We start from the raw sequence: 57,671 nt of genomic DNA on the forward strand, positions 1-57,671 counted from the left end.
CTCTGGGCCGTGCCGCGTCGCGCGTCTTTTTGAGGTACCGGTCCATCGTGGCCGCGCTCATCCGCTCCAGCTCGCGGAACGCGAAACCGTCCCAGTCGGCGAGCTCGCCGTGCGCGCGCAGCATGGGCATCCACAGGGGCAGCATCGCCTTGAGGTACTTCGCGCACGGCGCATCCATCATCAGCCACACCTGGACCAGCAGCTCGCGCGACTGCTCCGAATACCGCTTCGGCCGCTCCGCGGGCGACATCGACGGCCTGCCGCGCCCGGCTTCCGTGAGTCTGCGTCTCGCGGTGCTCCTGCCGATTCCCAGCACGGAGCACATCTCATCGAGGATGCGTCCCTTGTCCTTCTTCGACGCCTTCATGTATTCATCCCTGAATCTCAGGGTGACCTGCCGCTTCGTCGCCATGCTGATCCTGTCTTCCATAAGACAAGCCAAACAGGACCGATACCGTTCGCGCTCATTCCCGATGAGGCACCACCACACCCTACGCGCTCAAAAAACGTGAGGCACGTCGATACTGCCGGGCTTGGTAGCTGCGATGCTAAACTTTGCCCCGAGGGTAAGGTCAAATTCACAAGGGTGACAAAGGAGTGTCATCAATGCGCGATGATGATGAGCTGCTGACCATCGGCGAAGTCTCCAAGCTTGATGGCACCAGCGCCAAAGCGTTGCGCTATTACGATGCACACGGCATTTTGACGCCTTTTGCAACCGACTCGCGTACTGGCTACCGGTATTACACGCCCGATCAGATGCTGGAAATGGATGTGATTCGACTGTGTCTGGACGCTGGCATGCCGTTGGAGTCTATTGAATCCTTCCGCGCGAAGGACGGCATGCTTGATTGGCGTGCGCTGATGGAAACCGGGCGTGAACGGGTGGCACGGGAAATCACACGCTTGCGCACCTTGGAGACGAGCCTCAATGATTATTTGGGCGAAGTGACGCGTAAAGCTCGCACACCTGCCGATGGCATCGTATGCTCAGATCTGCCACCCACATGGATGCTAGGCAAGCCTTGGCCGTTTTTTGGCGGTTCATTCCAGTTGAAACCGTATTTGAGGGCGATGACCGCGCTGCGTGCGGCCGTGCATGAGGCTGGATTGCCGAGGCTTTTGCGACGAGGCATTCTGGTGGACCTTTTGGAGCATAAGGCATACGCCTATCAGCAGTTCGAAGCTGACGCTCCAGATGCATCCGCATCATCAAACTCATCGCATGATGGCCACAGCGTCTCCGCCACCGAATCGTGCGGTTCGGATAATGCCGTTGATTTCGAATTCGACTCTTCATTGACCGTTTTCCATCCCACGGGAGGGCCGGCAGAAGGTCAGGTCATCGAACGGGAATCCTTAACCGCATGCTTCGATGAAGCGCTCACAATGGCCACGAAACTTGATTCCAATGAATGGCGGCATGTCACCATCTGCGAGATCTGGGGCAGTCATACGCCGGAAGGCTCAATGCGAGTACGCTACACCCGGCACCATTGCGATGCCGGGCGCATGTAGGAATCCGTATTACTCCTGGAAGACGTCCGGGTGATTCGGATCGCCGGGGATGTCCGCGAGCAGACCTTCGAGCCCCAGGAATTCCTTCCAGAATTCAAGCGGCTGGCCATACGGCGAAGCCTGACGACCGTGAGCTTGAATATTGGCCTTGGCCTCGTACACTTCTTCTTCGGTGATGCCGTCGAAGTAGCTTTCGAGTCGTTCACGGTTCTCCGGCACGTAGAACAGCGAGGAGACGATTTCCGTCAGACGTTCCGCACGCTCGATCGGCAGCGAGTCCCAGTGGCGCAGTTCCACGAAGTTCTTCAAGCGCACATCATTGAAGTGCGTGGAAATGATGTGGTTGATCTCGTATGGGTTGAGCTCACGATCCGGGTACACGTCGCCGGCGTTCTCACGGAAGGCCGGACGATGCAGCTCTTTCGGGCTGGCTCCGGAAGCCACAGCTTCGGGTGTATGCGTCAAATCGGCGAACATCAATGGCGTGGAGAGCACATCAATCGCGTAATCCTCCCAGCCAAATCGCGGGTCAAAGAGCCCCGGAATCACATTGGTGCGCTGGAAGTCAAGGTAGTCCCACATGCGCTGGCGCAGCAGCGGCCACGGGTTCGGTTCGCCTTCAAAGTATGGGGTATTGCGGAAGAAGTATGCCAAAATCGGGCCGATCACCGTGCCCAAACGCATCTTCTCGATGGCATCATGCTCATCCACAAAGTCGATGCTGACCTGCGTGGAGGCAGAGCAACGCATCATGCATGGGCCGAACTGGCCAACGCGGCCTAGATAGTCGGTCATTGCATCGTAACGGTCCTTGGGATTCACCGGCACATCGGCGAAGCTTGACTTGGGCTGGTAGCCATAGTTGACCAAGCGGAAGTCGAGATCCTCCAGAATCGGATCTACTTCGCGGCGGAACTTGGTATACAGGGTAATCAGATCACTCGGCTTTTTCAGGATGCCGATGGAGGTTTCCACCTGGCCACCAGGCTCCAAAGAAACCGAGACCCCCGGGCGCCCCAGACCTACCAGATGACCGTTCTCCCAATACTCCTTCTCTTCGTCATAGTAAGGAGCGAGTCGTTTGAGCAGCGTCTCAATACCATTCGGCTCGTAATAGCTGACGGCGGTATCGCTGCCGTTATGCACCGGCAGATGCTCGATTTCCACACCGAATCCACCCGTGCCTCGCTGGGCGCGGCCGCTTTCGAAGAACTTCAGCAGGCTTTCGACATGCTTGGGGTTCGGCTTGGCAAGCAAATGCGCATAACTAATCCTCGGAGTAACCATAATCGGTATGGTAAGCGAGACAGGCTCTGGCCGCGCCCGAATGCCCGCCAATCGGCTATATGAAAAACCGATAGCGAGCACTATGCAATTCGGCGGCGTTGAACCCACAACACCCCCGAAAATATCTCAATAGATTTTCCGCTATACTTACTACTTTGTAAAGTTTATTTACATATATCGGCAACGTAGCTGATTACGACGTCCCTGCATCACCTCTTTGTCCATCTCGATTACCCGCATCTCACACAGTAAGGAAGCTCCTATCACGCGGGCCACAGCAATGTTGCATTCGATCTACACGCAGAGGACGCCCACACGAAAGGAAGAAGACATGTCACTGCCCACTTCTGGGCATGGCCCTAAAACCATTGCGGCAGTAGTCGCTTTGGGAACTGCGCTCGCCTTCGCCACACCAACGGCGGCATTTGCGCAGCAAACCACCTCCACCAAGGATTCCTCCAAGGGCACCACCTACTACGTGTCATCCGAACACGGTAGCGACGACAATGCCGGCACCAGCCAGAAGAGCCCGTGGAAGACACTCAACAAAGTTAACGAAATCGCTTCCGATCTTGAACCTGGCGACAGCGTTCTGCTGGAGTACGGTTCCGAGTTCAATGATCAATGGCTGCATATCCACGATACAGCCGGCACCCCGGATGCTCCGATCACCATTTCCGCCTATGGCGATGAAGCTGAAGGCAAGCCGCTTATCGCCTCCAATGGCGTGGAAGGCAGCCAATGGTACCAGGATTACCGTGCGAACGTAGGCAACCATAAGACCCGAGGCACCGTATCCACAACGTTGCTGCTCAAGGACGTCTCATATATTACGGTCTCGAATCTGGAGATCACCAACGATGATGAGAGCGTTTACGATCCCATCGATACCTGGCAGTGGACCGACACCGCCGACGCAGACGGCACGAGCCTTGACCGCAGCGCCGATCGTATGGATCGCACCGGTGTGGCCGGCATCGCCGAAAACGGCAGCACGATGAGCCACGTCACACTCGACAACCTCAACATCCACGACGTGGACGGCAACCTGTACAACAAGCACATGGCCAACGGTGGCATCTACTTCATGGCCCACCTGCCCAAAGAGCGCACTTCGGCCGCCGACGATGCATGGCTCAAGGAACATGTCTCTCGCTTCGATCACATCACCATTCGCAACAGCACCGTCAAGGATGTTGACCGTTGGGGCATCGCCGTGGGATACACCGCGTACCTCAACTACATCGATAAGTCGTCCAGGTGGCAGAACGACTTCGATTACGGCGACGGCACCATCGATGATGATCTGATCGCCAAATACGGCGCAACGAACGTGCTGATTGAAAACAACACGATCATCGGCGCTGGCGGCGACGCCATCACCACCATGTACTGCGACCGTCCGGTCATTCAGCACAACGTCGGCGATCGCGTCTCCAAGCACATCAATTCGGTTGATTACACGGCGAACGTGCTCAACAACACTGGTAACGCGGGCGTTGGCTATGGTCGAGTCGCTGCCGGCATCTGGCCGTGGCGTTGCAAGGATCCTGTGTTCCAGTACAACGAAGTGTACTCGAATCTCAACGCCGACCACGGCAATGGAGACGGCCAGGCATGGGATGCCGACTATGGCGACGGCACTCTGTACCAGTACAACTATTCGTACGGCAACAGCTTCGCTTCGCTGATGATCTGCAACTGGAAGGCCGTCAACACGACGTTCCGCTACAACATCTCGCAAAACGATAAGCGTGGCGTGTTCGATCTGCCCTCCAACGGCCCGGGCAACCACATCTACAACAACACTGTTTACGTAGATGCCGATAGCCGCGTGCTGACCACCCGCTCCAATTCGCAGGCACAGTTCGAGAACAACATCTTCATCAACGCGACCGACGAGAAGAAGACCGAAGAGTGGAACATCGGCGGCTACTACGGTGGTCAGGTGTACGACAACAACCTGTACGTCAACTATGCGAATACGCCGGCTTCCGACGCCAATGCCATTGTTGCCGATGATGTGGCCGACGTGCTCGAAGACGCTGGTTCCGCGCCGACTGCCGCACAGGCTTCCGGTGCCGAATACTCCCGCAAGGGCAGCACTACCGTGTTCGATGGCTACAAGCCGACCACCAACTCCCCTGCGATCAACGCAGGCAAGGTTGTCTCCGATCTCAATGATTACGCAGTAGAGCATGATTTCTTCGGCAACACCATCAAGGGCAAGCCTGATCTGGGTGCCGTAGAAAGCGGCGTGGCCTCGGCCTCAATGACCTCTTCGAAGTACGAGACAACAACCGTTGACGGCACGAAGGTCATGTACGTGACCTTCACCGACAAAAATCCGGTGACCGTCAAGAAGCTGCTGTCCAACGTTTCCGCTGATACCGGTGCGGACAAGGCCGTCTACCGCAAGTCCACCGGAGTGCTCAAGCAACTGTTCTCTCTGCTGGCTGGTTCGGATGCGGCATTGACCAAGCTCGACAATAATGAAGCCATTCAGGAGGGCGATATTCTGCGCTTCTCTGTCGATGGTTCGACGGCAACCGATGACTACACGATTGTGCAGCGCATCAACTGGGATTGGGTCGCCGATTACGAGCAGGGCACTGCCGACCATGATTGGAAGGCACAACGTCAGACCAGTGCAGGCGGCGCTTGGCAGACCATCACCACGTACGACAGTGACTGGCCGCAGACCAGCTACAACCAGTGGTATGGCGTGGGCTTGGATTACGACGCCTTCAACACCAATGGTCATAAGCTGCCGGCTTCCGATCAGCGTGGCTCCATCCACGGTCTTATTGCCGAGGATCCAGCCACTGCAGGCGGTGCTGCAATGGCTTGGAAGGCTCCGGAATCCGGCACGGTGAAGGTGTCCATCAAGGATGACGAACCGTATCTGCGCCAAACCGGCAACAATGGCAAGGCCATGACGTTGAAGCTCATGCATAACGACAAGGAAATCTGCTCGGCCGACCTGACCGTCTCCAAGCAGCAGTCCACTGACTTCGCACAGTGCGTCGCACAGCATGGCACCATCACCGTCAATGAGGGCGATTGGATTCGCATCACCGCCGATGCCGAAACCGGCATGACAAAGTCGTCCGCGCATATCAGCCCTGTCATCTCCTATGAAGATGTTGAGCCACCTGCTGAAGCTGAAGCCAAGCAGTACACGGTTTCCTACGATTCCGTAGCGGCAACCGTGGGTGCCGAGGCCAAGGCAGTGGCCGCGTTCACCAAAGACGGCAAGACGGTCAACGCTCCGGCTGGCGTCACGTATGCCATTGCCGGCGAGAGCGATGGTGTGACCATTGACGAGAACAGTGGTGTGGCTACGTTGACTCCTTCCGCCGACCAGTACGGCGCAACCGTCACCCGAACGGTGACCGTTACGTATGCGGATGGTTCTTCCACCACCACTACCGTCACGTTCACTGTGGCTCAGTCGTACGCACAGCGTTATGACGTGCGCTACACGAATGTTGCGATGAACGCGGGCTCCACCGCATCCACTCGCGCACCTCGCTTCTTCGTCAAGTCTGATGGCGCTGCGGCCGCTAAGCCGGAAGGCACTGTTTTCGCTCTTGACGGCAGCGTTGAGGGAGCAAGCATCGACACTGAAACCGGTGCAGTGACGTTCACAGCCGGCGCTGTTTCCGGAACTGTGTCGGTACCGGTCACCGTGACCTATCCGGGTACGCAGGGTGCTACGAGCACCAGCGTGACGTTTACCGTCAAGCAGCCGGCCGCTCTCAGCTCGTCCGAGCTGGAAACCGGTACTGCCAATGGCGTCAAGGTCATGTATGTGCCGATTGCCGCCGACAGTCCGATGAGCGTTGCCCAGCTGCTTGCCAAGGTGAAGACCGATCCGGCTAACGCCGATAAGGCCGTCTACCGCAACGGTGAGGCTCTTGATGGCACTGCCAACCTCGCGGCCGGCGATGTGCTGCGCATCTCCATTGCTGGTTCCACCGTGGCTGACGAGTATGTGGTGACTGCGAAGACCAGCTGGAACTGGGTCAATGATTTCAAGATCAACGAACAGGGCCCCATCTGGTACGGCCAGCGTCAGACTGCCAAAGACGGCGAATGGACTAACATCTCCGGCTTTGACGGCACGTATCCGAACTGGATGTACGAAACCTACTATGGCCCAGGCGTCGATTATGCCAACCATGATCTGCCTGCCGACCGCAGCGCCATCCACGGTCTGATCAGCGACTCCCCTGCTTCCGCAGGTGGTGCCGCGATGGCTTGGAAGGCGCCGAAGTCCGGCACGGTGAAGGTGTCCATCAAGGATGACGAACCGTACCTGCGTCAGGATAACAACAACGGCAAAGCTCTCACGTTGAAGCTGATGCACAATGATGAGGAAATCTGCTCGGCTGATCTCACCGTTTCCAAGCAGCAGTCCACTGACTTCGCACAGTGCGTTGCCGAACATGGCACCATCACCATCAGCGAAGGCGATTGGATTCGTATCACTGCTGAAGCTGCGAGTGGCATGAGCAGGCCGTCCGCGCACATCAGCCCGGTTATTGACTATGTGGCTGGAGAAACTCCGAAGCCGGAAGTCAATAAGGATGAGCTTCAGACTGAGTATGAGAAGGCTCTGCAGTTTGATGAGTCGAAATACACGGCGGATTCCTGGGCTGATTTCAAGGCAGCCCGTGATGCCGCCAAGGTGACGCTCGATAACGCCGATGCTTCTCAGGAGGATGTCAACACCGCGCTGAAGACACTCAAGGCAGCCATTGAATCCCTCGAGGAGGAAAAGCAGCCGGAGCCCGAGCCGGAGCCGAAGCTCAACGAACAGTATGAGCCTTCCTACCCGACCACTGTGGAAGCAACGGTTGGTAAGGAAGCCACTGCCGAGGTGTCGTTCGTCAAGGATGGTGAAGCAGCCGAGGCTCCCCAGGGCACCGCGTATGCCGTGGCTGGTGATGGTTTCACCGTGGCTAAGAACGGTACGGTGACCTTCACTCCGAGCGAAGCCGACTACGGTCAGTCCCGTACGGCGCAAGTCACTGTTACCTACAGTGATGGCACCACGGACACCGCTACGGTGGTGTTCAAGGTGGCAGACAAGGCAGTGACGCCGGACCCGGATCCTGACCCGACGCCAGACCCGGATCCTACCCCAACTCCGGACCCGGACAATAAGCCAACGCAGCCGACTGACAAGCCCACGACCAAGCCGACCGACACCAAGAAGCCGACTATCAGCGATACCGGCTCCAATGTCGCCGCGGCAGCCATCGCGGTTGTACTGACCACGCTTGCCGGTCTCAGCCTTGCAACGGTTGCCCGTCGCCGCAAGTAATCGCATCATGCAGGTGGCCAATATCGCATAATCGACGGCGGTCACCTGCATGACCGGCAAACCTGTCCGCCACGGGGCTTTCGCGGATCATTCCACGAAAGCCCCGTTTCTTATATCACTTACTTCCAAGGAATACAGTTAGCATGAATCGCATGAACCATCAGCACCATGTCATCATCGGCATTATCGCAGCCCTGCTCGTTATAGCACTAGCGGCAGGATTGGCCATTGCCTATGTTGCGCGCTCCGGCACCAATGCCGGCAATCATGCGGATATCAATGATGCATCGACCTCAGCCAGCGGTTTTCCCACCATCACATTTGGCAAAACCGTTATCGAACAACAGGAATACGTTAAAGCAATGAAAACGCAGCGCGCAGCCGCGCTGAACCATTTCAAGCAACAATACGATGTGAGCCTCAGTTCTGCCGGCTGGACCGGCGACTACGACGGCGAAATCCCTTATCAGTGGCTCGCCAAACAAACCATTGAAACGCTGAAAAGGCGCCACGCCGCTTATCTCATCGGAGTGGAACAAGGACTTGTGGATGATGATTCATATGCCGCCATCGTGCAGCGCATGAAGAACGTCAACCAGGGCAACGCCTCCGCCAAGGCCAACGGGAACATCGTATATGGTCGAACAACGTTTGATATTGACTCATATATCAGTTACGAGGTCAGTGCATTAAAGAACAGCTACACCAGCAACGATTCCAACCCGGATATGTCGTTAAGCGACGAAGACGTGCAAGCCTATTACGACGCCCATGATTGGACACTCGAAGGAGTGGAGGGCAAAGCCCCGCTCGATGAGATACGCGGCAACGTCAAAGCCCAAATGCGTTCCGAACGATATGACGCCTTAGTGCAATCCAAGGCTGATGCAATCGCTGTCACCATAGCGTGGAAAAAGCTATACAATTTCACGCTTCAGAAAGTTGCCTGATTATGTGTTGGGCCCCGCCACTGAACAGTGGCGGGGCCCAACACATAGTGTATGCATAGTGCTATCAGTCAGCGGAGGTGAATCCCTGCGGCTCTCCCGCTTCTGAGAACTTCGCCAGATGGGCTTTCTTCGCGGCTGCAATCATCAGCTTGATGCGGTTGAGCTGGTTCGCCTCGGAGGCACCCGGATCATAGTCGATGGAGACAATGTTGGCTTCCGGATGCAGTCGGCGAATCTTACCGAACATGCCGCGGCCGGTCACATGGTTCGGCAGGCAGGCGAACGGCTGCGCGCAAATCACATTCGGGCAGCCCTGTTCGATAAGTTCCAGAATCTCAGCCGTAAGCAGCCAGCCTTCGCCGGCCTGTACGCCGATGGAGGTGACTTCGCCGGCCTTCTGAACGAGTTCAGGCATTGGATCATCCTGCTTGAACTTGCCATGAGCCAGCGCAATGGCCTTCTTGATCGGCGCATTGTACATGTCAAGGCCCCAGCGCATCAGTGCGTACAGCTGCTGGTTGCCGCCCATGCCGAGGTTCTTCTCGTTCCAGTCGGTGATATAGGGGCGGGTGGTCATGAATTCCATGATGCCGGGCACCACGGCCTCGCAATCCTGCGATTCGATGACGTCCACCACATGATTGTTCGCATCAGGCTGGTACTTGACCAAGATCTCGCCCACCACTCCGACGCGCACCTTGCGCGGGATATTCTTAAGCGGCAACGCATCGAAGCTCTTCACGATCTCCTTGGCGAGCGTGCCGTACGGCAGGTAGCCCTTCTTGAGCCACGGGGTCTTGGCCGCGGTCTTGGAGAAGCCGTGATGCTCGATGGTTTCGCGCACAATGGTGTCCCACTGCTCGTAGAGCTTGTTGGCAGAGCCCTGCTCGGCTTCATACGGACGCACGCGGTACAGGCATTTCATCAGCAGATCGCCGAGAATCAGTGCCTTGATGGCGCGATGCAGCAACGGCACCGTGGCCTTGAAGCCTGGATTGTCTTCCAAACCCTGAGTCGAGATGGCGATGACCGGAATCTGCGGGTACCCGGCATCAATCAAAGCCTTGCGAATCAGACCGAAGTAGTTGGTTGCACGGCACATGCCACCAGTTTGGGTGATGGCGAGGCACACTTTATCCGGATCGTATTTGCCCTGCTGAATGGCGTCGATCAGCTGACCGATCACCATGATGGCCGGGTAGCAGGCATCATTGTTCACGTATTTCAAGCCGGTTTCCACGTCGTCGCGGGAAGCGTGCTTCAAAATATCGAACTTATAGCCACCGGAACGGATCACGGATTCCACGAGCGAGAAATGAATCGGGCTCATCTGCGGGGCCACGATGGTGTAGTCGTGCTTCATGTTCTTCAGGAACTTCTGGCGATGGGCGTAGCGGCTCATCGTGGCATTGTTATGCGCGTTCTTCTTGGCCTTGCCCTGCTGGTCGACGGTGCCATTCGAGCCGGCGAGCACGTTCTTGGCGTTCACTGCCTCTGTGAGATCACGCTGTGCGGCCTTCTTGGAAGCCTCACGCATGGCTTTGGTGAGCTTCGGGTTGGCTGCCATTGTGGTGTCAAGCAGCACCTGACGGCCTGGAGTTGGTGCCTTGGAGCCGGTTTTGCGGAAGCCCATCGGCTTGGGACCAGCGGCCGGCTGGGTTTCAGCCTGCTCGGCCTTGACCTTGGCTTCGGCGGCTTCGACTGCGGCCTGTGCTTCGGCGAGCGCAGCCTTGGCTGCGGCCAAATCAGCTTCGGCCTTCTCCTTGGCGGCTTCGCGAGCCTTATCCTCAGTCTGCACTGCGGCAGCTTCGCGGGCGTTGTTCGCCTCACGCTCCTCGACTGCGGCCTTGAGCGAACGCAGTCGAATCTTGGCGGCACCAAGGTTGGAGACTTCGTCAATCTTGAGCAGCGTGTACACGTCGGCCTTGTCGGCGAGGATTTCGGCCACCTGATCGGTGGTGATGGCGTCGAGGCCGCAGCCGAACGAGTTGAGCTGCACGAGCTCGAGCCCCGGATAGGAGGCCACGAAGTGTGCCGCCGCGTACAGGCGGGAGTGGTATGCCCACTGGTTAGTGACGCGCAATGGCATCTTGGTCACCGTGCGGTCGCCAACGTGACGGAATCCTGCCGCGTTCTTGGCGCGCGGATCGGATTCACCTTCCGAAAGGAATGCAGTGAGGTTGAGCTTCTCCCCCGGCTGTAGTTCACAGATGGAATCCTCAGAAAGCACCACCATGCCGAGCGAGCAGATGGTTTCCGGGATGCCGTGGTTGATTTCGGGGTCGATGTGGTATGGACGACCTGCGAGCACGATGCCTCGGCAGCCGTGTTCCTTCATATAGGCGAGCGCGGCGAGGCCTTCCTGCTGCACGTCGTGCTTGAAGACCTTGTCTTCGGCGTAGGCGGCCTTGACTGCGGTTTCGGCTTCCTCGCGGGTCACGTTGGCCCACGCGAATTCCTCAACGATGCGGTCCACCATGAGTTCATGGTTGGCAAGGTTGAAGTACGGGTGCATGTAGCGCACGTCCGGGTCGCGCAGTTCAGGCATGTTCGCACCAACAACCAACGGATAATTGGCCACCACCGGGCAGTTGTAGTGATTGTCAGTGTTGGGGACCAGATTGTCCTCGTAGCTTACGCACGGGTAGAAGATGGTCTTTACACCCTTGTTGAGCAGCCACTTGATATGGCCATGCACCAGTTTCGCCGGATAGCAGATGTTCTCAGAGGCGATGGATTCGATGCCTGTTTCAAACAGCTCATGGGAGCTGCGGCCGGAAATCATCACCTTGAAACCGAGTGAGGTGAGGAGTGTGAACCAGAACGGGTAGTTCTCGTACATGTTGAGCGCACGCGGAATACCGATTTCGCCGCGGGTGGCCTTCTTGTCGGTCAGGCGGCGGTAGGCGAAGCAGCGCTTGTACTTGTAGTCGTAGAGGTTCGGACGGTCGGAACGCTTCTTCTTGGCGTCGCCGCCGCGTTCGCAGCGGTTGCCGGTCACGAAACGGGAACCATCGGAGAACGTGGTGATGGTGAGCTTGCAGTGGTTCTGGCATAGCTTGCACACGTCACGCTCGGTGGTCATCGACATGTTGTCGAGCGCTTCGCCGGTCAGAATGGAGCTGGCGGTGTGTGCCACACCGTCCACAATCACGGTATGGGTTTCCGGCTCGGCTGCAGCAGCGGTTTTCTTGAAACCTTCAGTCTGAGTGTCGTTGGTCGGCTGCGACTCTTCTTCGCTACCGTCAGCCTTGACCACTGCATCCAGATGGTCAGCCTCATCCTGATAGTGCATGCGGGCGGTCAGAGCAGCGCCGAATGCACCCATCAAGCCAGCAATATTAGGACGGGTGACCTCGCGCTCAGTCAAGAGTTCGAAAGCACGCAGCACAGCATCGTTCAGGAACGTGCCGCCCTGCACCACCACAGTGTCACCAAGCTCACCGGAATCACGCAGCTTGATGACCTTATATAGTGCGTTGCGCACCACGGAATAGCACAGGCCAGCCGCGATATCTTCAATCAAGGCGCCTTCCTTCTGCGCCTGCTTGACCGAGGAGTTCATGAACACGGTGCAACGGGAGCCCAAATCCACCGGATGCGTGGATGCGAGCGCCTTCTGCGTGAATTCCTGAATCGTCAAGCCCATTGACATGGCGAAGGTTTGCAGGAACGAGCCGCAACCGGAAGAGCAAGCTTCGTTGACGGCGATGGAATCGATCACACCATCAGTGATGGCGAGGTACTTCATATCCTGGCCACCGATATCAATGACGGCGGTGACGCCGGGACTCACCATTTCGGCACCGCGATAGTGGGCCATAGTTTCCACCACGCCCTCATCCAAGTGCAGGCCGGTGGTGATCAGGCCTTCACCATAGCCGGTAGCACAGGAGCGTGCGATCCACGCGCCTTCAGGCAGTTCAGATTGAATCTTCTTGACGATATTGATGGCGGCGGTCAGCGGGCTGCCTTCATTGTTGGCATAGCTGGACCAGACGATTTCGCGATCGTCGTTGACGAGCGTTGCCTTGATGGTGGTGGAGCCGGCATCAATGCCCAGGAAGTGCGGACCATGAGCGCCTTCGAGCGTACCGATGTGGATGTGTTCCTTATGGTGACGCTTGTTGAACGCTTCGCGGTCGGCTTCGGTGGGGAACAGTGGTGGCATGGTGGGCGTATTGGAAGGCAGGTTTTCCAGCTCTTCCAAACGCTTCAGGATTTCGGCACAGGTGTGTGCTTCGAAATGATGACCTTCATCGTCGGCATCAATATCCGCCTGCAATGCGGCACCATAGGCTACATACAGGTGTGCGTTGGTGGGCACGATGAACTCGTCCACCTTGCCTTCAAGTGCGCGCTGGAATGCGGCGCGTAGTTCGGACATGAAGAACAGCGGACCACCGAGGAATATCACAGTGCCGTGAATCGGACGGCCGGATGCGAGGCCGGCGATGGTTTGCGTGGCGACCGCGGTGAAAATAGATGCTGCAAGGTCCGGCTTGGCGGCACCATCGTTGATCAGCGGCTGCAAATCGGTTTTGGCGAACACGCCACAGCGTGATGCGATCGGATACAGGTTCTCGTAGCTCTTGGCCATCTCGTTGAGGCCGGCTGCATCAGTGTCCAGCAGCGTGGACATCTGATCGATGAACGCACCGGTACCGCCAGCGCAGGAACCATTCATGCGCTGCTCGGGAGTAGGCTTCAGATAAGTGATCTTGGCATCTTCGCCACCGAGCTCGATGATGACGTCTGCCTGCGGATATTCCTTATCGATGGCTTCGGTTTCAGCGATGACCTCTTGGATGAACGGCACATGCATGTTGTCGGCCAGCGCCAGACCGCCAGAACCGGTGATGGCTAAACGAATCGGCTCATCACCGCGACCGAGCTCTTCAAGCTTCTTATGAATATCTACGAGCAGGCCAGCCACGGTGGCACGCACATTGGCGTGGTGGCGGCGATAGTCGGAGAACAGGGTGGATTTGAGGGAATCAGACTGGTCAAGCACTACGGCCTTGACCGTGGTGGATCCAATATCCAGTCCCACGCGCAACGGCTTGACGGTCTTCGGAGCCGCCGCGTTGGCGTTTGCGGTGTCCGTGGTGCCCTCAGTCACGTTCGATGCGGTATCAACCATGTATTCCTCTTAGCTTCGGCCTCCGGGATGGTGCTTTGCCCCTCAGGCACCATGAAACCGTCTCGGACGGCTGGCAGGCACCCTGCGGACGGCTTCGCCCGGCTACTTCTTTGGGTTAGCTTAGTCTGACCACCTGCCCAACATGACACTCCCTATCGTGATTTCGCTCACGGAAAGCATGTTTCCCAACACTTTTCAAGATATTGCCGGGCACATATGCAAAACATCCATAAGTTCGCGCAAGTCAACACCCATGCGCGAACATACCAATGTTTTCATAGCGGCAAATGTCCGTATGTTCGCGCGGCACACGTCAATCACGCGAACATACGGTGGTTCAGGAGGCTTGGCTGCCCTCGCCGGCCTCGCGGTCCTTCAGGTAGATTTCGGGGATATCGCGTTCCTGATCGTGAAGTTTGGCCCAGATGATGGGTTTGCAGGCTTCGAAGGACTTCGGTACGTCGAGGATGCGCTGGTTTCTTGAGCCACGGAATTGCAGCAGGGAGTCCTTCTGGTCTTTGAGGTAACGGCCATCAACCAGAATGTCGATAAGGTTCAGCAGCTCGAGCTTGTCTGGTGTTTCGCCGGGACGCATGAGTTCCTCCCACGTATACCCGGTCCAGGACCAGATGTCTTTGGTGTGACCGAATTCCGCACGAATACGCTGTGCAAGCGGCAGCAATACCGGAGTGTTGAGGAATGGTTCGCCGCCAAGGAATGTGATGCCTTGCACCCAAGGAGCTTTGAGATCTTCAATAATTTTATCTTCGAGCTTCTGCGTGTATTCGCGTCCGGCTTGGAAGTCCCAGATGGAGGAATTGAAGCAGTCGACGCAGTGGAACGGGCAACCGGAGACATACAGGGAGTTGCGTACGCCTTCGCCGTCGGTGACGATAAAAGTCTTATAGTCGGCGATCATCCGCTTGGACATACGCCGCCCATCCCATTGGCCTGCGCGCGGGTTGTTGGTCAACGATGATGGAACACCGGGTCCACGCCCAGTCTCCCCCGCCGCAAAATCATGCAACGTCGGCTTCTTGTCCATCATCAGCCTCCTATCGGGCCTCAAACATATGGCTCCCCTCTATGAGGGGAGCCATATGACCTAGTCGATGCTCTTACTTAGCTTCTTCGAACCATTCGCGCGTGGTGCCGTCGTTCAGGGTCACATGACCGGTTTCACCGCTCATGTGCTTGACGCGGTGGGCGATTTCCTCGTGGCGTCCGTGCACCATCGGGCGCTGAACCGGGCTGCCGAGGTAGCCACAGGTGCGCTTGGTCACGTTGCACTTGTCCGGATCGGAGTTGCCGCACTCCGGGCACTTGAAACCTTCCTCAGTGGGCTCGAAATCACCCTGGAAGCCACACACGAAGCAGTGGTCAATCGGAGTGTTGGTGCCGAGGTAGCCAATACCGATGTTGTAGGCGTAATCCCACACGGCTTCGAGAGCCTTCGGATTGTCCTGCAGGCACGGGTACTCGCAGTAGTTGATGAAGCCACCGGAAGCGTAGTACGGGAAGTCCTTCTCGTAGTTGAGCTTCTCCATCGGGGTCGGCTGCAGCCACACCGGATAGTGGAAGGAGTTGGTGTAGAAGTCGTGATCGGTCACGCCTTCGATGCGGCCAAACTTCTCGCGGTCCATGCGGTTGAAGCGATCGGTCAAAGACTCAGCCGGGGTGGAGTACACGGAGTAGTGGTAGCCCTCGGCCTTGCTCCACTGCTTGCACAGCTCGTTCATACGCTTGACGATGGAGAGCGCGAATTCCTTGCCTTCCGGATCCCAGCCGTGGTCGCGAATCCAGTTCTTGCCGTAGAAGACGGCAGTGGTTTCAGCCAAACCGATGTAGCCAAGAGACACGGTGGCGCGCTCGTTCTTGAACAGCTGGTCCACGTTGTCGTTGGCACCAAGACGACCGAATGCACCGAAGCGGAACAGTGTCGGAGCGTTGACCGGGGTGGCTTCCTTGCAACGCATGATGCGGAACTGCAGAGCCTGGTGAGCCACTTCCATACGCTCGTTGAACAGCTTCCAGAAGCGTTCCTTGTCGCCGTGAGATTCGATGGCGATGCGCGGCACGTTCACGGTGACCACACCGAGGTTCATACGGCCGTCTTCCTCATCCTTGCCGGTTTCCGGGTTAATCCAACCCTGCAGGAAGGAACGGCAGCCCATCGGGGCCTTGAAGGAGCCGGTGATCTTAATGATGTTCTCATAGAACACCACGTCCGGGTACATGCGCTTGGTAGCGGATTCGAGAGCGAGCTGCTTCAAGTCGTAGTTCGGGTCGCTCGGGTCGCAGTTCACACCACGCTTGATGGTGAACACCAGCTTCGGGAAGATGGCGGTGTGGTGTTCCTTGCCGAGTCCGCGAATACGGTTCAGCAGGATGGCACGCTGAATCTCACGGGAGAACCAATCGGTACCGAGACCGAAGCCCACGGTGACGAACGGGGTCTGGCCGTTGGAGACTCGGTTGGAGTTGATTTGGTACTCCATAGTCTGCATAGCGTCGTAAATGGCCTTGCGAGTACGAATCTTGGCGAGGATTTCACGCTCCTGCTCAAGTTCGTCAACGTCCGTGTGGAACGGAACATCCATCGGCAGCGGTGCTCGGTTACCGAAGTGCAGCTTGGAAGGCTCGTTCTTCTTGGCGTTCTCCACCTGGCGGCGAGCGAACTCGACCGGCATACCGTCCGGAATGGTTTCGCGAGCTTCCTCGAGGAACTTCTCATAGTCCTTGCGCGCATACTGGGCCAGGTGCTCGTCCGCACGGTTAGCGGTCTGGCCACCATATTGGCTGGAAGCCACATCCTTCATGATCTGGGTGATCTGGGTGGCCGCAATGGCAATGGACTTCGGGGAAGCCATCGGAGCGTTACCCAAGGTGAAACCATTGGCCAACATATCCCAGAAGTTCGGCAGAGAGCAGTTGGACTGCGCGGTGAACGGGGAGTAATCGGCATCGTGGAAGTGGATGTCGCCCTTCATATGCGCGTTGGAAACGGCAGGCGGCAGCATATTGAATGCGGCAGCCTTGGACACAGCACCGGCCAGCAAATCACGCTGGGTAGCGTAGACGTTGGAGTCCTTGTTGGCATTCTCATGAATCAGCGAAGGATCATGGTTCATGAAGCGAGCCACAGCCTCATTCACGTCGGTGGCCTTGGCACGCTGAATATCCTTATCCAGACGGTAGTTCGTGTAAGCACGAGCCACGTCGTACAGGTGAGCGCTGATGAGCGCGTGCTCAACGAGGTTCTGGATGTCTTCAATCTTGGCAGGGCCGGCATAACGCTCTTTGATTTCGCCTTCAACCTGATTGGCAAAGCCGCGAATCATGGCCTCTTCTTCCGGGCCGACTTCCTTATCCAAATCCTTGAAGGCGGACTTGACCGCAGAGATGATGTTGATCGGATCGAAATCGACCACGCGACCATCACGCTTTTCCACGAGCACCACGCCACCACGAACAGCGCCTCTCGCCTCATGCTTGGTGGCGGTCTCCTCCATCACCTGTGCGCCCATCGGGCACCCCTTTCGTCTCTAACAATCTTTTCAACAACCACTTATTTTTGGCCGCGCTTACGCCAGCCAAGCAGAATTACATGGATGTCGTTTTCTTGAACCTCTAGAACAATACGGCAACCCCACCCCTATATCTAGTACCCCATAGAGGCGTGTTGAACTATTTATAGTGGTTTTCGGCTATTTTCCGCCGAAACCACAAGTGTGTGATTAAAGTAACGATTTCTTACGCGCGTGTCATCCACAGACTTATCCACCGCCTCCATTCTTCTGATCGAAAGATTCGTCATCACCGTCCATTCAGTGTCCCACGACTTTTCGAGCAGGGTAAATTTTTTCCCTCTTCGAATTACGCATTTATAGTGGAAAGCATGACTACTGCAATGGGTTACTCTCACACGGGCACGGCACCTACCGCCGCATCATTGGCTGCTGCCGGTTTTGGACCGGGACAGGCTGCCAATACAGATCAAACAGGCGATACCATAAGTCTGCCCGAGGGGCCGCGTCCGATGGATCAGCTGCCGGCACGAGCCGCTGAAACCACCGCCCAGAATCCGTGGCCGGTGAGTGTTCTCAGCCAGAAGTTCTACGGTGCTGTGGATCGATGGCCTTCAGCTTGGGTCACTGGGCAGATTACGCAGATCAATACACGTCGAGCCGGTTCCGCATACCTTACCTTGCGCGACGATTTTGAAGATATCGCAATGGAAGTCAATGGCTTCGGTCGTTTTGCCCAGGCAGCAAGCCAGTTTGTACAAGGTGACCGCGTGGTCATTCACGGCAAGCCAAATCTGTGGATGAAGCGCACTTCCTTGTCTTTGCGCGGCGACACCATCCTGCGAGTCGGCGCAGGAGGTAGTCTCAAAGCCATGATTGACGAGTTGCGCAAGCGACTCAAAGGAGAAGGTCTGTTCGACGCGGACCATAAGCTTCCGCTGCCGGAATTCCCGAAAACCATTGGCCTCATCTGCGCGCCTCAGGCACGCGCCGAAGGCGATGTGGTTACCAATGTGAACCTCCGATGGCCAGCCGTCTCATTCAAAATAGTGCATGTGCATGTACAGGGCGAACAATGCCCGGCAGATGTAGTGCAAGCCATCCAACAGCTCGACGCCGACCCTCAAGTGGACGTTATCATCGTGGCACGAGGCGGCGGCTCGTTCGAAGACCTGATGGGCTTCTCGGATGAACGCGTAGTGCGTGCCGCTTATGCTTGCAACACTCCCCTCGTCTCCTCCATCGGCCATGAAGATGATTGGACGTTGCTCGATTTGGTGGCAGATCTTCGTGCATCCACTCCTACCGATGCCGCCAAACGTGTAGTTCCGGATGTGTTTGAGCAGTCACAACTCATTGAAAACTCTATTGACCGTATGCGCCTTCGTGTGCGTTCCCGCGTGGAAAACGAGATTCGTTTGGTGGAGGGTTATGCCAACCGTCCAAGCCTCACTCAGCCGCATACCATGCTGGAACCGCATCAGCGGCTGATTGATGACTCATTGCAACGTCTTGATATTGGGCTTCGCCGTATCGTAGATGACGCTCAGCTCACTATTGAGAAGGCTCACGCCTCCCTGACCGCGTTAAGCCCACAATCCACGCTGAACCGCGGCTATGCCGTAGTGCAGTCCGCGGACGGCCATGTGGTAGACGATGCCAACAAGGTCAACGTTGGAGACAACATCACCGTGACGTTGAAGAAGGGCATCATCACCGCAACCGCTACATCAGCAACTGAATAATCGCCAGAACATTATTGAATACTTATATATAAAGGAGAACATCATGACCGATAAGAACACCGCCCCGGCTTCATCCTTGACCGATGAAGAGCGCAAACTCATTGCGCAAATGCCCTACGAGGAGGCTCGCGACAAGCTCATTCAGGCCGTTCAAGCACTGGAAACTGGCGGATTGAACCTCGACCAGTCGATGCGTCAATGGGAAATCGGCGAAGCGCTGGCCCAGCGTGCACAAGGCCTGCTCAACGATGTACGCGCCAAACTCGATCAGGCGCAAGCCAACCAAGCCGCCAACGAAGCCACTGCGGGAACTCAGTCCAATCTGGACTGAGTTCCCCGTCGCGGCATAGCCGCTCCCCTCGCCTACGGGCAGTCCACCGGACTGCCCGCCACACGGCTCAGCCCAATCCAACCTCGACTAATCAACACAACAAATAGGGTTCCTTCGCGTATCACGAAGGAACCCTAAGGAAAGCGTCAAGCACGCCGCTACTTCTTCAACGGCACGTAAATCACGTTGTCGATAAGCTCACGGTAGTGCTTCACAATCTGAGCGCGTCGGGTCTTCAAGCTCGGCGTCAGCATGCCGTTGGCCTCAGTGAACTCGTCCGGCAAGATCTCGAACTTGCGAATCGATTCCGCACGAGACACACCCTCGTTGGCGGCGTTCACCGCGCGCTCCACTTCGGCATGCACAATGGCGTTCTTAGCCAGCGATGCCAAATCCGGCTCAGGCTTGGCACCTTGAGCTTCAAGCCATGCATTGGCATCCGCAAAGTCCAACGTAACCAAAGCAGCCACGAACGGCTTCTTATCGCCAATCACCAGACACTGATTCACCACCGGCGAGGTCATCACCGAAGCCTCCAACAAGCCCGGAGACACGTTCTTGCCACCAGCGGTAATAATCAGATCCTTCTTACGGCCAGTGATGGAAATGAAACCGTCTTCATTGATATCGCCCAGATCACCAGTGTGCAGCCAACCATCAGTGATCTGCTGGGATGTGACCTCAGGATTGTTGTGATATCCCTTGCATACCAGCGGCCCCTTGACCACCAGTTCGCCATCCTCGGCAATGCCTGCAGTAATACCGCACATCGGCATACCAATAGTGCCGATACGGTTATCTTCCGGCAAGCTCACGCACACCGGGCCGCAGGTTTCGGTCATGCCATAGCCTTCCAACACCGGCATACCGATACCGTTGAAGAAGTGGGAGAGCTCGGAATCCATTGGAGCGCCACCAGTGATGGCGAAGTCAGCATTCGGACCAAAGATAGTGCGAATCTTCTTATACACCACCTGCTCATAGAAGGCGTGGGCAATACGGCCGAACAACGGCAACTTCTCGCCTTGCTGCTCGGCACGTGACCATGCGCGCGCATTCTCAGCGGCACGAGCAAACATCTTGCCGGCAAAACCGGTGCCAGCGCGCTGGGAAGCGGCGTTGTACACCTTCTCATACACGCGCGGCACAGCAAGCAGCAGCGTCGGCCCAAAGGTTTCAAAATCCTTGACCATAGTCTTCATATTGGAGCTCAACGCCAGCGTAATAGTGCCACCGAAGCTGAAGAACTCCATGAAACGGGCGAACACATGGCTCAACGGCAGGAACAACAGCAGTCGACGATCCGGCCAAGCACCGGCACGTGGCATATACTGCAAGGCGGAAAGCACCAGGAAAGCGAAGTTACGGTGCGTAAGCTCCACACCCTTCGGAGTGCCAGTGGAACCGGAGGTGTACACGATAGTAGCCAAATCATCACCGTGGGCAGCGTTCTTGTACTCCCAGAACTCGGTATCGGTCACCGATTCGCCGTATGCCTTGATGGCATCCAAGCCACCGGCCTCAATCACGAACACATTGCGCAACGTGGGTACTTCGTCACGCACGGATTCGATCTTGTCACGCTGGCCATCATCCTCGGCGATGGCGATGGTCACTTGAGAATCATTGAAAATCCAGCTGACCTGGCTGGCGGAATTCGTCTCATACACGGGCACGGTGAGCGCACCGATAGACATGATTGCCAAATCCAGAGCAGTCCACTCCCAGCGAGTGTGGGAGACGATAGACACTGAATCTCCCTTATGAACGCCGAGGCCAATCAGGCCTTTGGCCAAATCAATGACCATACGGCGGAACACTTCGGCACTATACGGATGCCAAGCGCCATCCTCGCCCTTGTATTCAATCATCGACCCTTCAGGGTCACGTTCAGCACGACGATCGAGCAGATCGAACAGATTGATGTCGCTGTCAATCGGCTCTTTGACCGGGTTGGTGAACTGCTTGACGATCGTGGTGTCATTGTGCGCCACATCAGCGATATTTTCAGTCATACCTACTATGTAACTCCACGGCTGTTACAAATGGCCACACCCCTCGACATTTTCAGTCACCGACAGCGTGTGGCCATTGCAGCAGTATTGCAGAAAAGCACGAATCACTTATCGGATGCGGCCGTTTCAATGCAACGAATCGCATTCAACGTGCGCGGGTAGCCGATGAACGGCATCACAGCCGAAGCGACTTTCAGCAGGAATGCCTTGCTGTTGCCGATACGCATGTTGGCCTTCGCATGAGCGATGAGCTGCGGCTCAACACCACCCTGTGCCGCCAGATAGCAGTAGGTAATCATTTCGCGTTCACGTAAATCGAGCCCACCACGCGTGTAGTAATCACCGAAACAATTGGCGGCCAGCCAACGGTTGGTTTGCGGATATTCCGGATTACCGGAAACAGCAAAACCCTTCATGCCTTCACCGAAGATATCAACCTGAGCCTGCTCACCGGCAGCAACACGGTTCGCAAAGTCCGGCTCAGTGGTCGCCTGGGGTTTGAGCGGCAATGCAACACCGCGCTGCACCAACACCTCATTGGCCACGCTGAAGAACGGGAATACGCGGCCGATACCAAGATAAGCAACCGACTGATACACGATTTCCTTAGCCTCGGTAGGTGTCACGCCCATATCCAGAGCAGCGCCCAGCATCACACGAAATTGATCAACACCTTGGCATCCCAACAAAGTGGCGAGAATTGCAATGAACCGTGTGCGATCGTCTAGCGGCTCCTCACCTTCAGGTGCACCGCCGTTAATCACCTCATCGAACGCGAAGTTATCAAATCGTTCGGTGAATTCAGGATCGGTTTGCGGCAGAGAGGGGGCATCATTATTAGGGAACATGCGAGTCAAATATTCGCGAGCGGCATCGCTCAATCGTGGCTCATAAGCGTTGTCTGTTTCGGTTGTTTGCACAGTCATCGGAAGTCCTTTCCATGAAATCCCTTCCATAGAACCGCGCAATAGCACAGCAATCAAATACCTTTTACCTGTAACGCTCCATGCGCAACGTGCATGACTACAACGCAAACTGCCTCGATTCGGAGCTCAAGCCGAATCGAGGCAGTATACGCAGCTACACCGCCGCCCAAAGCACGGCAGCATATCAATCAGAATTGAATGTAGTCGACTTCCGTATGCTCACCAGTTTCCAAATACTTGGCCACATCTTCCGGACCGGCAAAGACCATGTTCACCGCCTGCGCCACCATCAGATTCACTCGATCCATCGGGGTCAGCCCTTCGAAATAGCCATACACCGGAATACCCAATGCATGCGCGTAACCGATTTCGAACATGGTCCCCGCATCCTCGTCCATGAGGTTGGCGACAACCGCTTTGGCGGAGTTGATGCCATGAATATCGTCGTTGAAGCAACCTTCTGGGCCAACTTCTTCAATCTGACTGACGAATCGTGGCTTGAACAGCTTCTTGCCGTGGTCCTCCAGCACCTTTTCCAGACGCTCCATGCTTGCGGTCTGCTCAGGGTCAAAGAACGGGCCCGCCACGTAAAAGTCATATTCCTTTTCGCTCATGGTTCACAGTCATAGCGCAGGCGCACAGACTTCCATATCGATAGCTCAATGTATGGACATAATTTCATTATGCGAACGCACATGGGCGTTTCGTCCAACGCACTCGCATAATGCACTCCTATTCAACCACGGTTCACGATCTGCATGGCGCGACCGTCTTCCATCAGATGGAACCCATGCTTCTGGTAGAACGGCGCGTTTTTGCTTTCCTCAGGCATCACCTCAAGGAACAGATAATCGTGATATTTTGCCTTGACCAGCTCAACCAGATGACCGCCAATACCGTGACCGTGATAAGCAGGATCAACCAGCACCCAATGCATGTATGCCACCATCTCGGTATCATCCAGCACACGAACCAAGCCCGCCAGATGATCGCCATCCCATGCGCTAATCACCGTATCGGAATGCTGCAATGCCTTGAACAGGCGCTCAGGATAATTCGCCGACTCCCAACCAACCGAGCGGAACAGCGCCTGCACCTGATCTTGAGTAAAACGCTTCTCTTCCGTGTATTCGATAGTCATGGCCGCTTATGTTAGCCTTCACATTCCAGCCATCCAGCCATGATTTCGCATATTGGCAAACGAAGTGCCCGAGATCGGATTCGAACCGACGACACCCGCTTTAGGAGAGCGGTGCTCTATCCACTGAGCTACTCGGGCAACGACGTTTCATTGTACACGGACTCAAGCCCAGTCGGCAATTCGTACAAATCGTGCCGGTTTGGTGCGAACCAGAGCCAGTATTCTCCAAATTCACCAAACAGCACAGCATCACCCGCTACAGTGGCAACTCGCAAACATGACTTTGAGGAGGGCACAATGGCACGAGGTGCGTCCACCGGCAAACGCAGCACTGCACGCAAACGTACAGCGGCTAACGCCCTATCGCGTTCATCGGCAAAACCTTATACGAAAGAACAGCTCAAACCGCATAAGAAGCATCGCTTCCTTGGATTTCTTTCCGGCGTATTCGCCATATTGACGCTGCTCGCCACAGCGACCCGAGCTTTGCCAGCCGATTTGCAGGAACTTCCGTACATACCCATTGTCATTTCAGCCACACCTTGGTTCATGCTGTTGGGATTGCTTGCACTGCTGCTTGCCATCATGTCGCGCAAAATATTGGCCGCGCTGATTGCCGTTGCCGCAGTAGCGCTCAATATTTACTGGCAATATCCATTCTTTTATTCAACGAATCCTCTCCCCCAAGCCGCGCATAATGCGGTGGCATACAGCGAAGCAAATACTTCGGATGCTTTCGCCCGCGTGATGACGTTCAACGTCTACAAGGGCCAGGCCGACGCACAATCCATTGTGGATACGGTGCGTGATCAACGCGTCGAAGTGCTGGCCTTGCAGGAAACCACCGACGAATTCGTCAAAAAGCTCAAGGACGCCGGAATCGAACACTATCTGCCGTATTCGAATATTTCATCTTCCGATGGCATTTACGGCAATGGCCTATGGTCTGCAACGCCACTTGCTCAACCGGTTGATGATGAAGTGAACTCCAGCGCCTCGTTCATGCCGGCCGGCACGGTAGATATGGGCGGCAATTCGATTCGATTCGTTTCCGTGCACACCACTGCCCCAGTGCCCGGTTATTGGCGGCAATGGAAACGTTCACTGGATGAGCTCGGCCTTATGCGATCGCATACGGATAATCGCTACATTTTCATGGGTGACTTCAATGCCACCTATGATCACACATCATTCCGTGAATTTCTCGGCAACCGATTCAGCGATGCCGCACGAATCTCCGGGCATGGCTTCACGTTCTCCTGGCCGACGAACCGACCGGGACTACCGATGTTCGCCGGCATCGACCATGTAGTGCTCGATCAGGGTATGACGGCAGGCCAGTGCAAGGTGGTAAAAATTGCAGGCTCAGATCATGCGGCGCTGCTGGTCACCGTGGATGTGATGCGTTAGAAGCCCAAGCGGGTGCGGCCGAACTGGTCGAGCCAGCGCAGAATGGCACCTTCGCGCAATGCCCAGGGGCAAATCTCAACTTCTTGAATGTTGAGCGCCTTCATAATCTCATCGGCCACCACGGCACCGCCCACGATCTGCATCGTGCGCTCCGGCGTAATACCCGGCAAGGCCACACGTTGCTCCGGGGCGATCGCAGCCAAACGAGGAATCCAATCCTCCAACTGCTCGCGCGTCATAATCGACGTATCCTCGCGGCCGGGCTGGCGAACCACAGCACCACACAAGCGAGCCAACGAACGGAAGGTCTTCGAGGTGCCCACTGCATGATTCGGATGCTTGGACTGCGGGAACACCTTGACCATCGGCTCCAGAATCTTACGCACGTTCTTGCGCACGTCCTCCAACTCTTCAGGAGTGGCCATGCCGGAGGGGAGAAATTCCGTGGTCACGCGGCCTGCACCTGCAGGAACGGACAGTGCCACAGTCGGCTCCTCGTCGGAGCCCATAGCCACTTCCAATGAGCCGCCGCCGATATCCAGCACCAGCAGTCGTCCTGCATCCCAGCCATACCAACGGCGTGCGGCGAGGAAGGTAAGTCGAGCTTCGTCCGTGCCAGACAGCACGGTGACGCCCTGGCCGATCATTTCCTCAATCTTGTGAATCACCTTGTTGCCATTGGGTGCTTCACGCAGCGCGGACGTGGCCATAACCAGCAGCTGCGTAATGTCATACTCTTCGGCAAGTTTCATGCACTCGGAAACAGCCTCGAGAATCGCCTCAATACCGGACTTCTTAATCGAACCATCTTCCTTGAGGTATTTCATCAGGCGCACGGTGGACTTGGTGCTGGCCTCAGGCTCAGGGCGAGCGCCAGGCGCCGCATCCACAATCAGCATGTGGATGGTGTTCGAACCGATATCAAGCACACCAAGTCGGGTGGTATGTGCACGAAGATTAACCATGATTCCTGCTCTCACTCACACTGTGACATGCCGGCATCATGAGCCGGCCATCGCAGCAAACCTCTCCGCTGCCGCGCGTATTCGGTTCCTTCACCGCATACCGAATACGCCGGCAGCGCAAACGTGATTACTGTACACCAATTCGGCGTATCACAGTGATTCCACGAACTTGCCCAAACGCTCAAGACCCTCGCTCAGCGCTTCGCGCGAAGCGGCATAACTCAGCCTCACATGCGTATCAGCGGTGGCTGCACCGAAATCACGCCCCGGCGTCAATGCCACATGAGCCTCATCCAATGCACGCTCGCAGAACGTCCACGCGTCCAAACCGGTACGGGAAATATTGAAGTAGGCATAGAATGCACCATTCGGCTCCACTTCCACCGGCAAGCCGATGCGTTGCAGGCCATCGATCACAATGCGGCGACGGGCCAACAATTCTTGGCGGCGGGCCTCGCATTCGGCAAGGCTTTCCGGCGTGAAGCACGCGAGCGCCGCATGCTGGGTGGGAGTGTGCGCACACAGGTAATAGTTGGTGGCCAAATCATCCACGGCTTCCAACACAGTGGGGTCGTCCGGCAGAATGGCCCAGCCCAAACGCCATCCGGTCATGCCGAAGAACTTGGAGAAACTGTTGCACACGATAGCACCAGGATCGCAAGCCAGCACGGACTTTACTTCAGTGTCATCCGGCTCGCGGTCGGCCAAGTCAAGGTAAGTTTCATCCACAATGCGCCACGCGCCACGCGCAGCCGCCAGCTGGCATACATCGTTCAACACGTTGAAGTCAATGGTGGTGCCTGTGGGGTTGGACGGCGAGGTAATCATTACTGCCTTGGTGCGCTCAGTCCAGTATTGAGCGCACAGTTCGGCGTTCAAATGGAACCGGGTTGCGGCCGAAGTCGGCACGTCAATCACATTGCCTTCGAACGAGCGCACGAGCTCGCGGTTGCACGGGTATGAAGGGTCAGCGACCATCACATCGTCACCGGGGTCCACGGTGAGCGCCGTGGCCAGCAACAATGCCGCCGAGCCTCCAGCCGTCACGCAAATACGCTTGGGGTCGATTTCAAGATTATGGCGTTCGCGATAGAAATCGGCAATGGCTTGACGCAGTTCCGGCAAGCCCATTGCAGCGGTGTACGGGAGTGCGCGACCATCGTATTGTTCGCGCATGGCATCACGCACGGCAGGCGGTGCACCAAAATCCGGCTCTCCAAGGCTGAGCTTGATGACGCTGATACCGGAGGCGATCATCTTGTCGGCTTTTTCACCGAACACCATAGCTCGGAATGGATTCGCTTCACGCGCGCGACGAGACATAACCGGCGTGATGGACTGCTGCACTGCTTCATTAACCATATTTAGGTTCTATCCGCCTGTTGGGACAAGCCACCCTCTTCTATAATGTGCTTGAGCTAACCCCATATTCAAGGAGGAATAATGAGCCAATGGAATGGCAAGCGCGCCGAGTTTGAGGCGAGCGGAGCGAAAATCAATGTGGCTATTCTCGGTGCCGGCAATATTGCGCATACTATGGCCGATACGCTGACGCAAATGGCTGAAACCCCGATGTATTCCTCATGGATTCACCCGTATGCTGTGGCCGCCCGCAGCTTGGACCGTGCCCAGGCATTTGCAGATCAATGGCATCTGGATAAGGCGTACGGCTCCTACGAGGAGCTTGCCGAGGATCCGAATGTGGACTTGGTGTATATCGCCACCCCGCACAGTCTGCACGCCGAGCATGCGATTCTGTGTATGAAGGCCGGCAAGAATGTGCTGGTGGAAAAGTCGTTCACCGCGAACACCGAGCAGGCTCGTCAGACTCTTGATGTGGCCAAGGAAACCGGCATGCTGTGCACGGAGGCTATTTGGACGCGCTATATGCCCAGCCGCGCGTTGATCAACGAGGTCATTGAGTCCGGTGAGATCGGTGAGGTGAAGTCCGCGAGCGCGAACCTCTGCTACCCCGTGTGGAAGGTGCCGCGTATGACCGATCCCGCATGTGCTGGCGGCGCTCTGCTGGATGTTGGCGTATACCCGTTGAACTTCCTTGATATGGCTATCGGCGCTGATCATGGCCGTACGGTTGAGCGTATAGCCACGTCGATGGTGCCGTATGAGACCGGTGTGGATGCTCAGAATTCCGCCACGTTGTATTACAACGATGGTGCTATGGGCGTGGCAAGCAGCTCGATGCTGGTTTCCTCGGACCGCGGCGGCTATGTGTGGGGCACTGAAGGCTATCTGGAAGTTACCAATATCAATAATCCTGAAGCCATTGATATCTATGACAACGACCATAAGCCCGTGCGCAGCATTGCGGTACCGCCGCAGTTGACCGGCTACGAATATGAGGTGGCTGATGCGGCGAACGCACTACTGGACGGCAAGATCGAGTGTGAGGCAATGCCTCATGCGGATACGATTCGCATCATGGAATTGATGGATCAGATTCGCGGCGAATGGGGTCTGAAGTTCCCGTTTGAGTAAGTTTGAGTAGACTGACCAATTATGGGAAATCTTACGATTCGCAGGGCCACGGCGGCCGATATGCCACGCATCAACGACCTGTTGTTCCAGGTGGCTGAGGTGCATCATCGAGGCCGCCCTGACCTGTTCAAAGGCAACGCTAAGAAGTACACGGACGAGGAACTTGCCGCCATCCTTGCCGACGACACTACTCCGGTGTTCGTGGCCGCCAACGCCGAAGGCACGGTGCTGGGCTATGCGTTCTGCGTATTCCAGCAGCATCCAAACAATCATGTGCTAACGGATGTGAAAACCTTATATATCGATGACCTGTGCGTGGATGAGCAGGCACGCGGCGAGCATGTGGGTTCCACGCTCTACCGTTATGTGCTGGATTTCGCCCGCGAATCAGGCTGCTATAACGTGACGCTCAACGTGTGGTCATGCAACCCCAGTGCCAAGCGATTCTATGAGCACATGGGATTAACGCCTTACAAAATCGGCATGGAGCAGATTTTGTAGGGCCCTGCAGAGCGGTTTCAGCCCAGCAGATCGAGCAAGTCGTCACGGGTCAGCGAGGCAATCGACGGTGAACCGGAGGCGCCGGCGCCAAATGCTCCGGTTTCGTCGGCATTGAGCGACGCATCAGTGAACTGCCGTGCCAATTCGCTCTTGGTGTGCTGCAATTCCAAGATGCGCTCCTCAATAGTGTCTTTGGCCACCACCTGATATACGTTCACATCTTCGGTCTGCCCGATGCGATGCGCACGATCGGTGGCCTGATCCTGAGCCGCGGCATTCCACCACGGGTCGGCATGAATCACCACGCTGGCCCCGGTCAGGTTCAAACCGGTATTGCCCGCCTTCAATGAAATCAGGAATGCCGGCGTATCGTCCGCGTTGAAACGGTCCACCAATGCCAATCGCTGTTTCTTCGGCGTGGAGCCAGTGATCGTGTAATAGCGCAGCCCTTGCTGGTCGAATCGTGCGGCAATCAGTTCGAGGAAACTGGTGAACTGTGAGAAAATCAGCGCCTTCTTGCCTTCGTTCACGCAGGTTTCCACCAGCTCGGCAATAGCCGCCAACTTGGCTGACTGATCTTTGGCGTCGGCGTATACGAGCCTTGGATCGCAGCAAATCTGGCGCAAACGAGTCAGCTCGGCGAGAATACGAATCTTCGACGTATTGAAATCCGCTTCCTCACTGTGTTCCAGCTGCATGCGCAATCGCTGTTCATGCGCCGCATACAGTTTGCGCTGCTCGCCCTCCAGCTGCACGGTCAACGTATTTTCCAGCTTGTCCGGCAGATCGGTGAGTACCTGTTTCTTCAGTCTGCGTTTGATGAACACGCCTACCAACGCCTGCAATTTATGCGCCACGCGCGCGGCCTCAGGGTTGACTTCGGCGGCCGCACGACCTTCAACGGTCGTACTGTCCGCAGCTCGCGCATTGGCGATAGGCAGCTCATAGCGTTCGCGGAACCGCTTATAAGAGCCCAATAATCCCGGCATCAGAAAATCGAAAATGCTCCATAGTTCGGAAAGCCGGTTTTCGATAGGAGTGCCGGTTAGCGCGAATCGATGGTCAGCAGCCACTGATTTGACTGCCTTGGCAATTTTCGTCGTGTGATTCTTGATGTATTGGGCTTCATCCAGCGCCATGATGGCACAGCACCGGGTACCGTCAGCGCTACTGCCTTGATCGATGCTGCCGGCATCGTCCGCAGTGTATTCTTCCACGTCACGGCGCAGCAAGTCATAGGAGGTAATCAACACAGTGGGCTCGTCCGCATGGAATGCGCGGGCAATGGCGTTGCGGCGCTCGGTTTTGCTACCTGCCACCACTACCGCATTAAAGCTCGGCGCGAATTTCGCAAACTCGGCAGCCCAGTTATACACCAAAGAAGCAGGGCAGACAATCAGTGATGGCTTCAGCTGTTCAGTGATTCCTGACTGCGCAGTCCGCTGATATCTGGAGAGAATCAAGGCGATGAGCTGCACCGATTTACCAAGACCCATTTCATCAGCCAGAATGCCACCAAAGCCCTTATCGCACAACGTGCTCAACCAGCGGAAACCATCAGCCTGATACGGGCGCAATATGGATTGAAGACTGTCCGGCACCTTATAAGAGGCTGGATCAATCACCGTCAAATCATCGATGTACTGGGTAAAGGAAGCGTCCTTGACTACATCCGAACCATCATCGGGCAGTTCACCATCGAGTAGGAACGCCTGGCTACCGGGCAGTTCAATGGTTCCTGAATCAAGCTGCTTCTCGCTTAAATCAAGGTCCGATGCCAGTTTGTCCAACGTGCTTAAATCAGCACCATCAAGACGAACCAGCGTGCCATCCTTCAACTGGTGGAAGCATTGCCTGCGTCGGTAGGATGCCAGCAGCGCGCCCACCTCATCCGGAGGAACCTCGTCCGCCATCGGCGAGATCTCCACCAGATTGCCCTTGATGGACAGTCCCACTTTGACACTCGGCGCTTTGGGCGCCACCAGTCGGTCGAATGCCGGCGTGGTGAATACGCTGCCGACCTCATGCAACGCCTGCAGACCTTCATCAAACAGACGCACAATCTGTGTGGTGTTATCCCGGTCGATGGTGGCGGCGCCGGATTGCTTCGCCCGTGTTCGTGCGGCAGAACGAGCAGCGGAAGCTCGAGCAGCCTTGGTTTTAAATCCTCGCGCCGAACCTGCTAGCGCAGTAGATACTTCGCTGACTTTACCCGCCCCGGGCATGTCAAAGAATTCGCGCACCACATCCATTGCAAGACGCTCGGCATCAAAATCACGGCCGACAACGGCTTTCGCTTGGACAGTTTGAGCGTTACCACTTGCGCTCACCGTTGGACCAGCCGGCACCAGTGGCACTACGGCATCACCGTAGCGAGCCTTGATCTCGCATTCCACGCCATATTCGGTACGGTCGAGATAGAACTCGCTATGACATTCGACGGGATTCATCTCGGCCAGTTCGCGCGGAATATCCTGAGCGTCGAGCAGCTTGGAAGATATCAATTCCGGTAGCAGTGTTCTGGCGAACAGCGCCATATCATCGCCGGCAATAACCTGCCCCTCACTTTGCGGCTCAAACAATTCACCGATAAGCCCACGAATGGCAGACAACGATCCTGGGCAGCGCACAAAACGGCATCCCGCCGCACTTTTGCGCTGTGACTGGCGCATCATCGGCGAAGCGAACGCCGATGGTTGCGCGGAAGCAAGCAGCAACCATGACTGACTGCCAGCACTGACAACGGTTTCAATACCCGGCTCGCCTTTGAGCAAATAGCCGGCATCCGAACCATACACGCGATAGTCCCGGCGCATGATTCGCATGGTCAATTCCGGATCGCCGCCATCCACCGGCACCGATGCCGGTTGGTTCGCAAACCAGGTGTCCAACACCAGCTGCACACCTTTGCCTTCACGCAGCGACAGCAACGAAGCCACTTCCTGCTCGGAAAGCGTCAAACGCCGATCGATGGCGATATGCCCGTAATACCGGTCCTGCTGTTCTGCCGCATGGCGTACGGAGAGCGCCGAACTCAGGAATTCATAGAGCGGCTCGGAATCGGCATCCAACATTTCCGGCGTATGCGTGAATGCCAGCTTTTTGCCATAATCCACGTATTCCCCATGTTGCATGGCCAGCACGAATTGAGGAATCGCTTTCATCACGTAGCTGGAACCGTTCGCCATCGAGCCGATTTTGAATTCCACGCTCCAAATGCCCTCAATAAAACTCAATATGGGTGTGAGATGCACTTCCCCCGGCTGTACGGTTTGCACAGGACCTTGATATCCACTGCGGCTTTGGGCCTTACGGCGCGAAGCCGAGCCGGCACGACTTGCGGATTTCGTATCGCCGAAACGCTGCAAAATGGCGGTGCGGCGGCGTTCCTTGGCTTGGGTTTGGCGCTTGTCAAGCCGCTGCATGTAGTCAAGCATGGCTCTTGATGGACGCACAGCTCCGGCATGGTAGCCGTCAAAACGTTGCGGATCATCACAAAAAGCAAGCACGATGGCCGCCATATGCTTGCAGATGCCATAACCTCGCCCATATGCCGGGCAGGTGCATGAGCCACCGGTGAGTTCACCATTATCGAGCGAAAACAGCACTTCGACGCGGTATCGGCTGGATGGACTGGTGGTGCCGCGCATTGTAGCGTTGAGCTGTGCGTATCCGATACGCTCATTGCTGCTGTATGTTGGCCCAATCATCATGCTGCCGGCATTATTCGCAATAGTGCGGGCACGCTGCATCACTGCGCGGGATGTGGAGGTTTCAACATCCCGATGCAATGCGTCAATGGGAACAGGGTGCTGCTGCACGCCAATAGCACCCGCTGAATGTGCGCTGCCAACATCGCCGGCATCGTCATCATCGAACCATACCGAGCGCGCAGCATTATGAGCTAGATTTGCATACTGCTCATATGGAACCGGAATATCATCCTCGGTCAGTTGATCGCCGGAACCAAACACTGCAGCTTCATCATCATCTGCAAGATTGTCTGCCTGAGGATTACGCCTGCGTTGAATCCACCGGCGTGCAGACTCATCGAACTCATCGCCAAGCGCATCATCATAAGTGTTCGAATCATCGAAGCCATCGGAGACATGCCCAAACACACCGTATCCGCTTACCATGAGCGCATCTCCTCCCCCATATGTACATTCACATTCCCGCGATGTAGCAGTTTCAACCGCCGCAAGGAACCCAACATTCCTATCCTAGACGAATCCGCGGTAGCCTTGGCAGTATGGATGCGGAACATGCAGATTCAGCTAAGCGCAAGACCTATGCTGGCAACAGTGCTTTGGAGATTTTCGAAGTGCTGTGGCGGCACAGCTATTTCGGGCATGGCCTATCCGTACGCGAAATTCTCGATGAATTGGCGAAATTGCATCATGTGAATGATCCCAGCGAGCTGCCGACTGCGAAAACCGTGCGCAATCAGCTGCGCAAACTGACTACCAGCGAATTCCTTGGCCGGCGTATCGGGTATCTAACCGAAGATGATGTTGCCGGCATCGAATGCAAGGATCCGCAACCCGGCTGGTATGTGGAGGCATTCCTGTCCCCAGCTGAAATGCGCTTGCTGGCAGACAGTCTGACCCTCTCCCGCATCAGCCTTGACACGTTGGACGAGCTCATCGGCAAGATTCGTGAGCTTGCCGGGGCTGCCGGTGATTCCATTGATTATCTAGACCATGTGACCACCTACACACATATCAACAGCGAATTCCTCTCCACCATCGACCAGCTGAATCAGGCCATTGAGGATAATCACGCGGTTACGTTCCAATATTGCGATTATGGACCGGACGGCACTATGGTGCCCCATACGAGCCACACCAGCGGGCGAGCCGGCACATACACGGTGGACCCCTACCAAATGGTGTACAAGAACGGTCGATACTATCTCATCTGCCATCTGCACGGTGAGCGCAACCTGCGCATTTTCGTAGTCAATCGCATTGCCGACGTGAGCATGCAAGGGCCCAACGGGCCCATCCCTATCGAGCAGCCAGCTCCAGCTGATTTTGATGCCGTGGAATTCATGCGGCATCGTCCCTACCCCGTGGCCGACGAACCGGTACGCATTCGCATGGCCATTCGCGATAAGTCGATGCTCAACAACGTGTTCGAATGGTTCGATGACCCGCAGATCAAGCACTCGCGCGATGGCGAACAGTTCGAAGTCATCGTGAACGCGCCCGAGCGCGCCGTGTTCTGGTGGGCGTTGCAATATTCCTGGGACGGCCGCGTGGCCATCGTCGAACCAGAATCACTGCGCAACCGGCTCTATGACGCCGGAGTTCGCATGGCCACCATCTACAAGCCCGCGCCATAACCTGAAAACCATATGCACCCGCACCGCACCACCCATTAAGCTAGGCAATAGCGATAACTTCACGCTACGCGCATAACATAAGGAGCAATACATGAGCGAAGAGCGCACTGCATGGGGCTGGGGTCTGGCCAGCATTGATGCTGCCGGCAACACCCTGGATGTCTGGTATCCGGAACTGACACTCGGCGAAGCGCCGGCAGAAGCCGACCGTCCAAACCATAACTTCGGCACTCTGGTATACGACGAGCCCGATGCCCGCGGTATTCGCCGCATTCCGATTTTCGCCGTCAGCCAGCTTGACGAGCCCATCACCTCCGCCGCTGACGCTTACCTGAAGCTGCACCTGTTGAGCATGCGTATGGCTCAGCCAAACACGCTGAATTTGGATGGTATTTTCGCCCAGTTGAACAATGTGGTTTGGACCAACTACGGCCCGTTCCCCGTTGAAGACTTCACGCTGCGCAAGGCCGATGTGGAGCGCGCAGCCACCGATGCCGCTCTGGCCTTCGCAACGCAGGCGGGCCTTCCGGCAGCTGCCCCCGCCGCCACCGTCAACGTGTTCGGCGTCGACAAGTTCCCACGCATGATCGATTACGTGGTACCCACCGGCGTTCGTATCGGCGATGCCGACCGCGTGCGTCTGGGCGCTTACCTATCCGCCGGCACCACTGTGATGCACGCCGGTTTCGTGAACTTCAACGCCGGCACTCTTGGTGTTTCAATGGTCGAAGGCCGTGTCTCCCAAGGTGTTGTGGTCGGCAACGGTTCTGATATCGGCGGCGGCGCTTCCATCATGGGTACCCTCTCCGGAGGCGGCAAGCTGCGCAACTCCATCGGTGAGCACTCCCTGCTCGGCGCTAACGCCGGCATCGGTATTTCCCTAGGCGACAACTGCGTGGTCGAAGCCGGCCTGTACGTTACCGCAGGCACCAAGGTAACCATTTGGGACAAGGCCAAGGCTGCAGCCGGCGAGCCGCTCGAAGTGGTCAAGGGCGCTGATCTCTCCGGCAAGGACAATATTCTGTTCATCCGCAACTCAGTGAACGGCCGCATTGAAGCCCGATACCGGAAGGTGGGAATCGAACTCAACGCCAAGCTGCATAAGAACTGAGCGTGCAATAGTGGAGCGTTATCTTCGTTGCCCCTCGGTCGACGTACCTTCGTACGACTTCCCTCGGTGCGCCTCGATACCGCACGCACTATTGCACGCTCAGAACTGACTCTGTCAGTTCTTATGCAACCGTCTGAATAGTGAAAGGTCGAATCCTCTTTCGGGGATTCGACCTTCGTCGTTTGGTGGCTTTAGCGCTCATCGAGCGGTACGTAGTCGCGTTCGACAGGGCCTGTGTAGACCTGGCGCGGGCGGCCAATCTTGGTGTTCGGGTCGGCGAGCATCTCACGATACTGCGCAATCCAACCGGGAATACGACCCAAAGCGAACAGCGTGGTGAACATGGCCGGGTCGAAGCCGATGGCACGGTAAATCAATCCAGTGTAGAAGTCCACATTCGGATACAGGTTGCGGGAGACGAAGTATTCGTCGCTTAACGCGATACGTTCCAATTCGACAGCCACATCGAACAAAGCGCGCTCGTCAGCCGGCAGCTTGGACGTATCCTCACGTTCCATGATCTTTTCCAGATACTGCTTAGCGATGGCGGCACGCGGATCGTACGACTTGTAGACGCGGTGACCAAGACCGGAAATCTTCTGACCGTTCTTCTTAGCATCTTCCACGAACTCCGCAACCGTCTTGCCGGAGTCGCGAATCGCCTTCAATTGGCGCAGCACAGCCTCATTCGCACCGCCATGCAGCGGGCCGGAAAGCGCGTTCACGCCGGCAGCCACCGCAGAATACAAATTGGCGTGCGCAGAACCTGCGATGCGCACCACGGACGTGGAGCAGTTCTGCTCATGGTCAGCGTGGATAATGAGCAGTCGGCCCAGCGCATGCACATACAACGGGTCGGATTCGAATGGCTCATAAGGCACAGCGAAGCACATACGCAGGAAATCGTCCACATAGCCACGCGCGTAATCCGGGTAGAGCATCGGCTCATCACGGCGACGGCGGAAGATGTAGGAAACAATCGTACGCACTTTGGCCATGATGATGATTGCAGCCTCATCAAGCTGGTCAGGATCGGAAATATCCGTAGTATCCGGATAGAACGTGGCAAGCGCATTGATGGCGGAGGCAAGCACACTCATCGGGTGTGCGGTGCGCGGGAACGAGCCCATGAACGTGCGGAAATCCTCACCTACCATCGTGCGATGGTTGATGGCGGAAACGAACTTCTCGTATTGTTCCTTGCTGGGCAAATCACCGTGGCGCAGCAGCCATGCCACTTCCAAAAAATCAGATTGATCGCAGAGTTGCTCGATGGGGTATCCGCGGTAGCGCAGAATCGAATGCTTGCCATCAATGTAGGTGATTTTCGACTCGCACTGAGCAGTGGTCAGAAATCCCGGATCAAGCGTCACCCAGCCATCGTTGCGCAGCTTGGAGACGACGATACCGTCCGCGCCTGCCGTTGCCTTAACCACAGGCAGGGTGTATTTGCTGTCATCCACATTCAGCTGGGCTGTTGCCATACTTGTTGCTCCCTATTACATACGGGCTGATACCGATGGGCGTGCCATTCGGTTCAAAAGTATGGCTCACTATATGGCACTAGTGTTTCAATGCAAGTTGCCGTCTCAAAAACACGCGCGATACTATCGCGTCGCAATAAAAAATCCACGGTGTGGTAAACAACACTGTGGTCATTCCGCTAAAACCGCAGAAATAAGCCATTGTTGTTTACCACACCGTGGAGGAATCACCACACCGTGGAGGAATCACCACACCGTGGAGGAATCACCACACCGTGGAGGAATCACCACACCGTGGGAGAGAATCACAGGTTGGTGCGGTCGGTGAAGATGATCGGGCCGTTTTCGGTGATGGCGATGGTGTGCTCGGAGTGAGCGCCACGGGAGCCGTCTTCGGAGCGCAGCGTCCAGCCGTCCTTTGGATCCTGATAAATCTCATCGGTGGTCTTCAGGAACCACGGTTCGATGGCGATGACCAGGCCTTCGCGCAACTTGTAGCCGTGGTGTGCCTTTCCATCGTTCGGCACATGCGGGTCGCCGTGCATGATGTGGCCCACACCATGACCGCCAAATTCAAGGTTGATTGGGTAGCCGTAGGTACGGGCAACGTCGCCAATGGTGCTGGAGATATCACCGAGACGGTTGCCTGGCTTAGCCACGTCGATGGCGGCGGCGAGGGCTTCCTCAGTGCACTTGATGAGTCGCAGGTCTTCCGGATCGGGGTCTTTACCGACCACGAAGCTGACTGCGGAATCGGCAACCCATCCGTCCACGGAAATGGCGAGATCAAGGGAAACCAGATCACCGTCCTTCAGGTTGTAGTCGTACGGAATGCCATGCAGCACAGCATCATTGACAGACGTGCAGATGTAGTGAGCGAACGGACCGGTGCCGAAATCCGGCGCATAATCCACGTAGCAGGATTCTGCACCCTTGCGGTCCACGATCTTCTTGTGAACGAATTCGTCGATTTCCAGCAGATTGGTGCCGACCTTGGTGGTTTCCTGCAGTTCCTTCAAAATGCCGCCGACGAAACGGCCGGCAGGCTTCATTTCCTCGATTTCACGAGGGGTTTTCAGTTCGATCATACGGTTCTTTCTACCTTGTTGAGACTTGTTCTCAACTCTAGACCAGCCCGGGGTCAACCGCCAGAGGACTATGCGCTATTTCTTGCGCACATGCCGCCCCCGTCTCCTCTCCACTCGGCCGATACGAACATCCACTTTTTATCGTGGGAAAACTACCCTTGGGTACTGAAGGTCAAGCGAGGCAAAGTGAGGCGAGATGAAGACGAACTTGACTCTGGCTCAATCAGGTAACGTGTACACACTAGGAGATTTTGCGCCATTGCCCACTTGTACGCGATTGGAGTGTCCCACAGCAAAATCGGGTTTATGAAAGATTTTTTCGATCAAGCACGATTGGATTTGCAACTACAAGTACTGAGGCATAATCGAGAGCACCCCTATCCCGATACCTGCCAGTTCTGCCACAGCACTATACAAATGAAACCACCGAGCGACGAGGATGTTACAGCAAGAGAGGCAGATTTTGATCGACAAACTTTCGATATCACAATAGACGGTTATTCAAAAGCAGCTGAACAAGGCAAAGACCAGCAAATCATCATCTTAGAGAACACAGATCATATCGATGAGCTGGATTTTGACAGTACCGTCAACCTCATTCGCTTTACCAAAAATCGCCACCAAGGTCGTTATGACTACTTGAATGACGTTTACGACATAACAGAAACCACTCCATTACGATAGGATAGAAATGCCAAAAAACATATGCAGAAATTTAAATTTTTTTGCAAAAAAATATCATCTTTTTATTCTCGTAAATACCATACTCCCTTCGTTTCTTTTATTCATACAACTTCGAATCATATTTGAAATAGTAAAATTTACCTGGTTTATTCCATTACTATATATCGGCATAATAACAATTCCACATATTTCATTTTCATTTGTTTATTTAATAAATAAAAAAGTATTCAAATCAATAAAATATAATTTTTCACTAGTATTAGTGTCACTAATTCTTTCTTACATATTTAACAATATAAGCATAATATGCTTATATTATTCACTTAACATTGTTATAATTAACAATTTTTTTGACTTCATACATTATATCTATATCGATGACGGATCATGGATTGGTCGCTTCTATGGCTCATATGGCATACCAGCATTAATTTATGCGACAGGATTGGCTCTCTCTATAGAAAAACCAACCCATGCGCAGAAATAATTAGAAGATATAATCAGCTAATGCTTTACACGATGCGTCAATTACATCAGCAGAAACCTCTCCAATTATTAACCACTTTAATATCCGATTCCCCCAATCCACTTTAGTTCGGAAAGCAGTGGCAGCATCATTCTGATTGGTAGCACCCGTACTCCACGCAATTTGCTTGAAACGATTTGCCAGCAAGCCAACATCGTTGTAGTAGTCACGCATGGTCTGATATAGGATCAGTACTGTTCGGGCGGGAATAATCACCCGCCTTCACTCGTACTGCCGCAGAAGATCAGATTGTTAACCAATCAGCATCGACGGCGCTCCATCCGTGTCATAAAAAGCGGTGCCCGAAATATCATTTATTATCTGTCTCAACGCTTAATCAACCGCTAAGTTCAACGCTCCACTGCAACAATGTACACAGTCGATAAAGCGCCCTTGCAGGAACAATTCCCGACAAGGACGCTTTGGACTCGGCAGCGCTTCAGCACACGCTACTTCCTGCGCTTGCCGAACGTGAACGCGCGGACGAGGGCAGTGATGCCCATGACCACCATCGCACAGCCGCCGAAAACGATCATGAAGATTGTGGAGCTCAACGGGCTCATCAGCACCACAAAGCCGGCAATGATGGAGATGATGGCGTAGGCGATGGCCCAACCGGAGCGTGGAATGCGCCAGGATTCCACCAATGCCATCACGCCTTCCATAATCCAGCCGAAGCCCACCATCAAGGTGACGAGCAAGGCCAGAGTCTCGCCGGTCAAACCATAATTGCGCACGACCACCACACCGCCGAAGGTGAGCAGAATGCCGATCAACACATCCAGCACACGCCAGCCGCCTGGCAGCAGAGGCGTTACCAAAGCGCTGACGATGCGCACCACGCCGGAAATCACGAAATAGACGCCCAACAGCAACGCGGCCAGCGCCAAAGTCTTATTCGGTGAAATTAGCAGTGCCGCACCAAGGGCAATGGCGGCAACGCCAACTACACCGTAGATCACACGAATGGTGGTCTTGGCACGCTGTGGCAGCCATTCCTCAATCAAACGAAATGGGCTGAAATCACCTGCATACCAATTCGGCCGCTCCGGCTGCGGGGTGTACGGATTCCGGTTGTTGAAATTCGGGTCGCTCATCATAGCTCCTTCCAATTCATGTTCCAATCACCGATTTTAGACAAACTGCCTAATTCACACCATAAGCACAGATAGTCATAGTGTCTAATTTTTATTGGTCGCACTACGAAATCAGCCCACAGCCCAATACAGTGAGCTGAACCTGACGCATCATGGTCTAGGCTGGAGGGCATGACTAACGAAACCGCAACAACGAAGTCGGGCATCGACCCATCGTCCTTCTCCTCCACCATCAAGCCGGTCAATGATCTGTTCCGTTACGTGAACGGACCGTGGATCGACACCTATCGCCTGCCGGACGACCGCTCCCGCTACGGCTCCTTCGATAAGCTCGCGGAAGATGCCGAGAATCAGGTGCGTGAGATTTTGGAAGACAATGCTTCCCCGCCGTTAAATCTCAGGCCCTGTACCGCTCATACCTCAACACCGAAGCGATTGAGGAAGCCGGTCTCGACCCGATTCGTGACGAACTGGACCTCATCGACTCCGCCATCGATAAAGCCACACTCACCCGTGTACTCGGCACCATCAACCCCACCGGCGGCCCGGACCTGTTCGGCTTGGCTGTATATGGCGACCCAGGCAATCCGGATCTGAACATTGCACACATCGAGCAGGGCGGCATCATGCTGCCCGACGAGGCCTACTACCGCGAAGATCACTATGCACCCGTGCGCGAAGCATACGTGGCGATGGTGGCTGCACAACTGGTGAACGCCGGTTATGCACCCGCCGCCGAATCCAATGGCGGTGACGAACTGCCACAATCCACCGAAGACGGCAGTGATGAGGCACCGGCAGTAGTGCCAAGCGAGGCCGCACTGGCTATGGCGCGCCACTTCCTCGAGGTGGAAACCAAAATTGCCGCCAATCATTGGGACAATGTAGCCACTCGCGACTCGGTGAAGACCTATAACCCCACCGATTACGCTGACCTTGCGGCAACACTGAAGAACTTCGATTTGAACTCTTGGATTGATGCATGGCAGTCCGCTTATGATGCAACCACTGCCGCGAAATCCCAGCCTATTGACTTTAAGTCCGTGTTCGCCCGCACGATTGTGCATGAGCCGAGCTTCCTTAAGGGTCTTGACCAGTTCTGGGCTGATGCCGATTTGGCCGATTTAAAGCTCTGGGCGCGCGTGCACGTCATCGTCGGCTCCGCCAGCATGCTTTCCCACGTGTTTGACACCACCAACTTCGGCTTCTTCGGCAAGGTGCTTTCCGGCGCCAAGAAGCAACGCGACCGTTGGAAGCGTGGCGTGAGCCTCGTCAATGGCATCTGCGGCGAAGACGTAGGCCAAGAGTATGTGCGCCGCCATTTCCCGGAGAGCTCCAAGAAGCGTATGGAGCAGCTCGTAGCGAACCTCATCGACGCCTACCGTGTGTCCATCACGAATTCCGACTGGCTGGGTGACGCCACCAAGGCCAAGGCTTTGGAGAAGCTTTCCAAGTTCACGCCGAAGATCGGCTACACCAACCATTGGCGCGACTACTCTGCATTGGATGTTTCCGCCGATGACGTACTCGCCAATAACGCCAAAGCTGCTAACCTCTATGAGACCAGCTACCAGCTGGCCAAGGTGAGCAAGCCTGCGGATAAGGACGAGTGGCTGATGAACCCGCAGACGGTGAACGCCTACTACGAGCCGAGCATGAACGTCATCGTGTTCCCGGCAGCCATTCTGCAGCCTCCGTTCTTCGATCCCGAAGCCGATGACGCAGCCAACTATGGCGGTATCGGTGCCGTGATCGGTCACGAGATCGGCCACGGTTTCGATGATCAGGGTTCCCAGTACGATGGCGACGGCAAGCTCAACAACTGGTGGACCGATGAGGACCGCAAGAACTTCGAGGAGCGCACCAAGGCGCTTATCGAGCAGTACAACGGTTTTGTGCCGCTGCAGTTGGCCGAAAAGTATGCCGACGAACCGGATAAGGCTCCTCACGTCAACGGCGCATTGACCATCGGCGAGAACATCGGCGACTTGGGCGGTGTGAATATCGCGCTCAAGGCCTATGCGTTCGCCCTCGGCAAGGCCGCAGGCACCATCACCAACGATGGCGACGAAGATGGTTCGCCAGCCGCCATCAAGGCGCTGCTGAGCACCGCTCCCGAAATCGACGGCTTTACCGGCCTGCAGCGTTTCTTCCTGAGCTACGCCTCCATTTGGCGCACCAAGAACCGCGATGAGCTGGCCGAGCAGTACCTGCAGATCGACCCGCACTCCCCCGCCGAATTCCGCACCAATGGCATCGCCAGCAATGTGGACCTGTTCTACGATGCGTTCGGCGTGCACGAAGGCGACGCCATGTGGCTCGCGCCTGAACACCGCGTGCACATCTGGTAGTACCACCTAATCTGCGGTAATCATCGCACTGAATCCAACATGATGGTGTGGTGTAAATCAATTGAGGATTTGCGCCACATCATCATGTTGTTTTTATATTCCAGAGTTGCTCTCAAAATCATCGTCAGCTGGCATGTTCTGCCGCTGATTCGGTTCCTCCTCTGAACGTGTTTGCAATGTGACGCCCTGAGCCGCAACGTTTTCGGCTTTATTCTCCTGACTGGTACGAGGCACCTTGGTCAACGTGGTTGTTGCATAGTTGAAATCGTGACCGATGTTGCTGGCTTCCAACACCATTCGGCTGCGCGTCTCGCCTTGTTCGGTTTTCCATTGTTCGGTGGTCAGTGTTCCAAGAACGATGAGTTTATCCCCTCTGCGGATGGATTTGTGGGTATTCACCGCCAATGCTCGAAAAGCTTTGACCGGAATCCAGCATGAGCCGACGTCCTTCCACTCCCCTGTAGACATGTCAAGACGAGACCTACTCGACCCGATGCGGAAGTTCAATACGGTAAAATTCGGTGTTTCCGTCAGTATGGGATCGTTTGCCACAAAACCGGTTATGGTAACCGTTGCCTGTTGTATTGCCATCATCAATCCTTTCATTCATCACAATGTCGTGAACCCGCCGAATCGTCTCGGTCATCATCGATCGGTGAATTCGGCGATATCTCCACTGTGAGGCATGGCGGTTCAACTACACAAGGGCAACTGGCAAATGTGGATACTATGACGGGGTTTGCAACACTGTGGATAACTTTTGGTTATCCACAAGAATCAACACAACAAAGCACAACAACAAAAAACGCCACCCTGCATGTGAGCAGGATGACGTTAATCAGCTCGGCACGAGCCTTTACAGACGCTCGAGCAGGGTCTTCACAGCCTCGTCAGCCGGCACAGCAACCTTGTTCTCGCCGTTGCGGTCACGAATTTCAATCGTACCGTTGTTGACGAAGTCGCGGCCCACCACGGCGATGGTCGGCACACCGATGAGCTCGGCATCCTTGAACTTCACGCCCGGGGAAACCTTCTTGCGGTCATCGTAGATTACCTCGACGCCGTTGGCCTCAAGCTCTTCGACCAGCTTCTCGGCACCTTCGAACGCCTGAGCATCCTTACCGGTGGCCACCACATGCACCTGAGCCGGAGCGATTACGGACGGCCAAGCGAGGCCTGCCTCATCGTGATGCGTTTCGGCAACGCATGCAAGCACGCGGGAAACGCCAATGCCATAGCAGCCCATCCACACCGGCACGGTCTTACCATTTTGGTCCAGAACCTTCAGGTCCAGGGCCTTGGAGTACTTCAGACCCAGCTGGAAGACCTGACCGATCTCCACACCGCGCTCGAAGCTCAACGGACCGGAGCCGTCCGGGCTCATGTCGCCGTGGCGAACCTCAACAGCCTCAACCACGCCGCTGGCCTCAAAGTCACGGCCGTAGACCAGGTTGTAGTAGTCCACCTCGTGTTCGTCGGCACCGGTGAACCATGCGGAGCCCTTGACCACATGCGCATCCACAAAGTAACGCAACGGTTCCTTAACACCTGCGGCCTCAGCCTGCGGACCAAGCACCATCGGGCCAATGTAGCCCGGCACGAGTTCAGGATGCTTCTTGAGGTCCTCTTCAGTGGCTTCTTCAAGCTCGGAAGGAGCGAACTGCGCCTCGAGACGCTTCATGTCAACCGTACGGTCTCCCGGCACGCCGACAACAATCAGCTCGCGCCACGGCTCGTCATGCTCCTCATCCTCAGGATGCTTGACGGCGATGACCACGTTCTTGAGAATGTCGGAGGCAGCCCATTCGCGGCCATCAGTACGCGGGTGATCAGCGTTGGCGCGCTCGATCATCTTGTCGATGGTCTTGGCGTCCGGCGTCGATTCCTTGGTGGCGGCCGGAGTGTTGGAAGCGTCGATTTCCGGCAGTTCCGGAGTGTGCAAAGCCTCAACGTTCCAAGCCTTGCCGGAAGGAGCCAGCGCGAAGGTATCCTCGCCGATAGCCATCGGAGCCAGGAACTCCTCGGAAGCGGAGCCACCCATCGGGCCGGACATGGCGAACACCGGCACGTACTTGAGGCCGATGCGCTGGAACACGCGCTCGTAGGCGCCACGCTCGTCCATGTATGCCTTGCGCATGCCCTCTTCGTCCACATTGAACGAATAGGCGTCCTTCATCACGAATTCACGGCCGCGAATCAGGCCGGCACGCGGGCGGAACTCGTCGCGGTACTTGGTCTGAATCTGGTACAGGACGACCGGCAGGTCCTTGTAGGACGAGTACATGTCCTTGACCAGCAGGGTGAACATTTCCTCGTGGGTAGGAGCCAGCAGATAGTCGGCCTGGTGACGGTCCTTCAGACGGAAGATGTTGTCGCCGTATTCCTCCCAGCGATGGGTGGCCTCATACGGTTCACGCGGCAGCAGAGCCGGGAAGTGCACTTCCTGAGCGCCAATGCCGGCCATCTCTTCACGGATGATGGCCTCAATCTTATTGAGTACGCGCAAGCCGAGCGGCAGCCAGGTCCAGATGCCGGGGGCGGCCTTACGGATGTAGCCGGCGCGCTGCAGCAGCTTTGCGGAATCAACGTCCGCGTCCGCCGGGTCTTCGCGCAACGTGCGCAGGAACAAAGTAGACATACGAAGGGTATTGGAAGTCATAGGTTCCAAGATATTCGCGTGAACCGACAAGCCTGTGTAATCGCAACGCACATACTGTGCTATGCACTGAAGCAAGATACAAATTTCGTACTGTATTTTGTGGACTTGCCCATCTTGGCTTTCCTGAACCGGCGTGCAAGAATTGTGATAGTGAAGGGGCAGGAGGGGCACAATGACGCAACCGACCGAACATTGGGGAAATCAACCGCAGCAGCCGCAACCGCAGCAAACACAACCACCAGCACAGCCGCCAATGCAATCGGCGTCGCCGGCATGGCAGCAGCGCAATTTGTCACCGGCACAGCCAGCACCGCAGTATTCGCCGTTCCAACCGCAACCCGAATCGCCAGCACAGCCTCAGGCATATGCGCAATCATTTGTGCAACATACCAACCCAATGCCTGTGCCGGCTCAATCTAACCCGTATTCCCAGCCAAATCAGCCCAAGCATTCCAGCGTCCAAATACTATTGCTGATTCTCGGCGTAGCACTCGTAACTATCGCCGTGTTTGCGTTCGCTTCGTTTGCCTATGGTCTGCTCGGAGACATTGGTCGTGCGGTATGCATTGGCATAGTCGGCATAGCAGCACTGATTATTGGCATGCTGCTGACCAAGCGTCTGCGCGTCACCGCTGAAGGCCTGACCTGGGCTGGTCTTGCGGCGCTTTCCATCGATGCTGTGCTCATTGGTGATATCCCACCAGTAGCGCGAGTGATTTCAGACGGCTACTCATCAGGCCTTATCATCCTGTGCATTACCGCTCTGGCATATGCCCTGCGTGCAATGGCGGCGCATCTTCCTGAACCGGCGGCCAAACCAGAAACATCCACCTCGGCATTGCCACTCAGAGCCACCACACTGTACGCCATGTGCGCGTTGCCGTTCGCGTTCATGTCATTCATTTCGGCAATGCCCATCCCCAATACTGACGTGCAATGGGTGTTGGCTGCATCCGTTGGCTCGCTGGTGTCTATTGTTTTCGCCGCTATTGTTCGCATTCCGCAGCAGGCTCGCTACGCTGATTTCGAATGGATGGCTTCAATTATTGCGGCAATGATCACACTGGGCATTGTTTCCATATTCGGCTGCACAACTATCGATGGCGCCGATCCGCTGTGGATCACCGCTATTACCAGTTTTATCCCACCAGCGTTGTGGGCTGCGATTCTTGTCATACTGTATAAGAAACCCGCTATCCGCACGGGCAAACTGCTGCATCCAGCACATCGTATAGCGCCTGTGCTGGGATTCTTCTGGACATTGACGATTACTGTGGAATCATTGTTGCGCCGCGTATTAACCGATGCGATGAGCAACGATCCAGCCGCACGCACTATTGCCGATTGTGCCGCAATCACCGTTGCCGGCTTTGCTTTAATTGCTGCTACATTGCTCATGCGTCGCAGCATAGCCCTGAGCTCACAGGAGCGCATATCCGCCGCTGTTATGGGATCGTGGATGCTGCTGATTCTTATTGCCGGCGACTTTACGCATGGCAGCCCACTACCGATGGTGGTTTCCATCGTGGGATATGTCATGATGCTTGCGATATGCGTAGTGTTCTGGATTATCGCGGCGCAAACACAATATCAGCCAGTTGCCGCCGTGCCGTTTGTCTCACGCTCCACGAACACACAGACAGCGCAGTCCGCATCAGCGACATTTGCGCCATCGCCGTTCATTCCAGCACGCAGTACACAACCGCATCCGGAATCCTTGCGTCCCCGCCCTTATCCCCCAACACCGGAACAAGCGTTCCCGCAACCACACGTCTCTCCAACACGGCAAACCTTGAACCTGCTTACCGCAGCGCAGATCATTGTGACCTGTTTCACCGCAGTTACCGGCATCGTGCTGCTGTTTCTGGCATGGACCGATCCGCAACCATATGCGCCTGTGGATCTTATCGCCATGCTGTCTGGCGCGGCTACGCTGATTGTCGGAGTCCGCTGGCTGCAAGTAAAGCCAGCCTCACGCAGTTGGCCAACATTATGGCCGGCTTTGACATTGCTGATGGTACCGTCGTTGCTCATCAGTTGCGTAGAGCCGCCTTCACTACCACGTATGCTTGCGCTGTTTGCCATGTCGCTATGTGCATTGCTGCTGGGTGCTGCGTTGGGTCTGCAAGCACCGCTGATTTACGGAACCGTGGTTCTTGTTGTGCACTTGTTGATTGTGGTGTGGCCGTGGCTTGCGGAGTTCTCCCGCCATTATTGGTGGGTGTGGTTGCTCATTGGTGGCGTGATTCTTATTGCCGCCGCAGCACGGTATGAGGCCAGCCTTAAATCCGTACGCACTTTGGCTTCGCGTATCAGCGATTTGCGCTAGTCACGCCAACTCGTGCACATAGCTACCATCGCCCGGCAATAGACGCGCCACATTCCGGGCAACGCCCATCAGTGCCACTGAGTCGATCAGTGATGATGCGATACCAGTCGCGTTCGATAAGTGTGGCATGACATTGCGGATTCGGACAATACGTAGTGTCGCCTACGCGATCATGCACATTACCGGTGTACACATAATGCAGTCCCTCGTTGAGAGCGATTTCGCGCGCACGAGTCAACGTCTTATGCGGAGTTGGCGGAATATCCTGCATTTTCCAAGCCGGGTGGAATGCGGAGAAATGCAGCGGTATATCAGAGCCGAGGCGTTCGCGAATCCATGTGCATTCGGCGTGCAGTTGTGCATCATCATCGTTAAGCCCTGGAATCAGCAAGGTGGTGAGTTCAACCCACACATGGTTACCGTCTGGTGTGCGCGCCTCGTTCACCGCATAATCAATGGTGTCGAGCACATCCTGCAAATGTGTGCCAGTCACTTTCCAGTAGAAATCCTCGGTGAAGCCTTTCAAATCGATGTTTGCCGCATCCATCGCCGCATAAAAAGCCGGTCGCGCTTCGGCACTCATGTATCCAGCGGTGACAGCGATTGGATGGATACCTTGCGCACGGCAAGCTTCAGCTGTATCGATTGCGTATTCCGCGAACACAATCGGATCATTGTAGGTGAACGCCACCGAATCGATGCCGCGGGCCGCCGCTACCTGCGCAATTTTCTCCGGGCTCGCCTCTACACCAAGCTTGTCGAAGTCACGGGCTTTGGAGATATCCCAGTTCTGGCAGAAACGGCACCCGGAATTGCAGCCAGCCGTGCCGAAGCTCAGCACGCTGGAACCAGGGTGGAAATGGTTGAGTGGTTTCTTTTCCACCGGATCCACTGCGAAACCAGAACTGCGGCCATAGGTATCCGAAACGATGACGCCATCATGATTCGAGCGGACGAAGCAGAAGCCTCGTTGCCCAGGCTTTAGCACACAGCGGCGCGGGCAGAGTTCACAGCGAGCGCGACGAGTGCCGTCATTGAATCGCGTTTGCCAACGGCCAATGGCTGAAGGAGGCACTGTGACGGGTACTGTATCTGGCTCTGATGTCACCGCACTCTGCCCCGAGCGAAAGACCACCTTAGTGTTCGGCATACGCGGTCACCTCGTACCGTTCGCATTCGATTTCGCCATTGTTCCAGTCATACGACGGTTTGATGCCGGCTTTTGCCAACAAATGCGAGACGAAATCATGCGGATTCGGCAATTGTTCCCAAACTTGCGGAAGGAAAGTGGCTCTACGGCCTTGGCTGTCGGTCAGGATAAGACCATCCTTGCCGGGCTGCAATGTTTGCTCAAGTTTTGTTCGCGAGCGCACTGGCATCGTCATCGGCTTTCCTAGTACCGAGACCTCCACTTGCAGCAGCGGGTATTCTTCCGGTGAAACAGGAAAGAATCGTGGATCGTGCGCGGCTGCATCAACGGCATGGTCGGATACATCCTTGCCAAGCGAGCGATAGGCTTCCAATGTACCGATGCATCCGCGTAATTGGCCGTGTTCGGTGAGTGTCACGAAACTGGCACCGGACTCATTCAGCCAAGGATGTTGCTTGATAATAATGTCTGGCGCGCTTTCCGGCTTGTTATCTAGACCAAGATGCTGGCGTATAGCGGCACGGGCGAGGCCGAGGAGCACACGGCCGTGGTCCGTAGTCATGGCTGCACCAGAGACTACTTCATCAGCATTGTCGGCTGCCTTGCCTTGCTGAGCCGTTTCACGATTCGTAGTATTGCCATCAGAACCATTGACAGCGTTGGTATTCTGTGCAGTCGCATCGCCGATACCAGTATTCGCGTTTTGCCATACGGCAAATGATGCATAACCAACCACAGGTTCATCCGGATCATTCATATCCGAACGTGACTTGCCAGCAAGCGATACGACACCGTCATCACCAGAGGTGCTGCGCCCAAGGAGCCGAAGGTCAAACTGTTCGGCTGAGGGCTTATGGCTGTCTCCCTCTTCTTCATCAGATGTTTCACGCGTCGTTTCACACTGTGCGGTTTTAAGGCCACGCACCAACACATCAAGTAGCCCGTTAATTGGATACGCTCCGCACGCCCTGCGCGGATGAATGGGGAGTCTCAAGTGTGCGATGTTGTCGATAGTCTCATCATCAAGTTGCCGCGCATAAGCCTCAGGATGATAATGAGACAAATCGGAGCTGATAATGATTACGGTTTCCGGACCGCCCCACAGCGCGCGCAGAACGTCACCCACTTCTTCAGGGCTTGCGTCACCAGCATTCAACGGCACAATGGTTAGATTCGGACCGAATACAGTTTGCAGAAATGGAATCTGCACTTCCACCGCATGCTCCTGCGCATGGGTTGGGTCGTTGACAATCATTGCCGACGCCGGTGCACCCGGATGGGCATGTATGCCGGAACGCAACGGCTCATCAGCTACCAGTTCCAAAGCCTTTCGCTCCGCATCCACATCTATTGGTACCGCACCGAGCGGTGTTGCAAATGCTATTGCAGTAGAACAGGCGATGCCACGCACGGCAACACGGTGTGTTGGACCAACAATCACCGCACGCTTTACTACCCCGCGCCCACGTTCCAGCAATGCGTAGGCGAGCGCCGCAGTCGTACCCGAATACATGTATCCAGCATGCGGCACAATCACCGCTTTCGGCACTCCTACGGGCAGCTGCGGCTCCAACTGTCTAAGCAGTGCGCGCCCATAATCAAGTTGCGTATTGATCAGGTGCTTAAGCCGTGTTCTATCCGCTGGGTAAAACGCGCCAGCCACCGCAGCCGGGCGCACATATCCTTGCTGCCTCTTATCACTATCGCGAACGTCACTGTTCTCATGGAATATATCGAAATGCACCATAACGACCACCCCTACACACTATGGTAGCCGTCACGGAACAATCAGAATAAAGATTCTTGGGCGAAGTCGTCGTCGGCATCGTCGAGCGCGGTTGCGGATGGCTTGAAGACAGTTGGACCTTCTTGGGCGAGCTGGTCGCTGGCGGCAGCGGAAGCATCGCGTAAGGTGCCGTCGAGCGTCACGGCATCCGGCGAGACCAGAAACATGCGATTATTGACCCCGGCCAAATACAGTCCGCCCAATGATTCCACACGGGACAGCGCCACGTAACCCATGCCGGGCGCGAAGGTTCGGCGCAGGTCCATCACCGCGCGGTCAAGCGTCATGCCTTGCGACTTGTGAATGGTGATGCCCCACGCACAGCGCAACGGCACTTGGGAAACCGAAGCCAGCACGGTCTCTCCATCCATCATCTCCCAAGTGGCTGGTTTCATCGTAACGATGTTGCCGTTTTCGAATTCCACAATCGGCCAGCCGCCCTTAGCCTCAGGCGAGAACGCACGCACAGTGCCCAGCGAACCATTGACGAACTGACGGTCGGCATCATTACGCAATGCCATGACCGCTGCACCAGTCTTCAGCACCAGATGCTCCGGGGCGAGCATGTTCTTTTTCAACCGGCTGACAAGATTCGCCGGGCCGGCGGTCTCAGCGAAGAACTCATGGCTTTCGCTTGGAATCTGTTGCAATCGCAAATCGTTCAGCCCATCGGCTTGGCGGTTCACTGGGAATAAGTGCACTGCCACTTTGCCGGGTTCCGGCATGACTCCCAAACGAGTCACCAACACATCACGGTCGTTTTGGGTTACGTTGCTTTCGCGAATGTCGGTGAGCACGGTGAGCAGATCGCCGGTATCCTGCCTGTGTTGTTCGGTCAGATAGCAGATGGCAGGGTTGAGTTCATCCCAGACCAAGGACTCGGTCACGAATCCTTCCGGATTCTTACCCGCCTTGGCGTATTGTTCACGGGCTGCCACGAATTCCGGCGTCGGCGCAATCACATCATTGTTACGCCCGGATACCGAAACCGGAGGCAGCTGGAAGAAGTCGCCGGACAGCACAACTTGAATACCGCCGAATGGTCTTGGGTCCCGGCGAACGGCACGGCAAACCTGATCGACCATATCGAACAGCCAGGCATGCAACATGGATACCTCATCGATGATGAGAATATCGGTGGCCTGAATCTTGCGTTTGCGGCGGGTTTTGATGAGCTTCAGCAGGTTGGCGGTCAGGCTTGTGGCCACACCCACACCGCTCCACGAATGAATAGTTTGCCCGTTGATATGCGTGGACGCTATGCCTGTGGACGCAGTAACGGCCACATCAGCGCCGTCAGCCCTGGCCTGCCGAATGAACTCGTTGAGCGTAAAGGTCTTGCCGGCACCAGGGGCACCAGTCAAAAACACATTCGCGCCAGCATTCAGAATGGCCAGAGCTTCGCTTTGACGCATAATTCTACTTTCTATGGTTTTCTATGGCTAAGTGGTTCTAGGATTGAAACCTAGGCCTGAAAACCATGTGCATTCGGCAAACTGAGACGACGATTCTCCATGATCAACACACCACGATTCACCATGTCCGTTGCGATGAAGCGCAAATCGTCTTTGCTGAATCTGCCGCGCAATTCACCAAATCGAGGATGGTTGGCCAATCCGGCTTGAACGATAAAATCCGCCGGTTCGCCCGCAAGCGTATAAGTGACGGATGAAAGAGCAGGCTGTTCCTTGCTCTCTGCAGTCAGTTGTGTCACCATATCGGCAATTGCCTGTTCGGCAATGGCACGATCACTCGCTGGCAATTGCTGAAGGTATGCCGTCTGTTGCGCTTCACTCTGACGCCGGCGTTCAGCGCGCGCAGCTGACTCCGCTTCACTCATTTTCCGCGGCCGAGGTTGACGCTTTGGCTTATCAACAGCGTGATTGCGAGGAACAGCCGCAGTCGGCGCATCGGAAACCTGAGAAGCCGGAACAATTGGAGATGGCGGCACGGACGCATTCGAAGCCACGGCAGAAGCCGGAGCCAACGTACCTTGATCATTCGAACACGGCACAGATGCTGTATTTTCTCCCGAATTCAATGTCTGTGCACTCGCCCCTTGTATCTTTTCCTCGCCCCGCTCTTCCATCTCCTCCATGAGAATATGAATCACACGAGAACCCAGCAGATTCCTCAGAATGACGAACTGCGGTAACTGATCCAGGGAATATTGAGCCATTCCCCTACCACTTACCAATGTCGTGGCGATTGTATTGGCTTTAGCAGTTGCTTTATCTCGAGATATTGCAATGATTGCTTGTTCAACCACGGATCGTTCTTCTTGCGGAAGCATCGCATCAACCGTAGTTTTCTCTGCATCTTTACGTTGCGAACGCTGTTTCGCTGAACTCGCTCGCTTCGCTTCGAGCTGCGCCTCTCTTGCCGCATCTGTAGAAGCACTATTGGAATGAGGAACAGACTGCGTCTGGCTCACCGGCTGCGTTGGAACAACCGGCGACTGTTGCGGAACTGACACCGGCGTAGGCTGCGAGCGCCGAACAGCTGGCTGCTCAACAGCAACTGGCACCTGCTGCATAGATGCAGCAGACTCATTCTTCGTGTACTGACGTTGCTCTTGCATCTCCTGCTCGATTACCGCCGCTTTCTGCAAAGCCTGTTCCACGGGCACATTGCCGAATACCGGAAGAATCCGCGGAATCGGCGGGATACTCTCACGCTTACCAAAAATACCCATTGACAGCCTTCTTTGCCTTCTATGAGTTCCTATACATCCAATACCAGCGTATAAACGATGCTACTTATTGAGCAGGCTGGTAGCCACGATCTGCTCAGAGATGGCCTTGGCTTGAGCATCATCCGGACCGGGCACCGGAGCCATGAATGCCTTGCGGTAGTAGCGCAGCTCATCGAGGGATTCGATGATGTCTGCGAGCGCGCGGTGGCCACCGTTCTTCGGCGGACGGTTCTCATACACGGCCGGATACCAACGGCGTGCAAGTTCCTTGAAGGTGCTCACGTCCACGCTGCGGTAATGCAGATGGCTCATCAGGTTCGGCATGTAATGGTCGAGGAACTTCTTGTCGGAGCCGATAGTGTTGCCGGCGAGCAATGGCTTTACGCCTTCCGGAGTGAAGCGCAGTACATAATCAGTGACCTTCTTCTCAGCTTCTTCAAGGCTCAGGCCGTGCTCCCACTCGTTAATCAGGCCAGAGCGGGTGTGCATATTGCGCACGAAGTCGTTCATGTGGTCCACGGCCTTCTGGCTCGGCTTGATGACGAAGTCGACACCTTCGTCCAGTACATTCAGGTCAAAATCGGTGGGAACCACGGACACTTCAACCAGCTCATCGCCACCGAAGATATCCAGTCCAGTCATTTCACAGTCAATCCAAATCAGGCGCGAATCCTTGGCGCTGTAAGTCTCTGCATCATGGCTATCAACCATGCTCATGCCTCTTTTCTTCTATGTCACCCATTACTACAAGAACAGTTCAGACTATACCCCAACGCCTACAAGGCTCATACGGGTTATCTTTCCTGAAAATCTTCCTATGACTGTAGGTTTTTGAACACTCACTGTCGGACTTTGGATATTGACTGTAGGACTTCAAACGCTGACTGTAGGTTTTTGAGCATATTTCGTTGGAAAACCTACAGTCAGGGGGTGCGGACGAAAAGTTGGACGCTTGGGCGTCCGGATTGGAGTCCGTGATGTATCCGCAGGAGTTGAGGTCGCGTGCCCTTGATCTGCATTTCGTGGATGGGTTGAGCGTGCGTGCGATAGCCGCGATGGAGGGCATGCCCGTGCGGGCCACGGTCTATGCGTGGATTCGCGCCGATGCCCGGTATCGTCCGCCGGTCCCCGGCGGGTACGGGGCGACGTATACGCTTGAGACCAGGTTGAAGGCCGTTCGCATGCTCATGGAGACCGGCGACGTGAAGGCGGTCGCCGCGGCGGTGGGATGCACGCCGTCGAGCGTGTGTGCGTGGGCCTGCGGGTATCGCGTGGAAGGCGGTGCGACGATGGCGGTGGGACGGCATGGCGGCGTGGCCGGCGCGGAGGATGTGGAGGCGCTGCGCCGCCGGGTGGAGGACCTCAGGCTGGAGAACGCGGTGATGAGGGAGACGATCAGGGTTTTAAAAGCCGACGGCCCGCTCCTCGACCCGTCCACGCTGACGAACGGGGAGAGGACGCGGGTCGTCGACGCGATCAGGGGTGAGTTCGGTCTGGCCCGCGCTCTGGAGGCCGTGGGTCTGAAGCGCAGCACGTACTACCACGGGCGTGGCGCCGTCGCCGCTGGCGACGGGTGCGCCGCTCTCCGGGGGCGGATCCGCCGCCTGTTCGAGGACGGCGGCCGCGTGTGGGGCTATCGGCGCATCCACCGGATGCTGCGCCTGGACGGGGAGGACCCGCTCGTCGTCTCGGAGAAGGTCGTGCGCCGGATCATGCGCGAGGAGGACCTCAGGCCCGTGTATCTGAAGCGTCCGAAACGTTGGAGCTCCTATGCCGGCGAGGTGGGCGAGGCGCCCGCGAACCTCGTGGAACGCGACTTCCACGCCGATGCGCCGAACCGGCTGTGGGTCACGGACGTCACCCGGTTCACCATGGACGGGTACAAGTGCTGGCTTTCCCCGGTGGTCGACTGCTTCGACGGGATGGTGGTCTCCTGGACGCTGTCGCGTTCGCCGGACGCCGGCATGGCGAACCGGATGCTTCTGGACGCCGTCGCCACGCTCGGGGACGGCGAGCGTCCGGTCGTGCACTCGGACCGTGGCTGCCACTACCGGTGGCCCGGATGGATCGCGATATGCGAGGAGAACGGGCTGACCAGGTCGATGAGCGCGAAGGGCTGCAGTCCGGACAACGCGGCCGCGGAGGGGTTCTTCGGCAGGCTCAAGAACGAGTTCTACCACGGGCGTGATTGGAAGGGCGTGGACTACGACGAGTTCCGCCGTCGCCTCACCGCCTATCTCACCCACTACAATGAGACCAGAATCAAGAAGTCATTGGGCTGGATGAGCCCGGTGCAATACCGTAGACACCTTGGACTGGCCGCCTAGCCGTCCAAAAAAAACATCCGCACCCCCCTCAAAGGGGATTTTCCTACAGTGACTGTTCAATTTCCTACAGTCAATCCATGTAATCCACGTAAGCAACGCAATCCACACGATCCATGTATTTGATGTGAATCCAAGGGATATACGCGAAAAGGGCCCGCATCAGCGAGCCCTTTCAGCAGTAATCAACCCTGACCCAAGTCAGGAATCAGATCAGTTGTGGAAACCGGAGTAGTTCGGAGCTTCCGCGGTCATCACGATGTCGTGCGGGTGGGATTCGCGCAGACCGGCGTCGGTGATGCGGATGAACTTGCCGCGTTCCGGCATTTCGGCGATGTTGTGGGCGCCGATGTAGAACATGGACTGGTGCAGGCCGCCGAGCATCTGGTAGAGCACGGCGTTGAGCGGGCCGCGGTACGGCACTTCGCCTTCCACGCCTTCCGGCACGACCTTGTCGCTGGAGGTCACGTCGGCCTGGAAGTAGCGGTCCTTGGAGTAGGACTTCTTGCCGCGCGGAGCCATGGCGCCGAGGGAGCCCATGCCACGGTACAGCTTGTACTGCTTGCCGTGGAGGAGCACCTTCTCGCCCGGAGCCTCCTCGCAGCCGGCGAGCGCGCCGCCGAGCATCACGGAGGATGCGCCGGCCACCAGAGCCTTGGCGATATCGCCGGAGTAGTGGATGCCACCATCGGCGATGCACGGCACACCGGCGGCACGGCAGGCCTGAGCGGCCTCGTACACGGCGGTGAGCTGTGGCACGCCAACGCCGGCGACCACGCGGGTGGTGCAGATGGAGCCGGGTCCGATGCCGACCTTGACGGCGTCGGCGCCGGCGTCGATCATGGCCTGGGCGCCGGAACGAGTGCCGACGTTGCCGCCGATGATCTGGACATTGTCGAATGCGGAGTCATGCTTCAGACGGGAGATCATGTCCAGAGCCAGGCGAGCCTCGCCGTTGGCGGTGTCGACCACGAGCACGTCCACGCCGGCCTCCATCAGAGCGGAGGCGCGCTGCCATGCGTCACCGAGGAAGCCGACGCCGGCGGCCACGCGCAGACGACCCTGCTCATCCTTGGTGGCGTCCGGGTACTGCTCGGTCTTGACGAAGTCCTTCACGGTGATCAGGCCGGTCAGGTGGCCTTCGGAGTCGACCAGCGGCAGCTTCTCCACCTTGTGCTGGGCGAGCAGACGGTGGGCGTCGTCCTTGGAGATGTCGGACGGGCCGGTGACCAGGTTCTCCTTGGTCATGACGTCCTTGACCTTGAGGGTGTCGTAATCCTCGGAGGCGATGAAGCGCATATCACGGTTGGTGATGATGCCGACGAGCTTGTTGTCCTTGTCGACCACCGGCAGACCGGAGATGTGGAACTTGCCGCACAGCTTGTCGAGATCGGCAAGGGTGACTTCCGGGTTCACGGTCAGCGGGTCGGTGATCATACCGGATTCGGAACGCTTGACCACATCGACCTGAGCGGCCTGGTCGTCGATGGAGAGGTTGCGATGCAGCACGCCGATACCGCCGTTACGGGCCATGGCGATGGCCATCTCGGACTCGGTTACGGTATCCATGGCTGCGGAGAGCACCGGAGCCTTCATCGTGATCTTGCGGGTCAGGTGGGTGCTGGTATCCACCTCGGAAGGAATCACATCCGTCTCGTTCGGCAGCAGAAGCACATCATCATAGGCAAGGCCGAGCTTGGCGAAAATCGGGGGAAGTGGGGCATACGCCGACTGGGCGTTCAATTCATCAAGG

General features: G+C 56.1%; 36 protein-coding genes, 1 tRNA gene and 2 pseudogenes (1 of these 39 running past the window's edge). 14 read left to right on the plus strand and 25 right to left on the minus strand.

All coding sequences use genetic code 11. The features are described from left to right. A pseudogene (locus tag Tam1G_RS08010) lies at nucleotides 1–430 on the minus strand (integrase catalytic domain-containing protein); the annotation flags it as partial. A gap of 176 nt (nucleotides 431–606) precedes the next feature. On the opposite strand from Tam1G_RS08010, the gene Tam1G_RS08015 reads away from it, so the two are divergent. Next, entirely contained in the window at nucleotides 607–1,518 is a 912-nt protein-coding gene (locus Tam1G_RS08015) for a MerR family transcriptional regulator (protein WP_033891348.1), read from the plus strand. 9 nt (nucleotides 1,519–1,527) lie between these two features. Here Tam1G_RS08015 and Tam1G_RS08020 read toward each other — a convergent pair whose 3' ends face one another. After that, on the minus strand, nucleotides 1,528–2,805 hold the full coding sequence (locus Tam1G_RS08020) for a glutamate-cysteine ligase family protein (RefSeq protein ID WP_033891349.1): 1,278 nt from the start codon (nucleotides 2,803–2,805) through the stop codon (nucleotides 1,528–1,530). Nucleotides 2,806–3,136: 331 nt separating this feature from the next. Here Tam1G_RS08020 and lnbX point away from each other — a divergent pair, with 331 nt between their 5' ends. Both lnbX and lnbY read left to right on the plus strand, forming a co-directional pair. Beyond that, nucleotides 3,137–8,137: a lacto-N-biosidase gene (gene lnbX / locus Tam1G_RS08025; RefSeq protein ID WP_081890074.1), complete on the plus strand. Its 5,001-nt coding sequence runs from the start codon at nucleotides 3,137–3,139 to the stop codon at nucleotides 8,135–8,137. A 143-nt stretch (nucleotides 8,138–8,280) separates the two neighbouring features. Beyond that, nucleotides 8,281–9,087 (plus strand): lacto-N-biosidase chaperone LnbY, encoded by an 807-nt coding sequence (lnbY, locus tag Tam1G_RS08030; RefSeq protein WP_051917424.1) that lies wholly within the window; start codon nucleotides 8,281–8,283, stop codon nucleotides 9,085–9,087. Nucleotides 9,088–9,151: 64 nt separating this feature from the next. Here lnbY and Tam1G_RS08035 read toward each other — a convergent pair whose 3' ends face one another. The 3 genes from Tam1G_RS08035 to nrdD all read right to left on the minus strand — a co-directional run bounded on the left by Tam1G_RS08035 (nucleotide 9,152) and on the right by nrdD (nucleotide 17,757). After that, nucleotides 9,152–14,230, minus strand: coding sequence for an acyl-CoA dehydratase activase-related protein (locus Tam1G_RS08035; protein ID WP_242689595.1), 5,079 nt, complete (start codon nucleotides 14,228–14,230; stop codon nucleotides 9,152–9,154). Between the two features lie 337 nt (nucleotides 14,231–14,567). Further along, nucleotides 14,568–15,275, minus strand: a complete 708-nt coding sequence (nrdG, locus tag Tam1G_RS08040) for an anaerobic ribonucleoside-triphosphate reductase activating protein (RefSeq protein ID WP_101626184.1) — start codon at nucleotides 15,273–15,275, stop codon at nucleotides 14,568–14,570. A gap of 73 nt (nucleotides 15,276–15,348) precedes the next feature. Continuing rightward, on the minus strand, nucleotides 15,349–17,757 hold the full coding sequence (nrdD, locus tag Tam1G_RS08045) for an anaerobic ribonucleoside-triphosphate reductase (protein ID WP_033891351.1): 2,409 nt from the start codon (nucleotides 17,755–17,757) through the stop codon (nucleotides 15,349–15,351). A 371-nt stretch (nucleotides 17,758–18,128) separates the two neighbouring features. Here nrdD and xseA point away from each other — a divergent pair, with 371 nt between their 5' ends. Beyond that, the gene (gene xseA / locus Tam1G_RS08050; protein ID WP_051917425.1) at nucleotides 18,129–19,502 is read left to right on the plus strand and encodes an exodeoxyribonuclease VII large subunit; all 1,374 of its coding nucleotides are present in this window, start codon (nucleotides 18,129–18,131) and stop codon (nucleotides 19,500–19,502) included. 43 nt (nucleotides 19,503–19,545) lie between these two features. Continuing rightward, nucleotides 19,546–19,833 carry an exodeoxyribonuclease VII small subunit gene (locus tag Tam1G_RS08055; protein ID WP_033891352.1) on the plus strand — a complete coding sequence of 96 codons (288 nt, stop codon included), beginning with the start codon at nucleotides 19,546–19,548 and terminating at the stop codon, nucleotides 19,831–19,833. 158 nt (nucleotides 19,834–19,991) lie between these two features. Here Tam1G_RS08055 and Tam1G_RS08060 read toward each other — a convergent pair whose 3' ends face one another. The 5 genes from Tam1G_RS08060 to Tam1G_RS08080 all read right to left on the minus strand — a co-directional run bounded on the left by Tam1G_RS08060 (nucleotide 19,992) and on the right by Tam1G_RS08080 (nucleotide 24,053). Further along, complete coding sequence (locus tag Tam1G_RS08060) at nucleotides 19,992–21,848, minus strand: AMP-dependent synthetase/ligase (RefSeq protein WP_033891353.1); 1,857 nt, start codon at nucleotides 21,846–21,848, stop codon at nucleotides 19,992–19,994. A gap of 104 nt (nucleotides 21,849–21,952) precedes the next feature. Further along, nucleotides 21,953–22,696 (minus strand): carboxymuconolactone decarboxylase family protein, encoded by a 744-nt coding sequence (locus Tam1G_RS08065; RefSeq protein WP_081890077.1) that lies wholly within the window; start codon nucleotides 22,694–22,696, stop codon nucleotides 21,953–21,955. 266 nt (nucleotides 22,697–22,962) lie between these two features. Further along, nucleotides 22,963–23,388 (minus strand): nucleoside 2-deoxyribosyltransferase, encoded by a 426-nt coding sequence (locus tag Tam1G_RS08070; RefSeq protein WP_033891354.1) that lies wholly within the window; start codon nucleotides 23,386–23,388, stop codon nucleotides 22,963–22,965. Between the two features lie 122 nt (nucleotides 23,389–23,510). Next, the gene (locus Tam1G_RS08075) at nucleotides 23,511–23,915 is read right to left on the minus strand and encodes a GNAT family N-acetyltransferase (protein ID WP_033891355.1); all 405 of its coding nucleotides are present in this window, start codon (nucleotides 23,913–23,915) and stop codon (nucleotides 23,511–23,513) included. 65 nt (nucleotides 23,916–23,980) lie between these two features. Further along, nucleotides 23,981–24,053, minus strand: a tRNA-Arg gene (locus Tam1G_RS08080). 159 nt (nucleotides 24,054–24,212) lie between these two features. Here Tam1G_RS08080 and Tam1G_RS08085 point away from each other — a divergent pair. Then, nucleotides 24,213–25,325: an endonuclease/exonuclease/phosphatase family protein gene (locus Tam1G_RS08085; RefSeq protein ID WP_033891356.1), complete on the plus strand. Its 1,113-nt coding sequence runs from the start codon at nucleotides 24,213–24,215 to the stop codon at nucleotides 25,323–25,325. Here Tam1G_RS08085 and Tam1G_RS08090 read toward each other — a convergent pair. Together Tam1G_RS08090 and Tam1G_RS08095 are read right to left on the minus strand one after the other, a co-directional pair. After that, nucleotides 25,322–26,290 carry a Ppx/GppA phosphatase family protein gene (locus Tam1G_RS08090; RefSeq protein ID WP_033891357.1) on the minus strand — a complete coding sequence of 323 codons (969 nt, stop codon included), beginning with the start codon at nucleotides 26,288–26,290 and terminating at the stop codon, nucleotides 25,322–25,324. The genes Tam1G_RS08085 and Tam1G_RS08090 overlap by 4 nt on opposite strands. Before the next feature lie 150 nt (nucleotides 26,291–26,440). Then, entirely contained in the window at nucleotides 26,441–27,652 is a 1,212-nt protein-coding gene (locus Tam1G_RS08095) for an aminotransferase class I/II-fold pyridoxal phosphate-dependent enzyme (RefSeq protein ID WP_033891358.1), read from the minus strand. Between the two features lie 81 nt (nucleotides 27,653–27,733). On the opposite strand from Tam1G_RS08095, the gene Tam1G_RS08100 reads away from it, so the two are divergent. Beyond that, nucleotides 27,734–28,786, plus strand: coding sequence for a Gfo/Idh/MocA family protein (locus Tam1G_RS08100; RefSeq protein ID WP_033891359.1), 1,053 nt, complete (start codon nucleotides 27,734–27,736; stop codon nucleotides 28,784–28,786). A 21-nt stretch (nucleotides 28,787–28,807) separates the two neighbouring features. Then, nucleotides 28,808–29,287 carry a GNAT family N-acetyltransferase gene (locus tag Tam1G_RS08105; protein WP_033891361.1) on the plus strand — a complete coding sequence of 160 codons (480 nt, stop codon included), beginning with the start codon at nucleotides 28,808–28,810 and terminating at the stop codon, nucleotides 29,285–29,287. A gap of 17 nt (nucleotides 29,288–29,304) precedes the next feature. On the opposite strand, the gene Tam1G_RS08110 is transcribed toward Tam1G_RS08105, so the two are convergent. Further along, a complete protein-coding gene (locus Tam1G_RS08110) occupies nucleotides 29,305–33,426 on the minus strand; it encodes a DEAD/DEAH box helicase (protein WP_033891362.1) in 4,122 nt (1,373 codons plus the stop codon). A 113-nt stretch (nucleotides 33,427–33,539) separates the two neighbouring features. Between Tam1G_RS08110 and Tam1G_RS08115 the strand changes: the two genes are divergently transcribed. Then, nucleotides 33,540–34,634, plus strand: coding sequence for a WYL domain-containing protein (locus Tam1G_RS08115; protein ID WP_033891364.1), 1,095 nt, complete (start codon nucleotides 33,540–33,542; stop codon nucleotides 34,632–34,634). Nucleotides 34,635–34,725: 91 nt separating this feature from the next. After that, the gene (dapD, locus tag Tam1G_RS08120; protein WP_033891366.1) at nucleotides 34,726–35,745 is read left to right on the plus strand and encodes a 2,3,4,5-tetrahydropyridine-2,6-dicarboxylate N-succinyltransferase; all 1,020 of its coding nucleotides are present in this window, start codon (nucleotides 34,726–34,728) and stop codon (nucleotides 35,743–35,745) included. A 191-nt stretch (nucleotides 35,746–35,936) separates the two neighbouring features. Here dapD and Tam1G_RS08125 read toward each other — a convergent pair whose 3' ends face one another. After that, nucleotides 35,937–37,229, minus strand: a complete 1,293-nt coding sequence (locus tag Tam1G_RS08125) for a citrate synthase (protein ID WP_033891367.1) — start codon at nucleotides 37,227–37,229, stop codon at nucleotides 35,937–35,939. Between the two features lie 305 nt (nucleotides 37,230–37,534). After that, nucleotides 37,535–38,317: a type I methionyl aminopeptidase gene (gene map, locus Tam1G_RS08130; protein ID WP_033891369.1), complete on the minus strand. Its 783-nt coding sequence runs from the start codon at nucleotides 38,315–38,317 to the stop codon at nucleotides 37,535–37,537. A 306-nt stretch (nucleotides 38,318–38,623) separates the two neighbouring features. On the opposite strand from map, the gene Tam1G_RS08135 reads away from it, so the two are divergent. Continuing rightward, nucleotides 38,624–39,001, plus strand: coding sequence for a hypothetical protein (locus Tam1G_RS08135; protein ID WP_133124997.1), 378 nt, complete (start codon nucleotides 38,624–38,626; stop codon nucleotides 38,999–39,001). A gap of 975 nt (nucleotides 39,002–39,976) precedes the next feature. Here Tam1G_RS08135 and Tam1G_RS08145 read toward each other — a convergent pair. Further along, on the minus strand, nucleotides 39,977–40,627 hold the full coding sequence (locus Tam1G_RS08145) for an HdeD family acid-resistance protein (protein ID WP_081890076.1): 651 nt from the start codon (nucleotides 40,625–40,627) through the stop codon (nucleotides 39,977–39,979). Nucleotides 40,628–40,795: 168 nt separating this feature from the next. Here Tam1G_RS08145 and Tam1G_RS08150 point away from each other — a divergent pair. Next, nucleotides 40,796–42,975: pseudogene (locus Tam1G_RS08150) on the plus strand (M13 family metallopeptidase). 93 nt (nucleotides 42,976–43,068) lie between these two features. On the opposite strand, the gene Tam1G_RS08155 reads toward Tam1G_RS08150, so the two are convergent. The 3 genes from Tam1G_RS08155 to Tam1G_RS11670 form a co-directional block, all read right to left on the minus strand. Then, nucleotides 43,069–43,569 carry a single-stranded DNA-binding protein gene (locus Tam1G_RS08155; RefSeq protein WP_051917550.1) on the minus strand — a complete coding sequence of 167 codons (501 nt, stop codon included), beginning with the start codon at nucleotides 43,567–43,569 and terminating at the stop codon, nucleotides 43,069–43,071. Between the two features lie 262 nt (nucleotides 43,570–43,831). Next, nucleotides 43,832–45,634: a proline--tRNA ligase gene (locus Tam1G_RS08160; protein WP_165781957.1), complete on the minus strand. Its 1,803-nt coding sequence runs from the start codon at nucleotides 45,632–45,634 to the stop codon at nucleotides 43,832–43,834. Nucleotides 45,635–45,693: 59 nt separating this feature from the next. Next, entirely contained in the window at nucleotides 45,694–45,999 is a 306-nt protein-coding gene (locus Tam1G_RS11670; protein WP_165781958.1) for a hypothetical protein, read from the minus strand. A gap of 14 nt (nucleotides 46,000–46,013) precedes the next feature. Here Tam1G_RS11670 and Tam1G_RS11945 point away from each other — a divergent pair, with 14 nt between their 5' ends. Further along, nucleotides 46,014–47,963, plus strand: coding sequence for an SCO7613 C-terminal domain-containing membrane protein (locus tag Tam1G_RS11945; protein WP_243394875.1), 1,950 nt, complete (start codon nucleotides 46,014–46,016; stop codon nucleotides 47,961–47,963). Nucleotides 47,964–47,985: 22 nt separating this feature from the next. Here Tam1G_RS11945 and amrS read toward each other — a convergent pair whose 3' ends face one another. Genes amrS through orn form a run of 5 tightly spaced genes read right to left on the minus strand, consistent with a single transcriptional unit; the run spans nucleotide 47,986 to nucleotide 54,305 of the window. Beyond that, nucleotides 47,986–49,113, minus strand: a complete 1,128-nt coding sequence (gene amrS / locus Tam1G_RS08170; protein WP_081890120.1) for an AmmeMemoRadiSam system radical SAM enzyme — start codon at nucleotides 49,111–49,113, stop codon at nucleotides 47,986–47,988. Beyond that, nucleotides 49,100–50,860 carry an AmmeMemoRadiSam system protein B gene (gene amrB, locus Tam1G_RS08175; protein WP_081975065.1) on the minus strand — a complete coding sequence of 587 codons (1,761 nt, stop codon included), beginning with the start codon at nucleotides 50,858–50,860 and terminating at the stop codon, nucleotides 49,100–49,102. The genes amrS and amrB overlap by 14 nt, the downstream gene beginning before the upstream one ends. Before the next feature lie 41 nt (nucleotides 50,861–50,901). After that, a complete protein-coding gene (locus Tam1G_RS08180; RefSeq protein WP_033891948.1) occupies nucleotides 50,902–52,314 on the minus strand; it encodes a DEAD/DEAH box helicase in 1,413 nt (470 codons plus the stop codon). 50 nt (nucleotides 52,315–52,364) lie between these two features. Next, nucleotides 52,365–53,594, minus strand: a complete 1,230-nt coding sequence (locus tag Tam1G_RS08185; RefSeq protein ID WP_101626126.1) for a flagellar biosynthesis protein FlhF — start codon at nucleotides 53,592–53,594, stop codon at nucleotides 52,365–52,367. Nucleotides 53,595–53,654: 60 nt separating this feature from the next. Then, the gene (gene orn / locus Tam1G_RS08190; protein WP_033891951.1) at nucleotides 53,655–54,305 is read right to left on the minus strand and encodes an oligoribonuclease; all 651 of its coding nucleotides are present in this window, start codon (nucleotides 54,303–54,305) and stop codon (nucleotides 53,655–53,657) included. Between the two features lie 266 nt (nucleotides 54,306–54,571). Between orn and Tam1G_RS08195 the strand changes: the two genes are divergently transcribed. Further along, complete coding sequence (locus Tam1G_RS08195) at nucleotides 54,572–55,921, plus strand: IS3 family transposase (RefSeq protein ID WP_033891952.1); 1,350 nt, start codon at nucleotides 54,572–54,574, stop codon at nucleotides 55,919–55,921. A 210-nt stretch (nucleotides 55,922–56,131) separates the two neighbouring features. Here Tam1G_RS08195 and guaB read toward each other — a convergent pair whose 3' ends face one another. Continuing rightward, nucleotides 56,132–57,671 carry the 3' portion of an IMP dehydrogenase gene (guaB, locus tag Tam1G_RS08200; protein WP_101626127.1) on the minus strand. 11 nt of this gene lie beyond the right edge of the window, so the window shows 1,540 of its 1,551 coding nt (coding positions 12–1,551); its start codon lies beyond the right edge, outside the window; the stop codon is at nucleotides 56,132–56,134.

The organism is Bifidobacterium imperatoris, assembly GCF_002860405.1.
GTDB lineage: Bacteria > Actinomycetota > Actinomycetes > Actinomycetales > Bifidobacteriaceae > Bifidobacterium > Bifidobacterium imperatoris.

Bases quoted from the DNA above. Each gene is read 5' to 3' on its own strand.
- Tam1G_RS08035 (WP_242689595.1), bottom strand. From the start codon at position 14,230: ATGGTTGATACCGCATCGAACGTGACTGAGGGCACCACGGACACCGCA.
- Tam1G_RS11670 (WP_165781958.1), bottom strand. From the start codon at position 45,999: ATGCCTGAGGCTGTGCTGGCGATTCGGGTTGCGGTTGGAACGGCGAAT.
- nrdG (WP_101626184.1), bottom strand. From the start codon at position 15,275: ATGGACAAGAAGCCGACGTTGCATGATTTTGCGGCGGGGGAGACTGGG.
- Tam1G_RS08090 (WP_033891357.1), bottom strand. From the start codon at position 26,290: ATGGTTAATCTTCGTGCACATACCACCCGACTTGGTGTGCTTGATATC.
- amrS (WP_081890120.1), bottom strand. From the start codon at position 49,113: ATGCCGAACACTAAGGTGGTCTTTCGCTCGGGGCAGAGTGCGGTGACA.
- Tam1G_RS08100 (WP_033891359.1), top strand. From the start codon at position 27,734: ATGAGCCAATGGAATGGCAAGCGCGCCGAGTTTGAGGCGAGCGGAGCG.
- orn (WP_033891951.1), bottom strand. From the start codon at position 54,305: ATGGTTGATAGCCATGATGCAGAGACTTACAGCGCCAAGGATTCGCGC.
- Tam1G_RS08065 (WP_081890077.1), bottom strand. From the start codon at position 22,696: ATGTTCCCTAATAATGATGCCCCCTCTCTGCCGCAAACCGATCCTGAA.
- amrB (WP_081975065.1), bottom strand. From the start codon at position 50,860: ATGGTGCATTTCGATATATTCCATGAGAACAGTGACGTTCGCGATAGT.
- Tam1G_RS08095 (WP_033891358.1), bottom strand. From the start codon at position 27,652: ATGGTTAATGAAGCAGTGCAGCAGTCCATCACGCCGGTTATGTCTCGT.
- Tam1G_RS08185 (WP_101626126.1), bottom strand. From the start codon at position 53,594: ATGGGTATTTTTGGTAAGCGTGAGAGTATCCCGCCGATTCCGCGGATT.
- Tam1G_RS08145 (WP_081890076.1), bottom strand. From the start codon at position 40,627: ATGATGAGCGACCCGAATTTCAACAACCGGAATCCGTACACCCCGCAG.
- nrdD (WP_033891351.1), bottom strand. From the start codon at position 17,757: ATGGGCGCACAGGTGATGGAGGAGACCGCCACCAAGCATGAGGCGAGA.
- Tam1G_RS08085 (WP_033891356.1), top strand. From the start codon at position 24,213: ATGGCACGAGGTGCGTCCACCGGCAAACGCAGCACTGCACGCAAACGT.
- Tam1G_RS08020 (WP_033891349.1), bottom strand. From the start codon at position 2,805: ATGGTTACTCCGAGGATTAGTTATGCGCATTTGCTTGCCAAGCCGAAC.
- dapD (WP_033891366.1), top strand. From the start codon at position 34,726: ATGAGCGAAGAGCGCACTGCATGGGGCTGGGGTCTGGCCAGCATTGAT.
- lnbY (WP_051917424.1), top strand. From the start codon at position 8,281: ATGAATCGCATGAACCATCAGCACCATGTCATCATCGGCATTATCGCA.
- lnbX (WP_081890074.1), top strand. From the start codon at position 3,137: ATGTCACTGCCCACTTCTGGGCATGGCCCTAAAACCATTGCGGCAGTA.
- Tam1G_RS08160 (WP_165781957.1), bottom strand. From the start codon at position 45,634: ATGACTTCCAATACCCTTCGTATGTCTACTTTGTTCCTGCGCACGTTG.
- Tam1G_RS08075 (WP_033891355.1), bottom strand. From the start codon at position 23,915: ATGACTATCGAATACACGGAAGAGAAGCGTTTTACTCAAGATCAGGTG.
- Tam1G_RS08180 (WP_033891948.1), bottom strand. From the start codon at position 52,314: ATGCGTCAAAGCGAAGCTCTGGCCATTCTGAATGCTGGCGCGAATGTG.
- Tam1G_RS08195 (WP_033891952.1), top strand. From the start codon at position 54,572: ATGTATCCGCAGGAGTTGAGGTCGCGTGCCCTTGATCTGCATTTCGTG.
- Tam1G_RS08135 (WP_133124997.1), top strand. From the start codon at position 38,624: ATGAAAGATTTTTTCGATCAAGCACGATTGGATTTGCAACTACAAGTA.
- Tam1G_RS08110 (WP_033891362.1), bottom strand. From the start codon at position 33,426: ATGGTAAGCGGATACGGTGTGTTTGGGCATGTCTCCGATGGCTTCGAT.
- Tam1G_RS08115 (WP_033891364.1), top strand. From the start codon at position 33,540: ATGGATGCGGAACATGCAGATTCAGCTAAGCGCAAGACCTATGCTGGC.
- map (WP_033891369.1), bottom strand. From the start codon at position 38,317: ATGATCGAACTGAAAACCCCTCGTGAAATCGAGGAAATGAAGCCTGCC.
- Tam1G_RS08105 (WP_033891361.1), top strand. From the start codon at position 28,808: ATGGGAAATCTTACGATTCGCAGGGCCACGGCGGCCGATATGCCACGC.
- Tam1G_RS08060 (WP_033891353.1), bottom strand. From the start codon at position 21,848: ATGACTGAAAATATCGCTGATGTGGCGCACAATGACACCACGATCGTC.
- Tam1G_RS08015 (WP_033891348.1), top strand. From the start codon at position 607: ATGCGCGATGATGATGAGCTGCTGACCATCGGCGAAGTCTCCAAGCTT.
- xseA (WP_051917425.1), top strand. From the start codon at position 18,129: ATGACTACTGCAATGGGTTACTCTCACACGGGCACGGCACCTACCGCC.
- Tam1G_RS08055 (WP_033891352.1), top strand. From the start codon at position 19,546: ATGACCGATAAGAACACCGCCCCGGCTTCATCCTTGACCGATGAAGAG.
- Tam1G_RS08155 (WP_051917550.1), bottom strand. From the start codon at position 43,569: ATGATGGCAATACAACAGGCAACGGTTACCATAACCGGTTTTGTGGCA.
- Tam1G_RS08125 (WP_033891367.1), bottom strand. From the start codon at position 37,229: ATGGCAACAGCCCAGCTGAATGTGGATGACAGCAAATACACCCTGCCT.
- Tam1G_RS08070 (WP_033891354.1), bottom strand. From the start codon at position 23,388: ATGAGCGAAAAGGAATATGACTTTTACGTGGCGGGCCCGTTCTTTGAC.